This window comes from Alkaliphilus peptidifermentans DSM 18978 (assembly GCF_900101495.1).
GTDB lineage: Bacteria > Bacillota > Clostridia > Peptostreptococcales > Natronincolaceae > Alkaliphilus_C > Alkaliphilus_C peptidifermentans.
The window spans coordinates 1-57,671 of the sequence record NZ_FMUS01000012.1 but is presented as its reverse complement, the minus strand read 5'-3'; the positions used below and the strand labels follow the sequence as shown (position 1 = coordinate 57,671).

At 32.3% G+C, this 57,671-nt stretch carries 52 protein-coding genes and 1 pseudogene (1 of these 53 running past the window's edge); 45 read left to right on the top strand and 8 right to left on the bottom strand.

Annotated elements, in window-relative coordinates:
• On the bottom strand, positions 1–312 hold the 5' portion of the coding sequence (locus BLP68_RS10075; RefSeq protein WP_176758963.1) for a GNAT family N-acetyltransferase. 159 nt of this gene lie to the left of the window's left edge; only the first 312 of its 471 coding nucleotides appear in the window; it begins with the start codon at positions 310–312; its stop codon lies beyond the left edge, outside the window.
• 275 nt (positions 313–587) lie between these two features.
• Between BLP68_RS10075 and BLP68_RS10070 the strand changes: the two genes are divergently transcribed.
• From BLP68_RS10070 to BLP68_RS21745, 3 genes are all read left to right on the top strand, one after another.
• A complete protein-coding gene (locus tag BLP68_RS10070) occupies positions 588–1,604 on the top strand; it encodes a nucleoid-associated protein (RefSeq protein WP_091543078.1) in 1,017 nt (338 codons plus the stop codon).
• Between the two features lie 113 nt (positions 1,605–1,717).
• Positions 1,718–2,560 carry a L,D-transpeptidase family protein gene (locus BLP68_RS10065; RefSeq protein WP_091543077.1) on the top strand — a complete coding sequence of 281 codons (843 nt, stop codon included), beginning with the start codon at positions 1,718–1,720 and terminating at the stop codon, positions 2,558–2,560.
• 255 nt (positions 2,561–2,815) lie between these two features.
• Entirely contained in the window at positions 2,816–2,962 is a 147-nt protein-coding gene (locus tag BLP68_RS21745; protein WP_176758962.1) for a hypothetical protein, read from the top strand.
• 87 nt (positions 2,963–3,049) lie between these two features.
• Here the strand turns inward: BLP68_RS21745 and BLP68_RS10060 are convergent, their stop codons facing one another.
• Positions 3,050–5,179: an HD domain-containing phosphohydrolase gene (locus tag BLP68_RS10060; protein ID WP_091543075.1), complete on the bottom strand. Its 2,130-nt coding sequence runs from the start codon at positions 5,177–5,179 to the stop codon at positions 3,050–3,052.
• 138 nt (positions 5,180–5,317) lie between these two features.
• Entirely contained in the window at positions 5,318–6,949 is a 1,632-nt protein-coding gene (locus BLP68_RS10055) for an MBL fold metallo-hydrolase RNA specificity domain-containing protein (RefSeq protein ID WP_091543073.1), read from the bottom strand.
• A gap of 183 nt (positions 6,950–7,132) precedes the next feature.
• On the opposite strand from BLP68_RS10055, the gene BLP68_RS10050 reads away from it, so the two are divergent.
• The 17 genes from BLP68_RS10050 to BLP68_RS09970 all read left to right on the top strand — a co-directional run bounded on the left by BLP68_RS10050 (position 7,133) and on the right by BLP68_RS09970 (position 30,508).
• Positions 7,133–7,846 (top strand): MgtC/SapB family protein, encoded by a 714-nt coding sequence (locus tag BLP68_RS10050; protein WP_091543071.1) that lies wholly within the window; start codon positions 7,133–7,135, stop codon positions 7,844–7,846.
• Between the two features lie 138 nt (positions 7,847–7,984).
• On the top strand, positions 7,985–9,058 hold the full coding sequence (locus BLP68_RS10045) for an HD-GYP domain-containing protein (RefSeq protein WP_091543070.1): 1,074 nt from the start codon (positions 7,985–7,987) through the stop codon (positions 9,056–9,058).
• A gap of 163 nt (positions 9,059–9,221) precedes the next feature.
• Entirely contained in the window at positions 9,222–10,436 is a 1,215-nt protein-coding gene (locus BLP68_RS10040; protein WP_091543067.1) for a fused response regulator/phosphatase, read from the top strand.
• A 168-nt stretch (positions 10,437–10,604) separates the two neighbouring features.
• On the top strand, positions 10,605–12,794 hold the full coding sequence (locus BLP68_RS10035) for an HD domain-containing phosphohydrolase (protein WP_091543064.1): 2,190 nt from the start codon (positions 10,605–10,607) through the stop codon (positions 12,792–12,794).
• Between the two features lie 105 nt (positions 12,795–12,899).
• Complete coding sequence (locus BLP68_RS10030; RefSeq protein WP_091543063.1) at positions 12,900–13,169, top strand: HPr family phosphocarrier protein; 270 nt, start codon at positions 12,900–12,902, stop codon at positions 13,167–13,169.
• Between the two features lie 299 nt (positions 13,170–13,468).
• Positions 13,469–15,418 (top strand): type I glutamate--ammonia ligase, encoded by a 1,950-nt coding sequence (locus BLP68_RS10025; protein ID WP_330389133.1) that lies wholly within the window; start codon positions 13,469–13,471, stop codon positions 15,416–15,418.
• A 264-nt stretch (positions 15,419–15,682) separates the two neighbouring features.
• Positions 15,683–16,075, top strand: coding sequence for a YtxH domain-containing protein (locus BLP68_RS10020; RefSeq protein WP_143003085.1), 393 nt, complete (start codon positions 15,683–15,685; stop codon positions 16,073–16,075).
• Positions 16,076–16,119: 44 nt separating this feature from the next.
• A complete protein-coding gene (locus BLP68_RS10015; protein ID WP_091543061.1) occupies positions 16,120–16,512 on the top strand; it encodes a hypothetical protein in 393 nt (130 codons plus the stop codon).
• A 200-nt stretch (positions 16,513–16,712) separates the two neighbouring features.
• The gene (argC, locus tag BLP68_RS10010; RefSeq protein ID WP_091543059.1) at positions 16,713–17,759 is read left to right on the top strand and encodes an N-acetyl-gamma-glutamyl-phosphate reductase; all 1,047 of its coding nucleotides are present in this window, start codon (positions 16,713–16,715) and stop codon (positions 17,757–17,759) included.
• A gap of 19 nt (positions 17,760–17,778) precedes the next feature.
• Complete coding sequence (gene argJ / locus BLP68_RS10005; protein ID WP_091543058.1) at positions 17,779–18,999, top strand: bifunctional glutamate N-acetyltransferase/amino-acid acetyltransferase ArgJ; 1,221 nt, start codon at positions 17,779–17,781, stop codon at positions 18,997–18,999.
• Between the two features lie 17 nt (positions 19,000–19,016).
• Positions 19,017–19,871: an acetylglutamate kinase gene (gene argB, locus BLP68_RS10000; protein ID WP_091543056.1), complete on the top strand. Its 855-nt coding sequence runs from the start codon at positions 19,017–19,019 to the stop codon at positions 19,869–19,871.
• 12 nt (positions 19,872–19,883) lie between these two features.
• Positions 19,884–21,083 (top strand): aspartate aminotransferase family protein, encoded by a 1,200-nt coding sequence (locus tag BLP68_RS09995; protein ID WP_091543055.1) that lies wholly within the window; start codon positions 19,884–19,886, stop codon positions 21,081–21,083.
• On the top strand, positions 21,083–22,165 hold the full coding sequence (carA, locus tag BLP68_RS09990) for a glutamine-hydrolyzing carbamoyl-phosphate synthase small subunit (RefSeq protein WP_091543052.1): 1,083 nt from the start codon (positions 21,083–21,085) through the stop codon (positions 22,163–22,165). The genes BLP68_RS09995 and carA overlap by 1 nt, the downstream gene beginning before the upstream one ends.
• A gap of 11 nt (positions 22,166–22,176) precedes the next feature.
• Positions 22,177–25,356, top strand: coding sequence for a carbamoyl-phosphate synthase (glutamine-hydrolyzing) large subunit (carB, locus tag BLP68_RS09985; protein ID WP_091543051.1), 3,180 nt, complete (start codon positions 22,177–22,179; stop codon positions 25,354–25,356).
• Between the two features lie 274 nt (positions 25,357–25,630).
• Positions 25,631–27,361 (top strand): S-layer homology domain-containing protein, encoded by a 1,731-nt coding sequence (locus tag BLP68_RS09980; RefSeq protein WP_242876955.1) that lies wholly within the window; start codon positions 25,631–25,633, stop codon positions 27,359–27,361.
• A gap of 171 nt (positions 27,362–27,532) precedes the next feature.
• The gene (locus BLP68_RS09975) at positions 27,533–29,572 is read left to right on the top strand and encodes a sensor histidine kinase (RefSeq protein ID WP_091543049.1); all 2,040 of its coding nucleotides are present in this window, start codon (positions 27,533–27,535) and stop codon (positions 29,570–29,572) included.
• A 42-nt stretch (positions 29,573–29,614) separates the two neighbouring features.
• The gene (locus BLP68_RS09970; RefSeq protein WP_176758961.1) at positions 29,615–30,508 is read left to right on the top strand and encodes a DUF2268 domain-containing putative Zn-dependent protease; all 894 of its coding nucleotides are present in this window, start codon (positions 29,615–29,617) and stop codon (positions 30,506–30,508) included.
• 56 nt (positions 30,509–30,564) lie between these two features.
• On the opposite strand, the gene BLP68_RS09965 is transcribed toward BLP68_RS09970, so the two are convergent.
• The gene (locus BLP68_RS09965) at positions 30,565–31,389 is read right to left on the bottom strand and encodes an ABC transporter permease (protein ID WP_091543045.1); all 825 of its coding nucleotides are present in this window, start codon (positions 31,387–31,389) and stop codon (positions 30,565–30,567) included.
• On the bottom strand, positions 31,379–32,161 hold the full coding sequence (locus tag BLP68_RS09960; protein ID WP_091543043.1) for an ABC transporter ATP-binding protein: 783 nt from the start codon (positions 32,159–32,161) through the stop codon (positions 31,379–31,381). Before BLP68_RS09960 ends, BLP68_RS09965 begins: the two co-directional genes overlap by 11 nt.
• 234 nt (positions 32,162–32,395) lie before the next feature.
• Here BLP68_RS09960 and BLP68_RS09955 point away from each other — a divergent pair, with 234 nt between their 5' ends.
• The 16 genes from BLP68_RS09955 (at position 32,396) to BLP68_RS09880 (ending at position 46,773) form a co-directional block, all read left to right on the top strand.
• A complete protein-coding gene (locus BLP68_RS09955; protein WP_207647909.1) occupies positions 32,396–32,785 on the top strand; it encodes a BlaI/MecI/CopY family transcriptional regulator in 390 nt (129 codons plus the stop codon).
• Positions 32,782–36,117: an extracellular solute-binding protein gene (locus tag BLP68_RS09950; RefSeq protein ID WP_091543040.1), complete on the top strand. Its 3,336-nt coding sequence runs from the start codon at positions 32,782–32,784 to the stop codon at positions 36,115–36,117. Before BLP68_RS09955 ends, BLP68_RS09950 begins: the two co-directional genes overlap by 4 nt.
• 19 nt (positions 36,118–36,136) lie before the next feature.
• Positions 36,137–37,000 (top strand): carbohydrate ABC transporter permease, encoded by an 864-nt coding sequence (locus BLP68_RS09945; RefSeq protein ID WP_091543039.1) that lies wholly within the window; start codon positions 36,137–36,139, stop codon positions 36,998–37,000.
• 21 nt (positions 37,001–37,021) lie between these two features.
• Positions 37,022–37,918, top strand: coding sequence for a carbohydrate ABC transporter permease (locus tag BLP68_RS09940; RefSeq protein ID WP_091543037.1), 897 nt, complete (start codon positions 37,022–37,024; stop codon positions 37,916–37,918).
• A gap of 22 nt (positions 37,919–37,940) precedes the next feature.
• Positions 37,941–39,218, top strand: coding sequence for an efflux RND transporter periplasmic adaptor subunit (locus BLP68_RS09935; protein WP_091543036.1), 1,278 nt, complete (start codon positions 37,941–37,943; stop codon positions 39,216–39,218).
• Between the two features lie 5 nt (positions 39,219–39,223).
• Complete coding sequence (locus BLP68_RS09930; protein WP_091543034.1) at positions 39,224–40,600, top strand: ABC transporter permease; 1,377 nt, start codon at positions 39,224–39,226, stop codon at positions 40,598–40,600.
• Positions 40,601–40,657: 57 nt separating this feature from the next.
• Complete coding sequence (locus BLP68_RS09925; RefSeq protein WP_091543033.1) at positions 40,658–40,843, top strand: hypothetical protein; 186 nt, start codon at positions 40,658–40,660, stop codon at positions 40,841–40,843.
• Between the two features lie 13 nt (positions 40,844–40,856).
• Positions 40,857–41,114 (top strand): spore coat protein, encoded by a 258-nt coding sequence (locus BLP68_RS09920; RefSeq protein ID WP_091543031.1) that lies wholly within the window; start codon positions 40,857–40,859, stop codon positions 41,112–41,114.
• A 361-nt stretch (positions 41,115–41,475) separates the two neighbouring features.
• Positions 41,476–42,036 carry an RNA polymerase sigma factor gene (locus tag BLP68_RS22380; protein ID WP_334292591.1) on the top strand — a complete coding sequence of 187 codons (561 nt, stop codon included), beginning with the start codon at positions 41,476–41,478 and terminating at the stop codon, positions 42,034–42,036.
• A gap of 13 nt (positions 42,037–42,049) precedes the next feature.
• Entirely contained in the window at positions 42,050–42,784 is a 735-nt protein-coding gene (locus BLP68_RS09910) for a DUF4367 domain-containing protein (protein ID WP_091543027.1), read from the top strand.
• Between the two features lie 226 nt (positions 42,785–43,010).
• Complete coding sequence (locus tag BLP68_RS09905) at positions 43,011–43,199, top strand: hypothetical protein (protein WP_091543026.1); 189 nt, start codon at positions 43,011–43,013, stop codon at positions 43,197–43,199.
• Between the two features lie 171 nt (positions 43,200–43,370).
• A complete protein-coding gene (locus BLP68_RS09900) occupies positions 43,371–43,652 on the top strand; it encodes a helix-turn-helix domain-containing protein (RefSeq protein ID WP_091543024.1) in 282 nt (93 codons plus the stop codon).
• Positions 43,653–43,824: 172 nt separating this feature from the next.
• A complete protein-coding gene (locus BLP68_RS09895; protein ID WP_091543022.1) occupies positions 43,825–44,016 on the top strand; it encodes an asparagine synthase in 192 nt (63 codons plus the stop codon).
• A 241-nt stretch (positions 44,017–44,257) separates the two neighbouring features.
• Positions 44,258–44,458: a cold-shock protein gene (locus tag BLP68_RS09890; protein ID WP_091543020.1), complete on the top strand. Its 201-nt coding sequence runs from the start codon at positions 44,258–44,260 to the stop codon at positions 44,456–44,458.
• A gap of 147 nt (positions 44,459–44,605) precedes the next feature.
• Entirely contained in the window at positions 44,606–45,019 is a 414-nt protein-coding gene (locus BLP68_RS09885; protein ID WP_091543018.1) for a hypothetical protein, read from the top strand.
• A gap of 176 nt (positions 45,020–45,195) precedes the next feature.
• Complete coding sequence (locus BLP68_RS09880) at positions 45,196–46,773, top strand: DEAD/DEAH box helicase (RefSeq protein ID WP_091543017.1); 1,578 nt, start codon at positions 45,196–45,198, stop codon at positions 46,771–46,773.
• 266 nt (positions 46,774–47,039) lie between these two features.
• On the opposite strand, the gene BLP68_RS09875 is transcribed toward BLP68_RS09880, so the two are convergent.
• Positions 47,040–47,249 (bottom strand): ferritin-like domain-containing protein, encoded by a 210-nt coding sequence (locus tag BLP68_RS09875; RefSeq protein ID WP_091543015.1) that lies wholly within the window; start codon positions 47,247–47,249, stop codon positions 47,040–47,042.
• Positions 47,250–47,937: 688 nt separating this feature from the next.
• Between BLP68_RS09875 and BLP68_RS21740 the strand changes: the two genes are divergently transcribed.
• The 4 genes and pseudogenes from BLP68_RS21740 to BLP68_RS22450 all read left to right on the top strand — a co-directional run bounded on the left by BLP68_RS21740 (position 47,938) and on the right by BLP68_RS22450 (position 50,080).
• Positions 47,938–48,102 carry a hypothetical protein gene (locus BLP68_RS21740; protein WP_176758960.1) on the top strand — a complete coding sequence of 55 codons (165 nt, stop codon included), beginning with the start codon at positions 47,938–47,940 and terminating at the stop codon, positions 48,100–48,102.
• A 56-nt stretch (positions 48,103–48,158) separates the two neighbouring features.
• A pseudogene (locus BLP68_RS09860) lies at positions 48,159–48,698 on the top strand (glycosyltransferase family 4 protein); the annotation flags it as partial.
• Positions 48,699–48,788: 90 nt separating this feature from the next.
• The gene (locus BLP68_RS09855) at positions 48,789–49,778 is read left to right on the top strand and encodes an MraY family glycosyltransferase (RefSeq protein WP_091543010.1); all 990 of its coding nucleotides are present in this window, start codon (positions 48,789–48,791) and stop codon (positions 49,776–49,778) included.
• A 179-nt stretch (positions 49,779–49,957) separates the two neighbouring features.
• Positions 49,958–50,080, top strand: a complete 123-nt coding sequence (locus BLP68_RS22450) for a WbqC family protein (protein ID WP_143003086.1) — start codon at positions 49,958–49,960, stop codon at positions 50,078–50,080.
• A 540-nt stretch (positions 50,081–50,620) separates the two neighbouring features.
• Here BLP68_RS22450 and BLP68_RS09845 read toward each other — a convergent pair.
• Positions 50,621–51,127: a ferritin gene (locus BLP68_RS09845; protein ID WP_091543007.1), complete on the bottom strand. Its 507-nt coding sequence runs from the start codon at positions 51,125–51,127 to the stop codon at positions 50,621–50,623.
• Positions 51,128–51,333: 206 nt separating this feature from the next.
• Here BLP68_RS09845 and BLP68_RS09840 point away from each other — a divergent pair, with 206 nt between their 5' ends.
• From BLP68_RS09840 to BLP68_RS09820, 5 genes are all read left to right on the top strand, one after another.
• Positions 51,334–52,215: a Cof-type HAD-IIB family hydrolase gene (locus BLP68_RS09840; protein ID WP_091543005.1), complete on the top strand. Its 882-nt coding sequence runs from the start codon at positions 51,334–51,336 to the stop codon at positions 52,213–52,215.
• Between the two features lies 1 nt (position 52,216).
• On the top strand, positions 52,217–53,026 hold the full coding sequence (locus BLP68_RS09835; RefSeq protein ID WP_176758959.1) for a PfkB family carbohydrate kinase: 810 nt from the start codon (positions 52,217–52,219) through the stop codon (positions 53,024–53,026).
• A 131-nt stretch (positions 53,027–53,157) separates the two neighbouring features.
• Positions 53,158–54,054 carry a hypothetical protein gene (locus BLP68_RS09830; protein ID WP_091543002.1) on the top strand — a complete coding sequence of 299 codons (897 nt, stop codon included), beginning with the start codon at positions 53,158–53,160 and terminating at the stop codon, positions 54,052–54,054.
• Between the two features lie 116 nt (positions 54,055–54,170).
• The gene (locus BLP68_RS09825) at positions 54,171–55,481 is read left to right on the top strand and encodes a CapA family protein (protein WP_091543000.1); all 1,311 of its coding nucleotides are present in this window, start codon (positions 54,171–54,173) and stop codon (positions 55,479–55,481) included.
• Positions 55,482–55,746: 265 nt separating this feature from the next.
• Positions 55,747–57,270: a uracil permease gene (locus BLP68_RS09820; RefSeq protein ID WP_091542998.1), complete on the top strand. Its 1,524-nt coding sequence runs from the start codon at positions 55,747–55,749 to the stop codon at positions 57,268–57,270.
• Positions 57,271–57,441: 171 nt separating this feature from the next.
• Here BLP68_RS09820 and BLP68_RS09815 read toward each other — a convergent pair.
• The coding region (locus tag BLP68_RS09815) for a transposase (RefSeq protein WP_176758958.1) at positions 57,442–57,671 on the bottom strand (230 nt) is incomplete at its 5' end.

The window sequence follows — 57,671 nt, the reverse complement described above, 5'->3', positions numbered from 1 at the left end:
AAAACCAAAGAAAGTTTCTATATCTCTAATGCAATGCTTTACAAGCATGCCACCATAACCCTTACCACGGTTTTCTGCTTTACCAATTGACATTTGAAAAATTACCACTAAGCCTAATTTAATTCCTTCTCGTATTGCCCAAGTAACACTTCCAATAATATCGTCGTCGTTATGTAAAATTATAGAACGATGCACCTCTATACATACCTTTGCGTGCTTGTTGGCCAGTTCAATATCACCACCATAACGCTTCAGATAATCCTCAACAAAATATTCTTTATCTTCTGGTTTTGCAATGCGAAAATTTAACATAGTCATCCCCCTTTTGTAAGTCTGTTGATGCTGCAAATAATGACATCTTCTATTAATCTATATTCATCTAGTTTTTATAGTAATTCATTTATTATTAATTTTGTCTCATAGTTATTCTATCATCCTGTGTTGGTTTTGGAAAGAGTTGGATAAACCATTAATGCAGAAATCTATAATTTTCTATCGGTTGTTATTTCTTATTTTAGCTGATATAATTACCAAGGCTATAAAAAACTAATATGTAAAATATATTATGCTAAAAAGGAGTTAAAATTATGGAGGAAAAATCAATAAATGTAACAATTAATAGAATTATTGTACATATTTTAGATACTCAGCTTGGAATGCCTATATTGTCTTTAAAGGAGCATTTAATCAATGAAGATATCCAAGAATTTATGGAAACTCATCTATCTAAAGCCTTAAAAGATCATCATTTAAAACAGGCCTCATTCATTGAATCTGATAATATAATTAAAAAATTTACCGAGGTAATATCCCAAGACCAGCAAGAATTTATTGAGATCAGCGGTGAAATGGCAAAGTATTTATATAGTATTATGATAAAAAATCCTTCTATTCCATCTGCTGATGTTATGTTTTGTACATTTCAATGTCAGGATGAATGGTTTTTAGGTATTTTAAAGTTTAATTATAGATCATCCTTTATCCACTATACAGAGGAAACAGATGAGGTTAGAACAAACACCATTGTTAAACATCAGACTACGCTGCCTGGGCTTCATCAAAAAGTAGATGAATGCGCCATTATATCATTACATAATTACAGCATTAAGTTACTTGAAAAGGAATATGAAATCAATGGTGAAAAGAAATGCTACTTTTCAGAGGAGTTTCTACAGTGTGAGGGTAGACAATCGGATGTAACAATAGCAAAAAATTTAAAAAAAATAACAGAAAAATTCACAAAAAAATACTGCAATCAAGATATGGAGGTAGCCGATAGCTTTGGAAAAGCAATTTTAGGCTGTGTTGAGGAAAAAGGAGCTATAGATATTCGAGAGATAACTGATAGGGTATTTAAAAATAATAGTGAGCTTAAGGAAGAGTATATAGAACACATGCTAAATAGTGGATTCGAAGAAAACGAAGTGGAAATTAGAGAAGATATTGCTGAAAAGGTTTTTAGAAAGAGGAAAATTAAGACTAATCATGGAATAGAAATAAATTTATCTTTAGAAGATGAAAGTAATCATGTTGAGCTCATAAATAATCAAGATGGAACTATATCTATATTAATAAAAAATATAGACTCAATCTCCTATAAATAAGAAGCTTACTATATAGCCTAATAAAAATAACTGTTTTAAAAAGGTAGTTTTATATTGATAGCAGTCACACTTTTCTGGTTTGTTCGTATGATGTTACTGAGGAGGAGTGTGATATGAAAATAGCCAGCAGATACTTAAGATTGCTTGACCCATATATGGAAGGTCCCGATGTAATGCATGTACAGGAACGATTACTGCAATTGGGCTTTTATGAAAATAGTATAGATGGAGTTTACGATGAAGGTGTTTACGAATCAGTTAGAAGCTTTCAGGCAGACTATGGTTTAAACCCAGATGGCATTGTGGGGCCAGATACATGGAATGCAATTGGACTTGATCCTAATAAAAGGTACCCCATCCCTGAAGAAGGCTATACATTAGACATTGATTTGGAAAGAAAAATTTTACTTTTAAAAAGATTTAATGAAACCTTAGAGACTTATCCAGTAGCAGTAGGAAGACCTGAGACACCGACTCCAGTAGGAGAGTGGCAGATAATTCAAAAAACCATGAACCCAGGAGGTCCTTTTGGTACCCGTTGGATGAGAATAAATGTGCCATGGGGGGGTTATGGTATTCATGGAACTGATACTCCAGAATCCATAGGAACAGCCGCAAGTAGAGGCTGTATAAGAATGTTTAATGAAGATGTAAATGAGCTTTATGATATTGTTCCTTTGGGTACACCCGTTAAGATTACTGGTGAGAATATAACAGGAAGAATATTGGATGTTGGTGTAGCACCAGGGCAGGATGTCTTCACAGTCAAAACAATATTGACTGAATTAGGTTATTACGAGGGTGAAATTGATGGTATATATGATGAAGAAATTAAAGAGGCTGTAAGAAGCTTTCAACGAGACTTTAATCTTATTGCCGATGGGATAGTAGGGGTAAACACCTATAATATGCTGCAACTCTCTAGAGACCAATTCTTTGACATTAGAGAACCATAAAAACCCGATTAATGTATTTCTATAATTAAATAATAATATAAGCAGAAAGATGTGTCTAAATAGCACATCTTTTTTGTTGTTTTTTCATTATTATAAAGCATTAAATGGCTTCTATAAAAAATTCTTTTAGCACTTGACACATTCAAAAGTTGAATATAAAATGAAAGTAAATGAATTAATATACATGAACCAGCATAAAAATAATAATAATATATAATGAATTTTAAGGATTAGTAGAGAATGGAGGGGTTTCAGTTGATAAAGGAAAAGAAGCCTTTAAAGGAAAAAATGTATAGCAGACAGAAACAATGGAATAATGGTAAGGCTGAGGATGCTTATAAGGTTTTGTTGGAAAATAGAAAAAAGAGAAAAGAAGATATTAAGATGTGCTTAAATAGATAAGTGCGCTACTATTAGATTAATAGATAATAAGATAAAAAAACCCATTCTGGGTTTTTTTTATCTTATTATCTAACTATATAGAGGATACTATTTTTGATTCTGTTGTGAGATTAAATTAATGAAGATTTCAACCACCATAGGATCAAACTGTGTGCCAGAACAGCGGCGCAACTCAGCAATGGCCTCAGATGAGGTTTTGGTATTAGTCCTATAGGGACGATTGGTTATCATAGTATCATAAGCATCAGCAACAGAAATGATTCTTGCCAACAGAGGTATTTTTTTCCCTTCCAGACCATCAGGATATCCATTTCCATTATACCACTCGTGATGAGAATGAATTATAGGAAGCAAGGCTCCAAAGCCTTCAATTGAACATAGGATATTAACACCATAAATTGTATGCATTTTAATTTTCTTAAAGTCATCCTCCGTTAAAGGATCTTTTTTATTAAGCAATTCGCTTCCTAATTCTATCTTTCCGATATCATGCAACAAAGCACTATATTTTAATGTTTCCAGGTCTTTGTTAGATAAGTTCATCCCTTCCCCTATAATTAATGCATATCTTGCCACACCTTCTGAATGACATAGTGTGTATGGGTCCATGGCCTGTAGAATTGACATCATTGTTCTAGTAACAGAGTAAAGATGATTCAAATCTGTAATATCGTTTACATGGTTACTATTATGGAATACAGAATAAAAGGATCCAATTCGCTGATGTATAAAATGGGATGCCCGGTATAGTTTATCATCCGTCAGCTTAATCAATGAATCTTTAGTATTTCCCTCCTGAGGAAACTTTGAAATTCCTGCAGAAGCATGAATTAAATCTGTAGGTAAACGATTCTTACCCCAAAATTGTAGTAATGTAAGCTCATGTTGAAATTGCTTAATGTTATCTACTATATTATCTACTGAATTAATATTGGAAATTATTGAAAAGGTAGAAGGACCAACTACAAATGCTTCATTTTCAGCTGGCATTACCTTTTTAAATAGACAACCTATTTTACGTAATAGCTCGTCAGTTTTAGTGCGTGTAAAGGTGTTACTATAGGTTTTAATAAAATCTATCTCGATAAAAGCAAGTATAAATGGATTACCAATACATATTTTTTCATCAATTCTTGTAATGAAATGTCTATAATTATAAAGGGTTGTTATCTCATCAGTAATACTAAGCTTTTTTAGATGTTGGTTATGCTGATCTATTTCCTTTGCTAAATCGTTAAAGGAATGTGCCAATTGACCAATCTCATCCTTTGGTTCAAATGGTATAACTACTGGTTTTTTTAGTAAACGGATATTATTTATTACCTCTTGAACCTTGCTAATTGGGTCGAAAAGCTTATGTTTTATAAGTAAAATAGCCATTGCCAATAGCAGGAAGCAAATAGAGTAAACTATAATAAGAGAGTGAGTTAATGTATTTAAGGCTCTTTGATAAAAACTGTATGATATTGTAGCTATTCCGTAGGCTAAAACTTCATCCCATTGATTAATAACTGGAATAAAAATATGTAAATTATCATCAATCTGTTTGTAACTAGTATGATTATTAACTCTCAAAATCTCTTCCAGCTGGCCATTTATAACTAAATTATTATTATATAGAAGGTTAATATCAACATCCACTAATTTTATATTATTGATTAAAAAATCTTCATCAACTCTAGCGGCAACTATAAGCTTACCATTAGGTGGAAGATTCTCACTGTTGCTGAGCACATCAACAACTGTAGTCAAATATAAAGAATCTTCCCCTTTATAAAAATCTGCCATTTTTAACTTATGAGTTGGTAATATCAAATCCATATATTTATGATAGAAGCCATCAATATTTTCTCTTAGAAGCTCATACTCATTATTGATAATTCCAGCATATGTAAAATTCATTCCCTCTGGTAACCACTCAATAATATTTTCATCAATCCATTCCCAATTTTCATTTATTATAGCATAGTAAGTATCATCCCAATAGGAATAATCATAAGCAATAAGTGACATATATTGCTGATATTTATAGAAGTTATAAGTAATTTGTGCTCTTAACTGTTCTATTTCTTTGTTTTGATATTGAAGAAGCTGTTTTTCCATACTGTTTGACAAGTATGTTACAGATACAATCAAAGGGATTAGTGAAGTAGCAATAAAAAAAGCTAATAGTCTACATGTAATTTTTTTTGATAGCAGATTGATCTTCTTTTGCATATAAGCACCACCCCCAAATTACGTCAAAATATGACATCTGATGTAATTAGAATTCGAGGTTGGAACATAAAATCCTGCATAACTAATGAAATAACCATAAATAAAAACTGTTGATTACATTAATCAACAGTTTGTGAACTACTTACCCAACAAGAGTGTTATATCAATTAGTTCCCTCTGAAGCTCCAGAAGTTTATTTTTAAGCTCATCATAATTCTTTTCAAGTAATTTATCATCTATAAATAGGTTGGTTTTTGAAACTATATTTTCAAATTGATTAAAAACCTCCTGTAGCTCTTGTTTAATATTTTCCTTCCTTTGAAGTGGTTCAACCAGCTCTCCTGAATAGGCCTTTAAAACATCATCTTCAATTTTGAAGGTATGGCCTACATCAGGAATAATAGTGTCAATTCCCAATTGGCTACTAATTCTCTCTGATAATGCTTGGCTGGCATCTACTTCACCATGAACTATAAAAATTTTCTTAGGTCTCTTTTTAAATTCCTTCACCCAATCAATTAAATTGCTTTGATCGGCATGACCAGAAAAACCTTCAACACTATGAATTTCAGCTAAAACAGCAATTTCTTCTCCAAGAAGCTTAACATTTTTGACCCCATCCTTTAAGATTCGACCCAGGGTTCCCTCTGCTTGATAGCCAACAAAGACAACACTATTTTTACTTTTCCATAGGTTATGCTTTAAGTGATGGCGAATTCGTCCAGCTGTACACATTCCATTTGTTGTAATAATAACCTTAGGGAAATCAACCTCATTTAATCGCATAGATTCCTGATGACTTCTAACAAAGTGAAGATTTTCAAAATTTAATGGGTCAACACCATCAAAAATAATTTTTTTTGCTTCATCATCAAAGCAATTGGAGTTTCGTTTAAATATTTCTGTAGCAGAGATGGCCATAGGGCTATCTATATATATTGGTACTTTTAAAAATGCATCTAGATTATCTGTATTTTCATAGTATTTTTTTAGCTCATATATTAGCTCCTGTGTCCGACCGACAGCAAATGAAGGGATTATTACAGTTCCACCTCTTGAAACTGTAGAATTAATAATGTTTGTAAGTTTTGAGGTTCTTCCATTTAAGTCTTCGTGGAGCCTATTCCCATATGTAGATTCTAGTATCAGATAATCTGCTTCTTCGATTGTTTCAGGATCACGAATAATAGGCTTCCCTTTAATTCCAAGATCACCAGAATACACAATCTTAACAGTATCAGCCTTATCTGTAATCCAAAGCTCTAAAATAGATGAACCTAAAATATGACCAGCGTCTTTAAAACGTACTGAAATTCCCTCATTGAGCTGGACTTTCTGATTATATAACACTGGATCGAAGTAATTAAGGCTTAGCCTAGCATCTTCAGAAGTGTAAAGGGGTTGTATGGGAGGTTTACCTGCTCGATTACGCTTTTTATTAAGCCATTCTGCATCTGATTCCTGTATATGTCCACTGTCTACTAGCATAATATCGGCTAGATCCTTAGTTGCCTTGGTACAGATAATTTTACCTTTAAAGCCTTCTTTAACAAGCTTGGGTATTCTACCGGAATGGTCAATATGGGCATGGCTAAGCATAAGAAAATCTATTTCTGAAGGTATAAATTGAAATTCCTCATAGTTTAACCTTTCAAGCTCTTCCTTTCCTTGAAATAGTCCACAATCAATGAGTATTTTATACTTTTCTGTAGTAATTAAAAAATTTGAACCCGTAACAACCTTAGAAGCCCCTAAGAATTTAATGTCCATATTTATTACCTCCTTTGTGTATCATCTAATTTGGGTTTTTACTTTCTATAACCTTATACATTCTATTGTATCCTATAAATAAGTAATGAGAAACCCTCGCTAACAGTTATGTATTATTATTTTATTAAATTTAGCCGATAAGTGTATTAGAGAATATAAAATACATAAGGGGGGGATATCTGTATGATTAGTATAGCTGAACTTTCAATTAGACTACTATTGGCAACAGTAATAGGTGGAATAATAGGCTTTGAAAGAGAAATGAATAATAGACCTGCTGGTTTTCGCACCCATATTTTAGTAACCCTTGGTTCTTGTCTTATTATGATTATATCTGTATATGGATTCATTGGGTTTGGTGAAGGCGGGTATGGTGGAGATCCTGCTCGACTAGCATCACAGGTGGTAAGCGGTATAGGCTTTTTAGGTGCTGGTACAATTCTAAGGGAAGGCTCCAATATAAGGGGTTTAACTACAGCAGCAAGTCTATGGATGAGTGGAGGTATAGGATTAACAATAGGGATAGGATTTTATTCTGCAGCATTAATAGCTACTCTTCTTGTGCTTTTTTCCTTAATCATACTTCCTCTATTTGAAATGAGATTGACTAGATCAAAAAAATATTCAGCAATTAAAATCACTGGAATAGATAGACCAGGATTATTGGGAGATATATCATCAATACTTGGTCATTATAATATTAATATTAGAAATATTCACCTTCAGAACATCAGTAACAAAGGGGAAGAAAAAATAACTATTCTTTTCCATATAAGAATGCCTGAAGATATAGAATTAACGAAGGTGCATGATGAATTAAGAAAGGTTACAGGCGTTCAACAATTAGCGTGGGATGAGAAGGAAGTATATCTCATGAAGGGAGCTTTAAATAGATAAATATACCATATTATTCTTTATGTAAATAGAAAAATATGGTATAATGTTATATTATTGTCGAAGATAAGAACACTAAAAGAGTAGACAGGCTGATTTTATATTGGCTATCCTTTAATTACTCAAGGAGTGAAACTGCTTTTGAAGAAAATATATTTATCTCAAATAAAAGATGGAGAACCAATTCCAAAGGACTTCTATAATGGACATGGTGCTGTATTAATTAAGCATGGTACTGAAATGACAGCTTTATTAAGAAGAAAGCTTCTTATGAATAATATTGACTGTTTTTATACTGATGCTGCTATTTTCAAGCCAGACATTGAAAAGGTTCCTGACATCAGCAAAGAAATCCTAAAGGAAATAGAAGTGATTCAAGAAGTATACCAACATTCCTTTAACGAATTTAGTCAGCAAATGGAAAATCTTAAGAAAAATCATACCTTCGATAAAAAAGTGTTAAATGAGATTGCAAATGAGCTTGTAAATTGTATATCAGAACATAAGCAAGTATATTTAGGTATTCAAGGGATTCGAAGGAAGGATTTTTATACATATGTTCATTCGATTGATGTTGCAATTTTTGCAATAATTATGGGTGAGGCTCTAAAATTTGATAAAACGTATCTTAGGATTATTGCACATTCAGCATTATTGCATGATATTGGAAAAATTAAGATAGACGACAAAATCCTATCTAAGCCATCTAAGCTGAATGATATCGAAATGGCACTTATGAAAAAGCATACAACATATGGCTATGAAATTATTAAAGATGAGTTAGGCTATAGTGAGGAAATGGCTAAAATTGCATGGGAGCATCATGAAAGATTAGATGGTTATGGATATCCAAAGGGGTTAAGGGGTAATGGTATACATCTGTTTTCACGTATAATTGCCATATGTGATATTTATGATGCAATCACCTCTGATAGAGTATATAGAAAGGGAGTACTGCCCCATAGAGGTGTTGAGTATCTAATGAGTATTGTGGATAGTCACATTGATCGTGAATTGGCAAGAAAATTTATTCTAAATATTGCAGTTTATCCGATAGGAACAAAAGTTAGTCTTAATAATGGAGAAAAAGGGACTGTTGTAGACTTTTATAAAGGTTTTCCCTTAAGACCCATCGTAAAAATAAATGAGAAAAATATAAAAAGAGATCTGTTAAAGGAATTAACGCTTTTTATTAAAGAGGTTGTTGAAGATTGAAGGAGCATACGTAGTGCTCCTTTCCTTTTTTATAACAATTATTCGACATAACAATTTATTAAAACTCTTTTATGCTATAATATAATAACCTAATTGAATAATTTGATGTAGTTTGGTTGATATAATGGGTAGCCTCATATAGAATCGAAAGGAGGATTTCCAAGTGATTACAACAAAGATACTTATACTCCAGCCGCAAGAAAGCATTCCTTGCTTTATGAAGGACCTATTAAGAAGATATGGATATGAAGTAATTCAAATGGCAGTTAAAGAAGAAACCAATAGGGCGATTCTAGAAGTGATGCCAGATCTGATTATCCTCAACAGTTTCGAAGGCCAAGACAATGGAATAGAGACCTTTAAGGGTATAAAGGAACATAATATTTTAAGAGAAATTCCTTTTATTGTACAATTTAACGGCACTGCTGAAAGATATAAGATTGATTTTATAAATCTTGAGGTTAATGATTATATAGAACAACCCTATCATGAATCAGAGTTAATTCTTAAAATTAAAAATCAGCTTAAAATAGTTAAGCTTCAAAGAAAGATAAAATCCACCCAGAAAGCGCTTGAGGAAAGCATTTCTGTAATACAGAATCAAAAGGTGGAATTAGAGAGAAATTTATCCTTAGCAGCTAAGATACAAGAATCATTAATTCCTAAAACCCTTGGGAATATCCCCAACTGCTCTTTTATTTGGCATTTTCAGCCCTCTGGAAAGGTCGGAGGAGACATTTTCGATGCTTTTATGCTAGATGATGATCATATGGGCTTGTACATGATAGATGTCATGGGACATGGAGTTGCTTCCTCGATGCTTGCAGTTGCACTTTCTGAGTTTTTAATTCTTGATGTAGAAAGAGGATCGCCTTTGAAGAGAAAGATAAATGAGTTCCCTTTTTACGAGATAATTTCGCCATTAGAGGTGATTAACTATCTTAATAAAAGATTTCCATTTGATAAGTACAAGCATTATTTTACAATATTTTATATGGTATTAAACGTAAAGACAGGAGTCTTAAAATATGTTAGAGCAGCTCATCCTTCGCCTATTTTAATAAAAAATGACGGCGCTATGTCTGAATTAGACGGATACGGCACTCCTATTGGGTTTGAATTCGGAGAAGGTTATGAAGAGAAAACAGTATGTCTTGATACGGGAGATACAATAATTGTTTATACCGATGGGTTAATGGAAATTAAGGATGAAGAAGGAAAGTCATTAGAATATGAAGGCATAATTGATTATTTTAAGAACGAAATTAATTTTGAAAATCATCACTTCACACTAAATTTGAAAAAATTAACTAGAAGTCAAGCTTATATAAAGGATGATATATCTATTTTAGAAATGAAATGGATAAAATTTATTTAGAGGCCCCATTGTAATGGGGTCTTTATTACTATATTCCAATTTCCGAAATATATTATTAATGGTATTTTATGCAGGAATTTGTAGGAAAAGAAAGAATTTATTGTAGAAGGGTTTTTATATATCGAGATTTTCTAAATGTAAATTAAATATCATCATAAGGAGATTTCTATGAAGCTAAAGTATAAATTACCAATATATAACTTAATAATTTTGATTATCGGATTTGTACTTCTATGGGTAATGAGCTTCAGTAGAATACAAGCATATGTAATTGAGATTGAACATAAAAAGGCAATTGCTAGTATACATATTCAGTCGAAGGAAATAGAAACTCTTTTACTTAGTGGGAAGCATCAGCTTATAGAAATGAGTAAGCAGGATTATATACAAAGTATGGATTGGCAAAGGGTTAAACCAAAAGTAGAGAAACGTTTAATAGATAGTGTTTTTCAAAAAATTGGATTAGTATATCCAGACAAAACTTACTTTATAACAGGAACAGATGAGCTGGGAGACCTATCGGATCGAAAATATATAGATGAAGCACTTGCTACTGGTAATGTAGTAGTCTCACCACCTTTATTTTCAAGATCAGATAATATGTATCAGGTGGTAATAGCTGTTCCTATTGTTGAGGCAGAAGAATCGATAGGAATTCTAATTGGGGCAATTTTGGTGGAAGAAATTCAACAGTTAGTTTATAATCTTAAAATTGATGGAAATGGAGATGCTTTTCTTTGTAGCACAGCTGGAGAAGTATATATTAGGTCAGAAAAAATAGAAGCTGAAGAGCTTTGTCAACTACTTACAAAGAGGGAGCTTATAAATAAGGATGGCGGCTACCTTCATTATTCTGATAGCGAAGGTAATAACAAAATAGCTTTTTTCGCCAGCCTTGAAGAGGTGGGGTGGGGTATTGTAATATCAATAGATTCAATACACCTATATAAACCGATTATAGAATTGTTTACAAAGGCTGCAATTGCTTTTGCAGTAGTTTTGTTGATGTTAGTTATATCTATGGCAATGGGTATAGGAAGGTTTTTAAAACAAGTACAAAAGCTTATACAAGATATGAAAAAAGTTGAGGATGGCAATTACATACTACAGGTTGAAGTGGAAAATAATGACGAAGTTGGCGAAATTGGAGTTCAATTCAATAAAACTGTTGAAGCTATTTGCATTAGAGATGAGGAACTACAATCCCTAAATGAGGAGTTGGCAGCTAGCACTGAAGAGATTATTAACACCAATCAAAAATTAATGTGGGCACATGAAGAGATAGTTAATAACCTACAGAAGCAAAAGCTTATTAATCAATTGGGGGAAAACCTTTACACTGTCACAGACTTCCAAAATCTAATGGAAATGATATTGGTACATACACAAGAGATGGTGCAGGCTGATAGATCTGCGTTGTTTTTACACTATAAAGAGGAACGAGCATTTAAGGTTAAATCATATTTAAACTATACAGATGATGAAGTAGCAATGATGAACTTTAAATCAAATGAAGGTACATTTAAATGGATGATTGAAAATAAGACTGAATTATTCATTCCTGATGTTTATGACGATGAAAGATATATCGCAAGATTTCCAGAGGATGAAAAGTATAAAATGCTGCTTCAACTCCCAATATGTAATGAAGAAAATGATATCATAGGTGTTATCAGCTATAGAGCTGTAAATATTAACTTAGGCTATATACCATTTTTAAAGCAATTATCAAAAATGATATCTATTGCACTTCATAATAGTCAATTGCTTAATCAAATAGAAGAAACATATTTCGAGGTTATTGTTTCCCTTGTTAAGGGAATGGAGTTAAAGGATAGCTATATAAAGGGGCATAGTGAAAGAGTAATGAACTATAGTCTTATGATAGGTAAGAAAATTGGTTTATCTCATGAAAAAATGAATATATTAAGATATGGTAGTATACTGCATGATATAGGAAAGATGGGTATACCAGATGAAATATTACTAAAAAAAGAGAATTTAACTAATGAAGAATTTAAACTAATTCAAGAACATCCTCAAATAGGTGAGAAATTATTAATGGGGCTTAAATTTTTACGGGAGTCTTTATCTATTATTCGAAATCATCATGAACGCTTTGATGGAACCGGATATCCAGATGGATTAATAGGAAAAGATATTCCTCAGCTTACAAGAATAGTAACAATTGCAGATGCCTTTGATGCTATGACAACAATAAGATCATATCGTGGAGCGATGAAAACATCAGATGCCTTAGAGGAATTAAGAAGAAATAGTGGAACGCAGTTCGATTCTGATTTAGTTGATTTATTTATAAAGGCTATGGAAAATAAAAAGAATAGAACATTCAAGTAGACAGAGGACTCAGTATATTATATATTTAGTAAAAGGATATTAATAAAGCTACTAAGTAATGATATTAATAAGAATTATATATTTATAAATAGGAGGGAAATATGAATGTTAGAGAAAAAGGTAGTTATTCAAAATGAGATTGGTCTTCATGCAAGACCAGCGAGCTTGGTGGTGAAGGAAGCCACAGGCTTTAAATCTGACATTTATTTTGTAAAGGATGGAAATGTATTTAACTGTAAAAGTATTATGAATGTCCTCAGCATGGGAGCTCTAAAGGGAGATGAACTTATTTTAAGAGTAGAAGGACCAGACGAAGAAAGGGCCTTAAATGTAATGATCAAGCTAATAGAAAAGGAACTAAAAGAAAAGGATTAGAATATAATAAAATATTCATATTAAATTTATGCCAAATTTATATTTGGTATTTTTTTTATATTATTAATGGTTATTCAGAACAAATGAGGTTAAAATACTAATGAATTACTAAAGGCAACAAAAACGTGAATAAATTTTAATGAAATTTAATATTTTTACATTTAACTGTTTACATATACAAAAAAATACTGTATAATCAATATTAAAATTTAAATAAGTAGAATATATTTCGCTATAATGCGAACAAAAATTAATGCCAAGTAAATAATGTTCACTTTAAATGAAAAGGAGGTATTTATATGAAAAAAAATTTAGAAGAATTAATGTCACAATCAATACTTTATTTCTTACCACCATGGACCCACGACAAAGAAATATTAACTAAATTATTACTGGCCCATCCATCAATAAAATTTGTTTCACTTGTTGGTGTAGATCTCGGTGGTAATAGTACAGATGAAAAAATACCCATATCTTTATTTCTAGAAGATATTGACGGCTTTCTTAAAGTAGGAGTTCAAACAGATGGCTCCAGTGTTGTTCTGCATGAGATAGCAACTCTTAATAACGCAAGGGTAGATATTATTCCAGATATAAATGTTAACTGGTTTATAGATTATAACTATGAATACTTAGATGACGAAACAGGTCTTCCTATTGGAACACTAAGGATTCCTTCATTTTTAGAGCATAATAATAATTTAGTTGACTCACGTGCAGTACTTAAGCGAACAGTGGATTACTTTAGTGATCAATTAACGGAATTATTCAATAAATATCCTCATGTATTGAATGAATTTGATATAAAATCTATAGATGAAATAGACGAAATATCATTAACTACTGCTACCGAGCTTGAATTTTGGGTTAAAACCCCAGAAGACTTGGCTGATGAAGAAAAACTATCAACTTCTCAAATGCTGAAGGAGCAATATTGGAAACGAACTAAGGGTTCGGTTAGAACAGCCTTGGAGGAAGCAATGCTACTTCTTGAAGCCTATGGATTTGAGCCTGAAATGGGACACAAGGAAGTTGGTGGAGTTACAGCTAAAATTGCTGGTACTGGAAAATTAAATCATGTAATGGAGCAGCTGGAGATAGACTGGAAGTATAGTACAGCCTTACAGTGTGCTGATAATGAATTGTTTATTAGAGAATTCATTGAAGAAACATTTGAAAGATATGGCCTTGAGGTAACCTTTAGAGCGAAGCCGATTGAAGGAGTGGCTGGAAGTGGTAAACATACTCATATGGGGGCAAGTATAAAGCTTAAGAATGGAAAAATAAAGAATTTATTTTCTCCTAAATCAATGACTGAAGAATATGTTAGCACTATTGGTTGGGGGGCATTAATGGGTCTATTGAAGAATTATGAGGTTATAAATCCATTCGTAACCGCAACTAACGATGCATTGAATAGATTAAAACCAGGCTTCGAGGCACCTATTTGTATAGTGGGATCAGTTGGTCATTCACCTGATTTTCCATCTAGGAATAGAACAGTTTTAGTTGGACTAGTAAGAGACTTAAATAATTCATTATCTACAAGATATGAACTAAGGGCACCCAACCCATACTCAAATACCTATCTATATGTAAGCGCATCATATTTGGGAATGCTGGATGGTATTAAATTTGCAGTCACCAGCAAGCTAACAAATAAAGAGCTAGATATTGAATTCTCTAAAGCAGCTGGTGAAGAAAAGCTATATTTAGAAAAAGAACGATGCTATCGCAGCGAAAAAGATGTATTTGAAGATTATACAGAGGAAGAAAGAAATATATCTTTTGGAAAGCCACCTGCAACTGTATGGGAAAATTTAATGGGCTTTAAAAATAATTCTGAAAAAATTGAAGTGCTTTTTGATGGATCGGTTTTTAATGAAGCCATCATACACTCCTATAGAGCAGCTACAATAGATCAATGGATTACAGAATTGGTTGGTAGAATTATTCCAAATAATATGGCTATTGTAAGACATTGTAAAAAGCTAAAAGATATTGATAATGTTACAGATTTAGATGTAGTCAATTGGGAAAGAATCAATGCTTTAAGAAACACGTTAATGAAGGATAGTTTGACTAGCAAATCACTATTTACTAGAATAAGAGAGGCTATAGAAGAAGGGAATTATGATATAGCATCCAATTTACAAGTAGAAATGGCAGAGAAAATTTCACAATTGAAGACTGCATACATTATATATAGAAGGAATTTATTAATAGAAGTTAATGGATTTTACAACTAAGAATTCAACAGCATAAATACTAATTTTTAAACCCAGCTCATGACTTTATATCATGACAAAGCTGGGTTTTATATTGTCATAATATAACATAGTACCACTTAAATTTAAATATTAATCATAGCATAGTAAAAAAATATAACAAAAATAAAAAGAAGAAAAAGGAAATTATAATCAATAATCGAATATTGTAATATTAGTGTATAGTTTTAGATCACTTTTAATGGGTATCTATATGATTATTAAGAAAATAAAGGAGTGAATGGGATGAATCTAAAAAGAATGGAAGAAAAAGTTGAGGCCGTTAAAAAGATGTTAGATCCTGATAGAGCCAAGAGAGAGAAGGCAAAAGAAAGAAAAAAAGGCATAGCAAAAGGGCTAGCCCTTGGAACCTTTATTGGGGGCCTTGTAGGTGTGTTTTATGCTCCTGATAAAGGTGAAAACACTAGGAAAAAGGCTAAAGAAGAACTAGAGAAGGCTAAAGAGATTTTAGAAAACAATATAATAGAGGGTAAAGAAAAGCTGGGGGATTTTGTTGAAGATAAGAAGGAGGTATTCAATGAAAAAATGATCCTGGTGAAGGAAAAGGTAAATGCAAAGGCTGATGTTGCAGTTGCTGAAGATGTTCTGGAAGAAGAAGAAGAGGCAGATAAGAAGTAATCTAAAGGAGTAAACAAATGAAAATTTAATGGAGGTTTTAAAAAATGTATATTGATATGGGTATATTAGTGGCTATAATTCTAACTCCTCTAGCAATCATCTTATTTGGGTTAATTTTGATGGTAATATTAAAGTTAAATGATGTACTTAAACAGGTTAAGGATCAGCTTTCAAGGAATGAAAAGAATATAGATGATTCATTAAGGAGTTTACCTAAAGTTTTACATAACTTAGAAGAGATTACCTATATGGCAAATGAAGAAATGAAGCATGTTCATGGAGCTATAAAGAATATCGAGGAAACAGTAGGATATGCTGCAGCAACTGCTCAAATGGTTTCTGAGGATATTGTTGAACCCATTGGAGATGTCTTACAGCTGTTAAGCATTTTAAGAGGGATATTTGTTAAGGAAAAGAAAAAAGGATTGTTTAAATAATCAAAAGGATATTATTCCTATTAATGGAGTAATATCCTTTTGATTTTGTAAAGGGACTTTGAAGGGTCTTTTTTTTTTGATCATTTATGAATAAATATAAAAACTATTGTATTTTTTATCAAAGTAGTGTATTATATTTAAAAACGTATAAATATACATTAAATAAAATAAATATACATTATATAAAGGGGGAGAAATATATGGTTAAAGTTGGTATATTAGGAGCGACAGGATATGCAGGAGCCGAGCTAACACGACTATTGACAGGTCATTCCGCGGTTCAAATAAAATTTTTGGATTCTAGAAGCTACAATGGAAAAAAATACAGTTCAGTTTATCCTAACCTTTATAATGAGATTGATATGCATTGTAATACAGCTGACCTTAATAACTTAAGCTGGATAGATGAAATCGACATCCTATTTTGTGCATTACCCCACGGCTTAAGTCAAAAGGCGGTAAAAATAGCCTCTTCAGAAGGTAAAAGGGTCATAGACCTATCGGCAGATTTTCGAATATCAAATAAAGGTGTATATGAACAATGGTATGGAGTTAAACATGAAGCAGAAGAAGAACTAAAGAAATCAGTATATGGATTATGTGAAGTCCATCGAGAAGATATTAAAATGGGGCAAATTATAGCAAATCCAGGGTGTTACCCCACCAGTATTTTATTGCCGCTATATCCCTTACTTAAAGAAGATGCCACAAGTCTACAGAATATAATAATTGATTCGAAATCGGGAGTTTCTGGAGCTGGGAGAAATCCATCGGATTCTATACTATTTTCCCAATGTAATGAAAATGTAAAAGCATATAGTATAGCAAGTCACAGGCATATACCGGAGATAGAGGAACAATTGTCATTAATGGTGGAAAAAGAAGTTATTATACAATTTACGCCCCACCTTATACCTATGACTAGAGGCATTTTAAGTACAATATATCTTGAAAATTCAAAAGATCTTAAATCTAAAGATATTGAGGAAATATTTAATATTAACTATAAGAATGAGAGATTTATTCGATTATTGACGGAAGGTGATTTGCCACAAACTAAGGCAGTAACCGGAACAAACTACTGTGACATTGCCGTGAAAATTGATGATCGTACAGGTAGAATAATAATAATTTCTGCTATAGATAACCTTATAAAGGGTGCAGCAGGGCAAGCAGTACAAAACATGAACATAATTCTAGGATTTGATGAGGGTATGGGACTTAATCAGATGTCCCAGTGGCCATAAATATAGAGGAGGGAATCATATGAAAATTTTCGAAATTTACGATGGAGACGTAACTTCACCAAAAGGATTTTTAGCCAGTGGTATACATGCAGGGCTAAAAAAATCTAGAAAAGATATTGCAATAATTACTAGTGAGGTAATGGGTGTAGGGGCTGCTGTTTTTACCACAAATAAGGCTTGTGCTGCTCCAATTATAGTCTCAAAGACCAATATTGAATCAGGAAAACTGCAGGGAATAGTAGTAAATAGCGGAAATGCCAATGCCTGTACAGGTATTAAGGGTTTAGAAGACTCTCATAAAATGCTGAAAATGGCATCGGAAAGTCTAAATATCCCTAAGGAAAATTTACTGGTTGCTTCTACAGGAGTCATTGGGGTGCCCCTTCCTATAGATATAGTATTAAAGGGGATAAAAACTGCATCTCAGAAACTTTCCTATGAAGGTGGAAGGGCGGCTACGGAAGCAATAATGACAACGGATATAGCCATAAAAAATATTGCGGTATCGGTGAACATTAATGAAAAAAAAGTTGTTATAGGTGGAATTGCAAAGGGTTCGGGAATGATACACCCTAATATGGCAACAATGCTGGCCTTCATAACAACAGACATAAATATAGATGGTGAATTTTTAAATGATGCTTTAAAAATCATAAATCAGCAAACCTATAACATGATAACAGTGGATGGAGACACAAGTACTAATGATATGGTGGCGGTAATAGCAAATGGTTTAGCAGAAAATGCAGTAATGAATTGGCAGCATCCTGAAGTAAATAAATTTTTAGAAGCCTTCTACTATGTTAATGAGTATTTAGCTAAGTCAATAGTGAGAGATGGGGAAGGTGCCACAAAATTCATAGAGGTTGAAGCAATAAACTGTAACTCTATTGAAGATGCGAGACAGACTATAAAAAGTATATTAACCTCTAATCTTGTAAAAACTGCCTTCTTTGGAGAGGATGGGAACTGGGGTCGAATATTGTGCAGTATTGGCTATGCAGGAGTAGATCTCACAATGGATAAGATAGCAATTACCCTTAAGAGCGATGGTGGAACAATAAAGATTGTTGAGGCAGGTCAAGGAACTAATTATTCTGAAGAAGACATGTCAGTCCTTTTGAAGCATCAAGATATAAAAGTAATTGTAGATTTTAATCAAGGAAAAGAAAGTGCTAAGGGTTGGGGCTGTGACTTATCATATGAGTATGTAAAAATAAACGGAGCCTACAGAACATAATATTGGAGGATAAAGGTATGGAAATAACACCACAGCAAAAAGCTCATGTTTTAGTAGAGAGTCTTGCATACATTAAAAGGTTTCATAATCAGATAGTGGTTATAAAATATGGCGGGCATGCAATGATTAATAATACATTAAAAAAAGCAGTTATAAAGGATATAGCACTTATGAAATATGTTGGTATGAATCCAGTTGTAGTACATGGAGGAGGACCAGAGATAACCGAAATTATGAAATCCCTTGGGAAAAAGCCAGAGTTCATTGATGGACTACGGGTAACTGATAAAGAAACTATGGAGCTTACTGAAATGGTCTTATGTGGTAAGATATCCAGCGAAATTGTATCATTGTTAAATCACAATGATGTTAAGGCACTTGGAATAAGTGGCAAGGATGGAAAAACAATTCAAGCAGCACAAAAATCTGAAAAACTGGGCTTGGTGGGAGAAATCACCCACATCAATACAGATTTAATTCACACCGTTATTAAAGAAGGATACGTACCAGTTATTTCACCTGTAGGTGTAGGCACTGATGCTGAAAGCTACAATATTAATGCAGATGAAGTAGCAGGTCAGCTGGCAGTTGCTTTAGGGGCAAAGAAGCTTGTACTAATTACCGATGTAGATGGAGTATTAATGGATGCAAAGAAGCCAGAAACTCTTATTTCTGAGATAAAAACAACAGAAGTTAGTAAATACATTAATGAAGGAATTATAAAGGATGGAATGATACCCAAGGTACAATGCTGCATGGGGGCTGTAACAAAGGGTGTAGAGAGATGTCATATCATTGATGGCAGAAAATATCACTCGATTTTACTTGAAATATTTACTGACGATGGTATAGGAACCATGATTACGACGTAGGGAGGTTGAAGAATGAATATAAATGAACTTATTACAAATGGTGAAAGCTATTTAATGAATACTTATAAAAGATTACCTGTAACATTCATAGAGGGAAAGGGCTGTTTATTGATTGATTCAGAGGGCAATGAATACCTAGATTTTTTAGGAGGAATTGCATGTAATAACCTAGGTCATTCACCAGCAGCTGTAGTGAAGGCTATAAAAGACCAAGCTGAAAAGCTTTTACATGTATCTAATTATTTTTGGATTGAGAGTCAGGTTGAATTAGGTAAAATTTTAGTCGAAAACTCCTTTGGGAATAAGGCTTTCTTCTGCAATTCTGGGGCAGAAGCCAATGAAGGAGCCATTAAACTAGCAAGAAAATATGCATTTAAAAAATATGGAGCCCACAAAAATGAAATAATTGCCATGAAGGGATCATTTCATGGCAGAACTCTAACAACTCTTACAGCCACTGATAATGAGAAATATAAGGAAGGGTATGGACCTCTTCCAAGTGGTATAAAATTTGTTGATTTTAATGATATTGAGGAGATAAAGAAGGTCGTTAGCCAAAATACATGTGGGATAATTATGGAGCCTATTCAAGGAGAAGGAGGCGTTACACCTGCCTCTATTGAATTTGTAAAGGCTGTTAAGGATATTTGCGTAGAGAATGATATATTATTGATATTTGATGAAATCCAATGTGGAATTGCTAGGACTGGAAAATTGTTTGCATATGAGCATTTTAATGTCGAGCCAGATATAATGACACTGGCTAAAGCTTTAGCTGGAGGAGTATCTATTGGAGCTATTGTAGCCACAGATGAAGCAGCTTTGGCATGGCAGCCTGGGGATCACGGCACCACCTTCGGTGGTAATCCATTAGCCTGTGCTGCCGGAGTTGCCAATATGAATGTAATTATAAAGGAGAAAATGTGGGAAAAAGCAGCAATTACAGGTGAGTACTTTGAGAAGAAATTACTAGAGCTTGTAGATAAATTTAAGTTTATTAAGAAGGTAAAGGGAAAGGGACTGATGCTTGGGCTGGAATTAGAAATCGAAGGTGGAAGCTTTGTTCAAAAAGCTTTTAATCAGCGGATAATAATTAATTGTACAGCGGGAAATGTTTTGAGATTTGTGCCTCCCTTAATAATTGAAGAAAAAGAAATCGATCAGCTGTGTGAAGTGCTTCATGGAATTTTTATGGAAACGGAGGGCTACTAATGAAGGCATATCTATTATTGGAAGATGGATGTATATTCGAAGGGGAAGCTTTTGGAGGTGTGAATCAACAAATAGGAGAGGTTGTTTTTAATACCTCCATGACTGGATATCAAGAGATATTTACCGACTATTCATATCAGGGTCAAATATTGGTAATGACATATCCTATGATTGGTAACTACGGACTCAACTATGATGATGTAGAGTCTCAGAAACCCGTAATCAAAGGATTAGTAGTCAGAGAAGCTTGTACTACTCCCAGCAACTGGAAGAGTGAAATGGGATTGGATTATTATATGAAACAAAATAATATTATGGGGATAGAAGGCGTTGATACACGAATGCTGGTTAAGCATCTAAGGGATCATGGTACTAAGAGAGGTATTATTACAACATCCCTTGAGAATAAAAAGGATTTATTGAATAACCTATTAGAAAGTAATGTAGTTGAAAAAAGCTATACTCCAGAGGTATCTACTAAAAATCCATATATTATACCAGGGAATGGACCCAAAATTGCCCTAATGGATTTTGGAGTAAAGCTAAACATTATTCGTGTTTTACAATCCTATGGATGTCAAATTACAGTGCTTCCGTATAATACAAGTGTTGAAGATATTTTAAAGATAAGGGCTGATGGGCTTTTCTTATCCAACGGTCCAGGCAATCCAGAAGGATTGATATCCGTTGCCCAAAATATTCAAAAACTAGTAAATGAGTTACCCATATTTGGTATATGTATGGGACATCAGCTATTGGGAATGTCAGCAGGAGCTAAAACCTTTAAGCTGCCTTTTGGACATAGGGGAGCCAACCATCCTGTAAAGGATTTAATTAATAATAGAGTTTATATTACATCTCAAAATCACGGCTATGCAATAGATGAAGATACCTTAAATAAAAATCTATATAATGTTACCCATCGTAACCTTAACGATGGTACAGTTGAAGGAATAAAGCATAAATATCTACCAGTGTTTAGTGTGCAGTACCATCCAGAGGCATCTCCAGGACCTATGGATTCAAAATATCTATTTGATCAATTTTTAAACAATGTAAAGGGAGATAAACAGGCAGTTTAGGAGGAATGACAATGCCAAAGGATAGTAAAATAAGTAAAGTACTTGTCATTGGTTCGGGACCTATAGTAATTGGTCAGGCAGCAGAGTTCGATTATTCAGGAACTCAGGCATGTAAATCCATTAAAGAGGAAGGAATAGAAGTTGTCCTTGTAAATAGTAATCCTGCCACCATAATGACAGATGAAAACATCGCAGATAGAGTGTATATCGAACCACTGAATGCTAAGGCATTAGAAAAGATTATTCAGATTGAAAAACCCGATGGAATACTACCTACCCTTGGTGGCCAGACGGGGCTTAATCTTGCAGTGGAGCTATATGAAAAGGGAATATTAGATAAGTATAATGTTAAGCTTTTAGGCACATCGGTTGATACAATTAAAAAGGCAGAAGATAGGCTATTATTTAAGCAAACTATGGAGGAAATCCATCAGCCAATTCCTGCCAGTACTATTGTAGAAACTTTAGAGGAGGCTCAATCCTTTGCAAAATCTGTAGGGTTCCCATTGATAATAAGACCAGCATACACCCTCGGGGGTACAGGGGGAGGAATTGCTAATAATGAAGATGAATTTATGGATATAACAGCTAGAGGCCTACGACTTAGTCGAATTGGTCAGGTTTTGATAGAACAAAGTGTTGCCAACTGGAAGGAAATAGAATATGAAGTCATGAGGGATAAAAATGATAATTGCATTATTATTTGCAACATGGAAAATTTCGACCCTGTAGGGGTTCATACCGGTGATAGCATCGTTGTAGCTCCTTCTCAAACCCTTAGAGATACAGAATATCAGATGCTACGTAGTGCATCTATTGATATTATTAGAGAACTAAAGGTTGAGGGTGGTTGTAATATACAATTTGCTTTAAGTCCAAACAGCTTAGATTATGTGGTGATTGAAGTGAATCCTAGAGTTAGTCGTTCCAGTGCTTTAGCCTCAAAGGCAACAGGATATGCTATAGCAAAAATTGCAGCAAAAATTGCAATAGGGCTAGCTCTTGACGAAATTAAAAATCCTGTAACTGGAAAAACTACAGCTTGCTTTGAACCCGCTTTGGACTATGTAGTGGTGAAAATACCCCAGTGGCCCTTTGACAAGTTTAATACTGGTGATAGAAAGCTGGGTACCCAAATGAAGGCAACTGGAGAGGTTATGGCAATTGAAAGAAATTTTGAGGCAGCTTTACTAAAAGCAATTAGAAGTTTGGAGGGCAAGCAAAGGGACATATTATCAAATCCACTAACTAGGTTAAATGATGAAGAAGTTATGGAGAAGCTTAGCTTCCCCAATGATCAGAGGATTTTTGCCATATTTGAAGCCCTACGTAGAGGGAATACTCCTAAAGAACTTCATAAAATAACCTCAATCGACCTCTGGTTTTTGTCGAAAATCTATAACATTGTACTAAAAGAGCAGGAGATTTTGTCTCGTAAATTAAATCAAGAAACCTTAAAAGAATATAAAAAATTAGGATTTTCTGATGGTCACATTGGAAAGCTGATTGGAAAAAGTAACGAGGAAATTAGATCTTTGCGACAGAGTATGAATATCAATCCAGTGTATAAGCTAGTTGATACATGTGCCGGTGAGTTTGAGTCAACAACTCCATATTTCTATTCCAGTTATGAAACAGATAACGAAGTGGACCTATCTCCTAAGAGGAAGGTGATAATATTAGGCTCAGGACCCATCCGGATTGGTCAAGGTATTGAGTTTGATTATTGCTGTGTTCATGGGGCATGGGCTTTAAAAAAATTAGGGATAGAAACACTTATAATTAATAATAATCCAGAAACTGTAAGTACAGACTTCGATACTTCCGATAAGCTTTATTTTGAACCTTTAACTTCAGAAGATGTATTAAATATAGCTGAAATGGAGGATGTAGAGGGTGTAATTGTTCAGTACGGAGGACAGACAGCAATTAATCTAACAGGAGCCCTCCATAGAGCAGGCATAAAAATATTAGGAACTTCTCCAGATTCAATTGATATTGCAGAGGACAGAAAAAGATTCTCAAATTTGCTTTCGGAATTGGATATACCACAAACTAAAGGAGTGGGTGCAGTTAATATGTTGGAAGTGAATGAAGCTGCAGATACTTTAGGATTCCCGTTGGTGGTTAGGCCCTCCTATGTAATTGGAGGTCAATCAATGGAAATTGTTTGGAGTAAAGATGAACTAATACACTATGCAAAGGAATTATGGGAAGAGAACAATGAATATCCTATCCTCATAGATCAATATGTTCAGGGCAAGGAAGTGGAGATTGATGGTATTAGTGATGGTGAAGATGTATTTATACCTGCGGTAATGGAACATATTGAACGGGCGGGGGTACATTCGGGCGACAGTATGAGTGTATATCCAGTACAAAATGTTAATGAGAAGGTTATGAAGGATATTATAGACTATACTTTAAAAATATCAAAGGCTTTAAAGGTTAAAGGTTTAATAAATATACAGTATGTGGTCAAAGATAATGCTGTAATGGTGCTAGAAGCAAATCCTAGAGCATCTCGTACAGTACCAATAGTTTCTAAGGTTACGAAGGTGCCAATGATTTCGCTGGCAACCGCCATTATGACTGGAAGAACTTTGAAGGAATTAGGATACTCAACAGGAGTAGCCCAACCTCCAGCATATGTAATAGTAAAAGCTCCAGTGTTTTGTTTGGAGAAACTGACAGATGTAGATATTTCTCTTAGTCCTGAAATGAAGTCTACTGGAGAAGTTATGGGAGTTGGAGATACCTATGAAGAAGCTATGCTAAAGGCATTTGAAGGAGTCGGGTTGAATATTCCTAAAAAAGGAGAGGTGTTCTTTTCCATTGCATCTCGAGATAAACAGGAATCTATAGGCATTGCTGAAAAAATAATTCAACTAGGATTCGAAATAATTGCAACAAAAGAAACCGGCATATTTATGGAGGAGCAGGGAATTACAGTTAAAAGAACAATCAACTCTATAGATGAAGCTTTAGAGTCTATGAGATCAAAGGAAATAGTTATGATGATTAATACTCCTACTAAAGGTAAAACCGTTGAAAGATTTGGGTTTCAGCTTAGAAGGAGCTCTATCGATTATCAAATACCTTGCTTCACTTCACTAGATACAGCGGTCAAATTTATTGAAACAATTAGCTTTTCAAAGAAATATAAGTATCAAGTCAAGAGAATTTACTAAAAGAATAGATTGTTTATTTATCTACCCCTTAGATATTCGGTTTATAAAAATCTAAGGGGTTAAACAATTTTAATGTAGTTAAACCTTGTTTTCAAACATTTGATTTGCGTTGTTGGAGTAAATATATTTCCCAGGAAAGGAGATATTCTATCTTATTAAATAACAAAATATTAAATATTATTTAAAACAAATATTAGATTTTAAAAAAGGATTAAATAATTTTATATAGAATACTTTGTTATACGAAAATCTTGCCATTAAGGAGGCATCATAGTTGAGAAATAATAATAGATTTTTATGCTTTTTATTGATAATTTTAATTTTCTCCACAGTAATAACGGTTTTTGCTGAAGAGGAAGCACTTCGTTTCAATGATGTTTCTAACAATCATTGGGCATATGAGGATGTACATGAGCTTAGGCGATTAGATATAACTGAAGGCATTGGAAATAATGAATTTGGTATAGGGAAACCAATAAAAAGAAATGAATTTGTAACCTTCCTTATTAAGTTAATGGGCTTAGAAACCCATGTGCCTGAGGAGGGTAGCTTTGATGATAACATGAATATTAATGCATGGTACTTTGGGCCAATTGAAACAGCCCTACAGCATAGCATTATACATAATGACGATGCTAACTTCAGACCAGAAGATCCAATAACTAGAGAAGAAATGGCTATTATGATTGTTCGAGCACTAGGGTATGATAGCCTAGCAAAACAACTAAATGCTTACGAAAGACCATTTTTAGATGTAGATGATAATCATGGTTATATAGCTATTGCTAAGGAATTAGGGATAGTTGGTGGTGTCGGTAACAATTTATTTGATCCAAAGGCAACAGCGTTACGGGAGCATGCTGCCGCCATGATGATGCGTATGTATAGAAAGCTAAATCAACCAATAACTGAACTGCACGGATTTTACGCCATACAGTCCTATTCACAAAGGTATATGATTGAAGATCTAAACTCAGTCAGCTTTGGTTGGAGTAGATTTGAATATGATGATGTAGCTAATAATATTATTTTAAATACAACAAGAAAGAATAATAATGTCTTTGCATTTCCTGAAGGTTATGAAGAATTAGTAAATTATTCAAAGGAAAAGGAAACTTCTACACAGCTGATGATTTTTGCAGATAATAGTACTATTATTGTAGAGGATGCTAAAATAGGATTTATTGAATATATGCTAAAGGATGCAGAAACCCGTAGTCAGGCTATAGAAATGATTTTAGAAGTTATTCAGCCTATTGAATATCTAGGAAATAGCATATACTTCGATGGCATTGTGATTGATTTTGAAGAGATGAGGCGAGAAGAATTAAGTCAAAGCTTCAATTTGTTTTTACAGGAATTAAGAAAAGAGCTTAACCAGTATAACCAAAAGCTATACGTTGCTTTGCATCCTAAAAGAAAGCCTGGAGAACCATACTTTGACGGTTATGATTATCGGACCATAGGAAAAATAGCCGATAAAATAATTCTAATGGCACATGATTATAACGCTACAAAGCTAACCTATGAAGAAATGGATAGGGGATATACGACAACACCCCTAACACCTATCCTTGATATATACTATGCTTTGAAGGAAATTACAGATAAAGAAACAGGTGTAGAGGACATAAATAAAATATATATACAATTATCATTTGATTCGGTACAATGGAAATTGAAGGATGGAAAGGTTATTAATGAGTATGCATATAGACCCACCTATGAAATGATACAGAAAAGGCTCTTAGATGATGTTAATATCAAGTATTCCTATACACTTGAAAGCCCATATGTAGAATTTTTTAATGATGTAGATGAAACTACTAATATTGTTTGGTATGAAGACTCAAGAAGCATAACTGCAAAAATTAAAATTGCAAAGCTTTTCGGTATTCAAGGATTATCCTTTTGGAGACTTGGAAATATTCCTGATTACTCTGAACCTGAGGATAAAAACATATATTTGGACGTATGGAATACAGTACTAGAGAGAATAAAATAACAGGAGTATATATGAATAATTGAGATTGCTAACGATAGATAAAATAGATTCAACACACGTGGAAATCCAGCCTACACAACGTATTTAATACGTAAGGGTGCTGGATTTTAAGCAATGATATGAAAACAGTACCTTAGTACCCGGTGTTAAATAATAGGGGGATAGAATTTAATGCAATGGAATCTTCTTCAAAATAAAGATGAAAGTATATATAGAAAAATGATAACCTTTTTTCTTATTGTACCCTTTGCCATGATACTAAGCATGAAAAACTACAATATGTATTATTTTGTTATCGAGCTTCTTTCCATAGTAATTTGTTTGATGATTTTCTTAACAGTTATTAATTCGTATAGTAAATCAACAGAAGATCACGTTGCTTTTTTAGGAATTACCACTGCTTCTATAATAGGATTTCAGATATTAAATATAATTACCCATGAAGGACTAAATATTTTTACAAGTGAAATTCAAATCCACTCTAGTTATTTACTTATAATAAAAAGAGCTTTATATGCTATCGGTCTTTTGTCAATGCTGGCAATATTAAATAATAAACGAAGATATCATTTCATTACAGTTATCTATAGTATTGCTTTTTTTCTGTTTGCTACCCTAATATTTGACCCAAGGATAATCAATATAGTCATTGAAAATACTTATTTTATTGGTGGAACATCTTTGATAATTATAGCATTACTAGTAATCAGTATTATGTTATTATTCAAGTCAAAAAAGCTCCACAAAGAATATTTTTATACATATATTGGAATGGCCTTGTACGCTGCTATTTTTTCAGAAGTATTTTATTTATTGTCCAATAATGCATCAAATGGTTATGATATACTAGCTCACTTATTACAGCTTGCTTCAATATATTTAATCTATAATGCAGTTATTAATACTAGCTTTAACAAATCCTTCATAGAAACCAATAAGGAATTAATCGATAAATTAAGTCAGACAAACGATGAGTTGGAAAAAGAGGTGTTTATAAGAAAACAATCGGAAAATAATTTAAAAAATAGTAAAAATAAATACCAAAAATTAATAGCATTATTACCTGATGCAGTTTTTATTCATGATGCTAATAAATTTTTCTATACAAATCCCAAAGGAGCTGACCTATTAGGATTAAAAAACCCCGACGAAATTATTGATAAGAATATATATGATTTTATTGATGATGGTTTTCATCAAAGCTTTAAAGCTAATATAGAGGAGGTTTCAGTTAGCAATTCAATCACTTCTCGAGGTGAACAGAGATTAATTAGAACAGATAAACAATTTGTTGATATTGAGATAGCAGCTATGTCTGTATTTGAACTAGATGAAGGACTAATTTTGAGCGTTGTCAGGGATATTAGTGAACGGAAAAGGACTAAAAATTTGGAGAAGCAAATAGAAAATGCAATTGAACATGATAAAATAAAAACTGAATTTTTTGCAAATTTATCCCATGAAATGAAAACTCCGATAAATTTAATTTATAGCACAATACAATTATTAGAGTTAGATGATAACATGAGTACACCTAATAATAAATTAAATAAAAAGCTTAAAATATTAAAACAAAACTGTAATAGAATAACTAGATTAGTTGATAATCTTATTGATATAACAAAAATTGATGCTGATTATTTTCAACTGGAGCTGCATAACATTGATATTATAGCAATTATACGCAATATAACACTTTCGGTAGCAGAGCATGTAAAAAATAAGTCCATCAATATAAGATTTCAATCGGAGGTAGAACAAAGAATTATGACCATTGATCCTAATGCAATTGAAAGAATTATATTAAATCTATTATCCAACGCTGTTAAATTTACAGAACCTGGAGATGAAATATGCGTTTTTGTTAATGATAATGGTAAAAATCTTCAAATTGTAGTGAAGGACACTGGAATCGGGATTCCTAAGGATAAGCTAGATGTAATTTTTGATCGTTTTACTCAAATTGACAAATCCTTGACTAGAAATCATGAAGGAAGTGGTATTGGATTGTCTATTGTTAAGTCTTTGATTGAATTACATGAAGGAACCATAAGGGTTGATAGTGTATTAGATAAAGGAACTGAATTTATAGTTGAGCTGCCGATAAAATGCAGAACAGATAAAAGCATTATTATAGAAGAGTATAATTTTGATAGAAGTATTGATAAGGTAAAGGTGGAGTTTTCAGATATATATTCATTAGGAGCATAGCAATAAAAGCATAGTTGAATATGGTTAATGGGAGGGTTTAATGTGAAAACGTTCAAAATCGTTGTTTTAATAGCATTACTCCTCATTATTATGGGATGTAGAAATACAGCCCCTACAGATATATCTATTACTGAATTTTCCCATTCAGAGCAAAATTTCAAAATTATTTCTGCCTATGAAGGTCTATATTGTTATGTAGAAGAAGCTAAAAAACTATCGAACCCTAATCCTAAATCATTACAAAAACTCTATAGTGAAATTTTTATAAATAGAGTTTTTGACTTTGGTGTCCCAACTATAAAATATCATCATAATGTAATTTATAACATTGCAGAACTAGAAAAGCAGTTGCATGAATTAGAAAACTATAATGTGGAGGATATACTACAATCGACTTTGATTAAATCAGCAGAAATACTACCAGGACCGGATATAAATATTTTTGTAATGCCTCATAATAGATATATAACTAAGGCAAGTGGATATATTCATAATGGGGACATATATATTTATCCATCTACCAAATGGACAGAATCAGCAATTCAAGCAATAATAGCCCATGAGTATAATCACATAGTTGCAATGGAGAATAGGCATCCCCCAAATGATCTCTTGGGATTCTTAGTATTTGAGGGAAAAGCAGAAGCCTTTGCCAAATTATCGATTGGATATAAGATATCGGGAAGTATTTGTATAGAGCAAGAGAAGGAAATGTGGGAAATAATAGAAGATTATTTGTGTCAAAACACAACTACTATATGTGATAAACTATCCTCATTAGATGAAATGCTACCAAATTGTAGATACATTATAGGGTATAATATTGTAAATAGCTTTATTCAAAGACATCCTCATTTATCAATTGAAGAGTGGACCCATATGGATGAGCATGAAATATTTGTTGAGAGCGGTTATGTAGAGTATTTAAATAGGTAACATTGTTAATAATTAAATAACTAACTCAATAAAAAAAACACCTAAAGTGTTTTTTTTTATTGCTTCCATTTCAGAAAACGGTCTTCGATTCTAACAATGATTTGATACATAATAGCAGTAGCAGTAGCAAGTATTATCACACCAGCCATTACAATATCCAATCTAAAGACTTGCCCTCCATAAACAATCAAATAGCCTAATCCAGCCTTTGACACAAGGAATTCTCCTACAATTACCCCTACCCAAGTCATTCCAATGTTGATTTTCATTGTGTTAATCATGTTAGGAACGCTAGCAGGTAGTATAACCTTCTGTAATATTTGAAATTTTGTTGCTCCAAATGTTTGCAACATTTTAACCTTTTCCTGATCTACCTCTTTAAAACCACTATAGGTTGATAAAATGGTAACCACTAATGAAATTGCCAAGGCTGTAACAATAATACCCCTCATACCAGTTCCTGCCCAGATTATTATAATTGGACCTAAAGCAATTTTAGGAAGAGCATTTAATACTACTAAGTATGGATCAAATACCTTGGCGAAAAAATCTGACCACCAAAGCAAAATTGCAATAATAGTGCCTAAAATAGTACCTATGACGAAACCCATAATAGCCTCGAAAACAGAAATAGCAGTGTGCTTAAAAATTGATCCATCCTTTGCCAGATTAACAATCAATCGAAAAATTGATGAGGGCTTACTTATGAAAAAAGGATCTATCCATCTAAAACTGGCAGCTATTTCCCATAGTAGTAAAAACCCAACCAACAATCCAACTTGAGAGAGTCTTATCCTCAAACGTTGACGATATACAGAGTTTAAATAATTGATATGATTCTCAGAGAAATTGGAATTATTATCAATTTTTTTACTTAACATATACATCCAGCTCCTTCCAGATCTTATTGAAATAATATCTAAATTCTGGAGCTTCACGACATTTCAGGGGAGTAGCTATTCCATCAGCACATGTAAGTTGAATATCATAGATACTTTTAATGATGGCGGGACGATTTGAAAGAACAATTACTCTATCTGCCATTGATATAGCTTCTGCTATGTCATGGGTAACCATAATTGCTGTCTTTTTCTCCTGCTTAATTATATTTGTAATATCATCACTAACAACTAATCTACTTTGATAATCCAATGCAGAAAAAGGCTCATCCAATAATAATAAGTCGGGCTCTGTAGCAAGTGTTCTAATAAGAGCAACCCTTTGACGCATCCCACCAGAGAGTTGATATGGATAATGCATTTTAAAATCTCCTAATCCGTAAGTATCAAGAAGCTTTGATACCTTAGCAATACTTTCTTCATTTAATTTATCTTGAATTTCCAATCCAATTAATACATTAGCTAAAATATTTCTCCACTGGAACAAGTGGTCACTTTGGAACATGTAACCAACTTTTTTATTAGTTCCCTCAACCCTTTTACCATCTATAAATACTGTACCAGAAGTAGGCATAATTAATCCTGCAATAATTGATAAAATAGTAGATTTCCCACAACCACTGGGTCCTACTATCGCTACAATTTCACCCTTCTTCACATCAAAAGATAGTTTATCTATGGCTTTAGTCTCTCCTGAAAGAGTATGATAAATCATTGAAATTTCTTTAATATCAACGAATCTTTCCTCCTTCATAGGTGGCCTCCTTTCTTCATAAAAAACTTGGATATTAACTATATGGTATATACTATGGAAAGGTAAAGAAAAATGTGCATACTAACAAGCTCTATCGCTATCAGTTATGCTATTAAAGTAAATACTTCTACCTACCTGGAAAAAACACTTGACATCAAGGGACTACAAATGTAATATGGCAGTAGAGTACATTTGTAATACCATAATATATAATTTATGAAGGAGAAGGGACTAATGAATGAAAACATATCTAAAATATCAGATGCAGAATGGAAGGTAATGGAGGTTGTATGGAAAGAACACCCTGTTACTGCGGCAGAAATTATTGATGAACTGATAGTAAAAACAGATTGGAATAGAAAGACGATTCATACGTTAATTCGTAGACTTGTGCAAAAAAAAGTACTGGGGATTACAGAGGAAAATCCATATGTTTATTACCCATTAATTGAAGAAGAATTTTGTAAAAAAGAAGAGACAAAGTCATTTTTGGAAAAGGTATATAACGGATCGCTTCAATTATTAATGTCTAACTTTCTAAAAAATGAAAACCTATCAAAAGAGGAAATAAATCAGCTTAAAAAGATTCTGGATGAATGCCAGGATAGAGGTGACAAAAAGTGACCCTATTAAATGTATTTTATACAATTTTAAAAATGTCATTTTATGGATCAGTTGCTGCTATAGTAATTCTTATTGCAAAAAAAATATTTAAAAATAAAATCAATGCTAAATGGCATTATTTAATGTGGCTGATTTTGATAATTAGATTAATAATACCCTATTATCCTGAAAGCTCTATTAGTATTTATAATTTCTTTTCCAGTAATAATCATAAAACAGAAGAAATACAATCCCCTGTAATAAACAATATGAGTTTCAACTATATCAATTCTAATAATAGTCAATTTGAAGAGAAGCCCTCAGAGCAAAAAGACATAAGCACAGATTCTTCCTTGATAGACGATGAAAAACAAGATTTTGTAAATAAAAATGAATACACCTTCAATTTACAGCCAAATCAAAGCAGATATACTTTTTCTCAGTATACTTATGATTCTAATATAAGCAGATTTAAAGCACGTGATATTGCAGCAAAAATATGGCTATTGGGTGTATGTCTTGGGGCAGTATATATTCTTTGGCTGCAGGTATCCTATAGTATAAAAATAAAAAAACTGCCCCAATGCAAAGACAGAAGTATAATAGAAGTTTATGAAGGCTGTAAATCAAAAATGAAAGTCAAGAAAAAAATACCATTAGTAATGGACTCAAGGATTAAAACACCTTCATTAATGGGAATTATGCACCCTAAAATAATACTTTCACCAGATTATGTTCAGATATTGACAGAAGATGAATTAAAATTTGTTTTTATGCATGAGCTGGCCCATTACAAACGAAAGGATATAATAGTCCGATGGATTTTAATTATCCTTCAAATACTTCATTGGTTTAATCCACTGATATGGTTGGTCTTCAATATTATCCATCAGGACGCTGAAAAGGCCTGTGATGAACAGGTATTATCATATATTGAGCCTAACGAGTACATAAAATACGGAAATGCAATGCTAAAAATGCTTCATATATTTTCAGGAGATAACGGCATGTGCGGTGCTGTAGGAATGATAAATCGTAAAAAATTTATATTTGAAAGGGTGAAAAACATCGTGAACTTTAAAAAGAACTATCTTCTATGGTCTATACTTGGGATTGTCATATTTTCAAGTTTAGCTGTTTTTCTATTGACCAACGCAAAGCAAACACCGCAGGAGGTTATAAAAATTAAATATGAAGCTGAGGAAATTGGTAAAGATATTAAACTTGGAGGAATTAGTAAGATAAAGCCTTTATCAAATGAACAGCTACTTACATATGATATGGAAAAACGCCAATTTATGACTATTGATGATGAAGGAAATAAAAAGGATATTAATATTGAAGGCTTGCCCCAGGACTTTCCTGTACAGCTTTTCGCCATTGATGCTAATGATTACATATACTCATTTGTTTCAAATACAGAAGCAAAAATCTATGTTCATAATATAGAGGGCAGAAAAATAAGAGAATTTGATTTGGAGCTTAAGGATATAAACATATCAGAAGAGAATGGAATATTTCAGTGGGATATGAAGGCAGATTCAAAGGGAAACATATATTTATTAATACCACAAGCACAACAGGCAACCATTCAAGTAATTGATACGGAAGGTAAGCATATGAAAACCCTTAAATTAGATGGTTACGCTTTTATGGAACTTGATGAGGAAGATAATTTATATACCATAGTTTACAAAGATAAGGTTTATATTACAAAACAAAATCCTTTAAAGGATGAAATTTTTTGGGAATACCAAGATGATAAAAACCTTTCCTATATACATAATGCGGTTTATTCAAAACAGGATAAATCTATATATTTAGCAGAATTAAACAGTAGCAATATTTCAAAATTTGATCTGGAGAGTCAGGGTTTATACAAGATAATTAATATGGATTCTCTACTAAGTCAGAAGAATATATATGAATTCTTCCTTCGAGATTTTACTGTTAATAATGATGGCCATATCTACTTATATATTAACAATAGGAAGGATAGTATAAGCTCTTTATATAGAGTAAGTTCAAAAAAAATTCATATCGAAGACGGTATAAAGGAGCTAACAATTTCAGTAAGATATTTATCCTCCACATTGGAATATGCCATAAATAAATTTGAAAATGAACACCCTGATATTGTAATAAATATAGATAATCATAATGCTTTTTCATGGCTAACATCGGATATGACCTATGAAGAATCATTAAAGGCCTCTGAAGAAAGTGCTCGAAAAGCAAATGATTTTGTACAAAAAATAAATGCACAGATGTTAACTGGAAAGGGTCCGGATATTCTATTAATAGACAGTATTCCCTACAGGAGGTATGCAGACAAAAATTTACTACTAGACCTAAAGGCGCTTATGGAAGAGGATGACTCCTTTGATAAAAGTCATTATTATACAAACATATTTGATGCTTTAGAATATAAAGATAAACTGTATGTTATGCCATTAGGCTTCTCTTATCCGGCTTTATTAACAAACACAGGATTTTTAAAGGAGCAATCAGTAGAAGTCAATGATAAAGGCTGGTCATGGCAGGACTTTTTAGACATAGCCAATAAAGTAACAAAGGATTTAGATGGAGATGGTACAAATGACATCTATGGAATGCCCACCATCGTACCTGAAAACTTGTTTAAATATATATATGGTTCTTTAGATAAAAGCTTTGTTGACTATGAAACTGGAAAGGCTTATTTTGCATCAGAAGAATTTATTGATTTACTAAAAATGTGCAAAAACATGTCACAAGAGTCATTTGTGAATCCCGATACTTCGGAAGGTGATATTAATATGGGAGGAGTCGTTTTTCTTCCATCTTCTATAAATGATTTTTCCATATTTATCAATAATGGGCGAATGAATGCAGACGAAGTTAGTTTTTTTAGATATCCAACCTTAAACAGTACTACTCATAATTTTGCTTCAGGCGAAATGTATGGGATTAATAGCCAAACGGAACATAAAGAAGAAGCATGGGAGTTTATTAAATTTCTTATTTCAGAAGAGATTCAATGCTATCAAAAGAAATTTGATATACCGGTAAATAAAAAAGCAAGGGAAATCAAAATTCAAGATAGATTTGCAGATGTAGAGGATATGATTAATAAATATGGAATTCTTTATAGCTATCAGGTTACATCACCAGAGGAAATTAAAAATCAGTTGATTGATAATATGGAGAAATTGAATGGAATTTCGACTAAATTAAATCATACCAATATGAATGATATGCAGGTTGATCTCATTATAGATGAAGAAGTTAGAAGATTCTTTAATGGTCTGCAATCTCCTGAAGAAACGGCTGAAGCTATACAGAGAAAGGTGGAAATGTATTTTAAAGAATAAAAAAAGGGGCAGGCAACCAATGAAGATGAATTTAACCAGAAAATGGACATTATTTGTATTTTTGTTTCCAAGCTTATTAGGATTTCTATTGTTTTATATCATTCCCTTTTTTGAATGTGGAAGGTATTCCTTGATGGATCGTTCTATAGGAGGAAGCTTTGTAGGACTGGAAAATTACATAAACATATTATCCAATGAATTATTTCTTATGGCATTAGCCAATACGGCATGTTTTATCCTATTGGCTGTGCCCCTCACCATGTTTCTAGGATTGCTTCTTGCAATATTGTTAAATCAAAAAATACATGGCAGAAATATCTTCAGAGCTGTATTTATAGCTCCAATGGTTATTCCAACAGCATCAGTAGTGCTTATATGGGACATTCTCTTCCATAGTCAGGGGACATTAAATGCTTTGCTTATTTCACTGGGTTTTAATGTTGTAGATTGGTTAAATTCTGATAAAGCAAGAATAGTCATGGTTCTCCTTTACGCATGGAAGAATATCGGCTATTGTATGGTGATTTTTTTAGGAGGTCTTTTAAAAATACCTAAGGAATATTATGAAGCAGCAGAAATGGAGGGGGCTGGGTCTATAAGTAAACTTATTTACATTACACTGCCATATCTTGCTCCCGTATCTTTTTTTGTTATCGTTATATCCATAATAAATTCCTTTAAAATCTTTAGAGAAGTATATCTTCTGGCAGGCCCATATCCCCACGAAAGTATATATACAATGCAGCATTATATGAATAATGTATTTGTTTCACTGGATTATCAAAAATTGAGTGCAGCAGCTTATGTAGTAGCTGGAATCTTAGGGTTTTTAATATATGCTTTGCTGAGGTGGGAAAATCAGTACAGCAGCTTCAATATATAACAAGCTAAAAGGAGGTGTCTTATGCCCCTTATACTTAAAAAAGTACTGACTATTAAATATAAGAAAAAGGTTATTACTTACATACTTTTGGCTTCTATATCATTACTTTTTATATCTCCAATACTTGCTATTATAATAAACTCATTTATGGGGGTAGAAGAAATTACACATCACTATCCTGTTTTTGCTTCTTCACAGAGTATACAAGATAATAACCAGTTTATGACCATGAAGCTTATTCCAGATATGTTTACTCTTGAGCAATATAAAAATGTACTTTTGCGTCAATTTCTTTTCTTAAAAATGTTTTGGAATTCTGTAGGTATTATCGCAGCTATTATTGCTGGTCAGGTGATTATTGCATTAACAGCTGCCTATGCCTTTAGTAAAATATACTTTAAAGGAAGCAATAAAATCTTTTATATCTATATTATTGCAATGATGATGCCCTTTCAGGTCACACTTGTCCCTAATTATCTGATGGTGGACAGATTAGGTATTATGAATACATACAGGGCATTGATTTTGCCTGCCATTTTTGCGCCCTTTGGAGTGTTTCTAATGAAGCAGTTCATGAACTATATTCCCAAAGAATGCATTGAGGCTGCCCAGATTGATGGTGCAGGGTATTTTGAAATATTCTTTTACATAGTACTCCCCATGTTAAAGCCAGCAATTGCTTCCCTTATAATACTTCAATTTATAGACTATTGGAATATGGTGGAACAACCTTTATTGTTTATAGATGATGCTTTAAAAAGACCTTTATCCACCTATCTATCTATAATTGGAAAAAATGATTTCCACTATGCCTTCGCAGCGTCAACCATATATATGCTGCCGGCCTTATTCATATTCTTCTATTGGGAATGTTATCTTGTTGAGGGAATACAGCTGAATTCAGGGATAAAGCAATAAAGTTTATATGTGGAGGTTTATTATGAAGAATTATGAAGAAATAAATGATATGCAAAGAAAAAAAGTATTTGGAAAGGCTATTATTGTTTTCTTTAGTACCATGCTAATTATTACTTTTTTTTCAAAAACTATTCAAAACATGCTTCTTCCCATGGTAACCGTATCAAGACCTCATTCTGGCATATTAACATATGAAACAGCAGGTACCGGCACTATTGTTCCAAATGAAGTTCTCAGCATATATCCTGAATCAACGAAAAGAGTAAAGGAAATTAAGGTTGAAGCAGGGGATAAGGTAGAAAAGGGAGAAATTATTGCAGTTCTTTACAGTCAGGCTTCAGATAATAAGCTGTTTGAAGAGGAAATATACTTAAAGAAATTAGAAGCAAATTTAGAAAAACTACTTTCGGAAACAAAAAGTACTCAGGTGGAAATTCTGGAGCTGGAAGCAGAAAAGGCTTTAGAAAGAGTGAATAAACTTCAGGATGATTTAGATAAAAAGCTTAAATTATTAGAGGCAGGGGCCGAAACAGGTGAAAATGTTAAAGAAGCCCAGTATAATTTTGAAATAGCCCAAAAAGACTACCAGCAAAAAAAGACCCAGCTTGAAATAGAAAAAAATAGCCAGCAAGTATCTCAAGAAGGAAGGATAAAGGAAATTGAATTCCTACGCTATGATATACAAATGCAGCAGTTTAAAGTAGCTGAGCTTAAGGAGGAAGAAATAATTATATCTCCATGTGATGGTATTGTTAAGGAAATAAATTCCCAAAATGGTGAATTAGCACTTGAAAATAAGCCCATATGTTTAATAGTTCATTTAGAAAAGGGCTTTATTTTTTCTGCTTCCCTTAATATAGACAGTAATAATTTTATCTCAGTTGGAGATTACATATTAGTTAATCTGAGATCAGAAAATAAGCTTATTGATATACCTGTTAAAAAAATCAACATAAAGGATAATTATAAAGAGCTTACAGCTGATTTAGATGAAACAGATTTCTTAGGCGGTGAAAAGCTAGATTATCGTATCATTAAAAAATCAAAAAACTTCAACACCCTTATACCTAATACCGCCCTTGGAAGAGATAATGGTGGATATTTTGTTTTTTTATTAAAAGAACGAGAAGGTGCATTAGGTAAGGAGTACTATGCTGAAAAACAATATATAAGTGTAGGGGATAGTGATAATCGAAATACTGTAATACTAGAAGGCCTGGATAATAGAACCAACATAGTATATGATTCTAAAGAAGCAATACATGACGGCAGCAGAGTACGGCCTCAGCAAAGGAAGTGAGGAAAATGAATAGTATAAAAACATTTAAATACCTATTTGTTTGTGGGGTTTTTACTTTGCTCCTTAGTATTTGTTTTCTACATGGAATAAGTAAAAATACTGAAACGTTATTGAGTACATTTGGCTTTAACAGAATTTCCGTTGAGATAAAGTACAATTCAATAAAAAGTAGTACATATGGTTTAACTGAAGGAGAAGCTTTGGAGTTAAAGAATAAGCTGAAGGAAAATCTTGTTTTATTTGCCCTTCCCTATGATGTAAATATTAAAAATCACTCAAATAGCATATCTGTCAAGGCTTTGGCTGTAAGTCCTTTCTATCAGAGTTTTGCTGATATTAATATTATAAAAGGAAGCTTTTTAACAGAAAAGCAGGAGAAAAACAAGGATATGGTTTTAGTAATAGAAGAAGAGACAGCATTAAGGTTATTTAAGAGCACAGATATCATTGGCATGAATATAGATTTGATGGATAACAGCTTTACAATTGTTGGAGTAAATAAAAGAAAAAATACGCTTTTATCTAATTTATTAAAAAGCAAAGAGCCCGATATATATATTCCTTTACATACTGCATTTTCATTTGATGAAAATATTAAAATTCCCTACTTACATGTATCAATCTCCAATGAAGAAAATACCGGTGAAGGTACAAACACTGTCATTAAGGCATTGGAGGATATGGGCAAATCACCGGCAAATTATAGAATAGTAGATTATAGAAGCTTTGAAAAAAGAATTTCTCAATTAAATCTTATAATTGTATTTATGTTGGGTGTTTTTATCCTATATTATCTTATAGAAAGAGAAATTAAAGTAATAAAGGAAATATTAAAAATTATAACAAAAGGCTGGTTGTCAGAATATTTTTTAGAAGCTATGAAATCCAGTAAAAAGACGCTTATCTATTTAGTAATGGAATTTATATTTTGGGCTTCCTCTGTATATATAATATTTAAAATGATAAAATTGGATTTTTATGTACCAGTAGTAAATAATAATTATGTTATGTATTATAAAGATATATTTAAGAATAACTTATTTGAGGCTGTTACTTCTAAGACACTATTTCAATGTATACCATATTTTTCTGAGCTCCTTATTTCATTAATATTCATCTGTGGATTTTCCCTTGGAGGTTTATTATTATACATAAGCTTTTACTTTTTTAAGCATACTCATCTACAAATAGATAAAGGATATTTGTTTTGTAGTTTATCATATCTGGCAGTACTTTTACTATCAAAGATAATTATGGTTATGTCAGCTCTTCCTTTTGTGATTGATATAAAGGCAGTGTTAATTTTTTATGTTTTTAGTTTTTTGTATTTCACCCTTCTGGAAACTCCAATAAGTATAAAAAAAGATTTAAAATCTGAATAAATTTAAACTATATAAAACATAATAGTTATTGTACTAAACTATGAAAGGAGTTATATTATGACACAATTAAACGAACTTGAATTACAAAACCTTCGGCACTTAATTGGATCCCATGAAACAGCTGCCAACAAATTGGAAGCCTATGCACAGCAGTGTACCGATCCACAAGTTAAGCAATACTTTCAACAAGGGGCACAAGAAGCAAAAAATACAAAACAAAGACTAATATCTTTTTTAGGATAAAGGAGGTAATATGATGCAGGAAAAGGATATGGTAAATGACGTATTATCTATGATCAACAGTAGCTTAACTGGATATGCTAATGTAATTTCACAAGCAAGTAATATGCAATTAAGACAGGAATTAATTCAAATTAGAAACAGAGATGAGCAAAGTCAATATGATCTATATAAAATGGCAGAGCAAAAAGGATACTATAAGTCGGCTCATCCAGCACAGCAAAATGAAATTCAACAGGTGAAAAGTCAGTTTATGACACCTAATATGCCATAGAACAAGCTATTTCTAGTATTTAGTTTTATATATTTTCAATATTAAAGGAATATAAAACATTTTGTCGAAAATTATTTTTGACAAAATGTTTTTTAATTTGAAAATAATAACATAGCAGGTGATTATATATGAGAAGGATGTTTAAACGATTCTACATAATTTTACTACTTATGATCATAGCCATGACAACAGTTGCCTATATAGTCAATACAAATATGCAGAAAGAATAGTTAAAAATGAGGATTAAAAAGCAACTTAATTGCTACTATAAGTTAATAAAAAATATAAAGGATTTAAATGCTTTTTATAGAATTGTAAGCTAAGTAAAGCAATTGATAACCAGTAGTTATGCAGGGAGGGAATAGTTATTTTAAATCTATCTACAAATATAAACAAAAGAGATGAAAATTTTTTTAAAATACTATTTGAAACATACAATAAAAAAGTCTATAAAATTGCCTACTACATATTAAAAAATGAACAGGATGCTAAAGACACTGTTCAAGAGGCATTTATTAATGCATATAGGAAAATCGATACATTAAAGGAGCATGACAAGTTTGGTAGCTGGATAAGTACCATTGCATTAAATATTGCTAGAGATAAGTATAAGGCAAGAAAGAATGAAGTACTAACAGATGAATACGAAAATATTATCACCTTTGGAGATTTTACAGAGGAGCTTCAGGAAGACATCGTTATTAGAAAAGAATTAAATTTAGAACTTTTGGAACAAATTAACCAGTTAAAGTATCATTATAGAGAGGTTATCTTTTTATACTATTATTTAGAGCTCTCCTATGAAGAAATTAGTCAATGTCTTGAGGTTAGTCTTGGAACCGTTAAATCTAGGTTATCGAGGGCAAAACTGATTTTAAAAAAGAAAATATTGGCTTCAGAAAAAGAGAAATCAATTATTTAAAAGGAGGGTTAAAATGAGTAATATAACTGACTCTTTCGACGATATAATTCAGAAAAGCTTAATAAAAGAAATAGAATCAATACAAGAACCAGATATGGATTATATTTGGAAAGGTATACGTCAACATATAAAGGCTGAAAAAAGAAAAATATTTATAATGAGAAATAGATCTGTAGCAATTATTATTGGGATATTGTTTATTATAGGTATTACCTTTACTGGTTTAGAAGAGGGCTATGCATCATACTATCAAAGGATATTAAGTATTGTGTCAAAGTCAATGGGAGATAATCTTAGTCTTCAAATATCAAATCAAGAGATCACCAGCCACATAATGGGAATGGAGATAGAACCATTATTGTATGAATTAACTCTAGAAGAGGCAATGGAACAGGTTAGTTTTGTTTTGAAGGTGGCAGACTATGTACCTGAAGAATATAACTTGGAAAAGGTTTATCATACTGAGCTCAATGGACAAACCATAAGTCTTGAAATAATCTATACATCTTTGAATCGCGAACCTATTAGAGTGCTATATGAACCTATCGTAGGAGAGTATTCTCAAGCAATTAATGTAAATACCCAATATGCTGTAGTTGATGAAGTAAAGTATGACAACACAAGATTCATTATAATAGAATCTAATAATGGATATACTAAAATACTATGGGATAGAGCTCAAGTAAAATACTTAGCAGAAGGTAATGATAGAGAAAAACTTTTTCAATTGGTCACTTCAATAAAATAGCATATTAAAAATTAAATATTTTTGTATATAAAAACAGCTGTATAATGGATAACCATTATAGCTGTTTTTTTATTTTGATAAGAAACATTAACATCCTTTCAAAAAGGTAAGTACTTATAAAGCATAAGATAAGTTTGAAAATGAATAGATTTTATAATATATATTAGAACTCTTGATATCACTTACATATTATATATTAAGATATAAAACTGGAGGTGTTGGTTATATGGAATCGTCAATAGAAAAAAACATAATTGGATATGATCATAAAGGAAAGCCAGTATATGAAAGACTGGGTTTAATCACCTGCTGCTGTGTAGAGTGTATGTATTGCAATAAGACATTAGCGGCTACTGGAGGTCCTAAAAAAATTTTATGTAAAGAATGTGCTGAAAAAGCTGGTATCGAAGTATAGTCAAAATTCTTTAATAAAAGAACTATACTTATAAATGACAAAAGAAAAAAAATAGCAAAAGATTTTCCAACTTTGTATAAAAGGTAAAATTTAGGACATACTTTTAATATAAACAATCTATAAGTGATAAATACCTTGTTAAAAGAATTACCAGTGAAGAAAGGGGAAAATATGGAAACCGCCAGTGAAAGAGCCAGAAGAGTATTAGGTAAAGGAATACGAAAGAAGCGATTTAGAAGATTAAAGAAATGGGAAGTCAAAAATCGGTATATGTTAGGACTAATGTTTGCTGATGATATAAAAGTAAGTGACATGGCCGAAAGAATTGGTGTATCACCTAGAACCGTACAGGCATGGTTATATGAAGGTAGAATACCAAAGGATGAGAATATTGAAAAAATTTGCAAGGAACTAAATTGCCCTGAAGAAATTTTATTTAGAGATGTAAAATAAGCTCACGAACAGGCTACTACATTTAGTAACACTTATGTAGTAGCCTATTCTTGAGCTTTGATTATAAAATAGGTAATATAAAGCAAAAAAACTTTAGAATAAATAACAATAAAGAAGAAAGAATAATAGTAATCTTTCGCACTCTAGTATTCAAAAAAAAGGAGGAGTTTCAATGCGTGAAGGAATGATTCCTACAATACTGGGTACAGGTGTTACAGCAACAGGGATGGCATTAAAGGGAATTAGTATGAGAAACGATGAAAATAATAATAACCTAATGCCGATGGTTGCAGCTGGTATTATTGGATTTGGACTAGCTCATATCGTACTTGGAACTATTGACTTAGTTGAAGATAGAAGGTGAGGGAGTGATTAGAGCAGGATAATTTCCTTGCTCTAATTTTTTCATTATTATAAATCAAAAATGCTTTTCTTCTAGATCTATTTATGCATAAATAAATACTCATGGAAATAATCATAATAAAAATAAGCAAAAAGCCAAATAGACTTAATACATTGAATTTTCGAATTAATATTGACAAAATCTTTTAAAAATGTTAATTTTAATTTGCTTAGGCAAATATTTTTTTTTAGGAGGAAATTAAATGAAGACTGGAACAGTGAAATGGTTTAATGGAGAAAAAGGATTCGGATTTATTTCTGTTGAAGGAGAAGATGATGTTTTTGTACATTATTCAGCTATCCAATCAGAAGGATACAAATCACTAGAAGAAGGACAAAAAGTTCAATTCGAAGTAGTTGAAGGGCCAAGAGGTTTCCAAGCTGCTAATGTAACTAAGATATAATCGTAAGTTAATATAGATGTTAATGGCGATTATACATAAAGTCACCTTTGCGGAAGGGTGGCTTTTGTTTTATATATGATACATAATTAATACTTAATTATGCAACTTTTTTAAATAAATGCCGTCTATAATAATGAGGTGATTGATATGAAGAAGCTATGTGTTTTTATTTCCTTATTATTACTAGTAGGTGCATTTATATATATAACTAATGTAAATTATACCCATGTACAAAATCAATTTCACGAAGAACATGCAATAACAAAGCTTTTAAATGAAAAGCCTATGTTTAAAGATTTTCCTAAAAAAAATGGTATAACTAAACATGTTAATATAAAAAATGAAAGTACATATTACAATAATGTTATGGCAGAATTAAAAACAATAATAGAAAGAATAGATGAAGAAACATACAGTGTTACATTTATTAAAAGCTGGAATTTACTAATTAATGATGAAAAGGTCGAAAGCTATTGGATTTACGAAGTACAACCAGAAGCTATGATGCTTGTACGCCATCAAGATAAAGACGATTTAATCAATTTACTTAATAATTTTTGAAATTAGTGGAATAATAGAGTCAATAGACTCTTTTTTTGTTCTTGAAAAATTTCAAATATATTAAAGTGTAATAAGTGTAATAAGAAAAGAAGCATTTTTTTTAATTGTTTACTTAATTGGTAAAAAAAGATATAATAGTGCAGTATGAAATAAGAATAGGGAGAGATGTACAAAACATGAATCAATTTGAAAATTTGAAGGTAAGTAAAGAGATTTTGAGAGTAATTGAAGAACTGGGATTTGAAACCCCAACTTCTATACAGGAGCAGGCTATTCCACTAATTTTTGCTGGACACGATTTAATAGGGCAAGCACAAACTGGCACAGGTAAAACAGCGGCCTTTGGAATTCCTATGATCGAGAAGGTAATTAATGAAGATAAAGCGGTTCAGATATTGGTTTTAACACCAACAAGAGAGCTTGCAATTCAAGTAGCGGATGAATTACAAAAATTTGCAAAGTATAAAAGAGGCCTTAAGTCCTTAGCCATTTACGGTGGACAACCTATCGAAAGGCAAATTAAAGCATTAAAGCAGGGGGTACAAATTGTAGTTGGTACGCCTGGTAGAATTCTTGATCATATACGTAGAAAAACTTTAAAGCTAAGTAATATTACTGGTCTTGTAATGGATGAGGCAGATCAAATGCTTGATATGGGATTTCAAGAGGATATAGAAGCAATATTGCTTGAGATGCCTAATGAAAAACAAACATTAATGTTTTCTGCCACCATACCTAAAGAGATAGAAGTAATTGCACATAAATATATGAATTCACCCAAAAAAGTCAAGGTTGTTCATAAGGAATTAACAGTACCTCAAATAGCACAATATTATTTTGAGGTAAAAAGTCACGAAAAATTAGAGTCTTTAACTCGAATTCTGGATATAGAACGTGTAGCCCTCGGTATGATTTTTTGTAATACTAAAAAGGGTGTTGACGAGCTAGTTGAAAAATTACAAAGTCGGGGCTATTCTGTTGAGGGAATACATGGAGATCTGAAGCAAAGTCAAAGGGATCGTGTTATGAAGAAGTTCAGAGACGGAACAATTGATATGTTAATAGCTACTGATGTAGCAGCTAGAGGAATTGATGTTGACGATGTAGCCCTTGTTGTTAATTATGATTTACCAGAAAACTTCGAATACTATGTCCATAGGATAGGTAGAACAGGTAGAGCAGGGAAATTAGGGTTAGCCTACACATTAGTTACCCCAAGACAAATAAGCACCTTAAAAATGTTAGAAAGATATATTAAATCAAAGCTTGTACGAAGAAAAGTACCTTCTGTAAATGATATAGTAGAGAAGCAAAAGCAACATATTGCTGATGGTATTTCGGCTATTATTGAAAAAGGTGGACTAAGTGAGAATATCAATTTCATCGAAAAACTGGCTGAAACCTATAATTCAATTGAAATAGGGGCTGCCCTATTAAAAATGATCATAAAGCAAGAAGAAGCTGAATTAAATGAAGCTAAAGAAACTCATATAAATACCGGAGCAGAAAAAGGTATGGTAAGACTGTACTTTAATATAGGAAAACGACATGGCATTAATGCGGGTAATTTACTAGGTGCCATTGCTAATGAGGCTGGAATAGATGGAAGCGACGTAGGTGCCATTAATATGTATGATAAGTTTTCCTTCGTGGAAGTTCCAAGGGAACTGGAAAGAAATGTTATTAAAGCCATGAAGAAAAATCGAATTAAAGGTAGAAAAATCAGTGTAGAGGTAGCAAAAATTAGAGAGTAAATAGTACTGTAGAGCTCAGCTGAACTGATGCTCAGACTGTTGAAAATCCTCCATCTTCTTCGTTGCTGCAAAAACCCAGCACCTTTACGTATTATGTATACGCTGCAGTCGCTGGGTTTTCTTGCGCCTTGAATCTGAAGAATTTTGAACAGTCAGGTGAAAAAGCCTATTTGCGATCCAACAAAACCAAGGGCTGAAGGTTAATAGAATCTTAATATAAAATCAAGACAGAAACTAATAATTTCTGTCTTGATTTTATATTAAAGCTATTTGGCTGGTGGAGTAAATATTCTCTTTGCTAATTCATCATCCATCATGTATATAGCAGAATCATTTCCTATGATACGTCTAACCCTTTTTAATAATGAATTCATCATAGCCATTTCTTCCACCTGCTCATCTACAAACCAATTTAAGAAGCTAACTGTAGCATAATTCTTTTCTGTGATAGCCAAATCCATTAATTGATTTATCAATTCTGTTACAAACTCTTCATGCTTTAATGAATTATGAAGAGGTTGCTTTTTTTACCGCATAGGCTTTTGCATGAAATGAATGTGTTAGTAAGTAGCCTTGGTTTTGTCACCCTTCACTGTTGGCTTGGCAATCCTTGATTGTAGCCTATTCACCGGTTTGCCCACCTTTATCCAGTCAATTGATTCCAATTGAGCAGTTATAGTAAATTATATACTTAAATTAACCCAAAACTCTTATCTCAAAATACACAGATTTGCACACTTTTCTAATATAATATTTTAGAAAACGATAGAGGAATCCTAATAATATGCAAGTTGATTTTTGTTTAAAATAGATGAAGTATTAAATATTTTTTTAGCGTGATGATATTATGGGAAAAAATTACTACACTAATAATTTAAACTCCAACAGCAAGTTCAATTAATAAAGATAAAATAAAAGTTAGTTTCGTTCTACAAAAAACGACAGATTGAATTTAGTTGTTATGTTATTATATAGCTAAAAACATAACAACATAATAACACAACAACATAACAACATAATAACACAACAACATAACAACATAACAACATGCATACCAGTTCGGAACTTTAGATATAATTTAAAAAATAAGGAAACTAAGATAGATTTATAAACTAATAATTTTTATAAGCTGATATTGTCATGGATTAAGAGTTTTTATACTATATGAAGATAACTTTAATTAGGAAAGCTTTAAAGAAGCCATTAAAAAAGAATATTAAGGCCTATAACAAAGCAGGAATTCATAGTGAAATTAGATATACTTCTCAAACAGAATACTATAAAAGAGTTCTAGAAGTTAATGAAGCAAAACAAATAATAAAAATATAGATAAATTAAAGCCTTAAGCTGTTACATTTAGAAAAAATTATAAATATAATACACCAGTTATTGGATTTATCGGAAGGCTAAGTAATGTAAAAGGTCCCGACATTTTATTGGAAGCTATAAGTATAATGGTTGATAATGGCTATAACAAGAAGTTTAAAGTGGTTTTTTGTGGGGAGGGGCCTTTAAAAAAAGAATTGGAGCTTAGAGCAAAAAAGTTAAGATTAGACAATTTATGTTCATTCAATGGGTTTACATATTTCCCCTAAAATTTCATTTCACAATGTTCTATAATTGTTGTACCTTCAATCTCAGAAGGATGTCCTTATGTAATTCTTGAAGCAATGAAATTGAAAACACCTGTTATTGCAACAAAAACTGGGGGTATTCCTGAAATAATTGATGATAACAGGACAGGTATATTATGTGAAAATGAAAGACCAGATTTACTAGCTTCCGCAATTAAAAGCCTACTTGATAATCCATTGCTATCTAAACAAATATCAGAGTCAGGGTATGAAGAATTTAAGAATAGATTCTCCGCTGATATTTTTATAAATAAACATATAGAATTGTACTCAAAGATTAAGAGGAATTAGCATGTCAATTGGTGTGCTAGTAAAACTTACAGAAAAAATAATTTGTTTCTTATATAACGGAGCTAATGTTAAAGCTAGAGGGGGTAGGTTATGAATATAATGTTGGCGGAAAACCTATTTATAGGAGCATCCTTATTCATAGGAGCATTTATAATAACGAGTTCTTCAATCTTTATTTTGAAAACGTATGCTTTGAAAATCAATTTTACTGATATGCCAACTAAAAGAAAAACACACAAAATACCAACTCCTTTAGTTGGTGGAATTGGAATGTTTATTGGTTTTCATACTATGTACTATATTGTTGAGGAAATTGGATACATAAAATATTTTGGTATTTTCATAAGTACTTCCATAATTTTGTTTGTTGGGTTGTTAGATGACTGGTATAAAAGTAAAGGAAAAGATATGACAGCACTACCTAAACTAATCTTGCAAGTTGTGGCTGCTTTGATAATATACTTATCTGGAATTGCTTTCACTGGATTTAAACATCCATTAACTTTGGAGTATGTTTTTTTGCCGAGTACAATTAAATTAGTAGTAACAATTTTATGGATTTTAGGAGTTACTACTATTATCAATTTTTCAGACGGATTAGATGGACTTTCAGGAGGACTATCAGCAATTACTACAACCGTTTTCTTTATTGTAGCAATAGTAAAAAAAGAAAGTGATGCTGCTATCATCGCTGTAATTCTGTTAGGAGTAATAATGGGATTTCTTAAATATAATAAGTTTCCAGCTAGTGTTTTCGCTGGAGATTCAGGAGCTACTTTCTTAGGATTCTTAATATCAGTAATCTCATTGGAGAGTGCATATAAACAAGTTGCATTATTATCATTAGTTGTTCCTATTATAGCATTAGGGGTACCTTTCTTCGATAATATATATGTTGTCTTTAAGAGAATTAGAGAGAATAGATCAGTCTACATAGCTGATAGCAATCAAATACATCATCGGCTAGTAAATAAAGGATTACCCCCAGAGCATGTTGTTAAATACTTGTATATAGTTAATCTATGTTTTGCACTATCATCGATAATTTTGTTTTTAACAATTAACTTCTATTCAAATTAGAACTAAACACAGAAAAATTTTAATTGAAGAAAAAATTTCATAGAAAGAAGGCAATTATTTTGTATAATAATGATTTTAAGTATATTAAAAAAATAAATATCCATAATTCCAACAATTTTCTGAGTAGTGTAGCAATACATCAACCTAATCTTTTTCCAAATATAAAAGTTTTATAAAAAATTTGTAGCGCTGATGCTTTTATTATATTAGATGATGTTCAATTTGTTAAAAGAGAATTTAAAAATAGATGTAAATGCAGATTTTTAAAAAAACCAGAAAAAGAATTTTGGATAAATATGTAAGTTAATAAACCGAAATCTTATGATTCAATTAATAACATAGAAAAAGGTCGACCAGCCGCAATACAGTCTATAGCATAATTAACGAACACGGTATAAAATCAAAGCGTAAAGCTACTACTGAAATCATAATTGCTATCTTTTGTAAAGGGGTGGGCCATTTGATGGTACTTTCCAACTTTTTTTGAATGAACTTATTTGTACTCATAAAATTTGCGAATTTGCAGAGTTTCTTCAAAAAATAGGTTTTATTTTTCAAATAACTTTGGAAAGAATCGTATTGACGCTTACGAAACAACGAAATACAGACCCAAATATCCAGCAAGAGAATTTCCTAGCCTATGAGTTAAGAAGGGTGGGTTTAGTCACTTGTAAATTTGCGCAACTACACCCACCTATAAAGTGGAATTTAGTTTTGTGAGACATTATAATCTGGGTGAAGAAGTCAAAATTGGAAAGCATCCCCTATTAGTAAATGGAAAGTTTATTAACGATTCATTATTGTAATCTGCTATTTACCCAAAGACCCTTTTGCTAAAACATTTATTGGACTGGTGGAGTAAATATTCTCTTTGCTAATTCATCATCCATCATGTATATAGCAGAATCATTTCCTATGATACGTCTAACCCTTTTTAATAATGAATTCATCATAGCCATTTCTTCCACCTGCTCATCTACAAACCAATTTAAGAAGCTAACTGTAGCATAATTCTTTTCTGTTATAGCCAAATCCATTAATTGATTTATCAATTCTGTTACAAACTCTTCATGCTTTAATGAACTATGAAAAACTTCCTCTAAAGAAGAAAAGCTATTCTGTGGTTCATCTAAACCTGATATTATAGCTCTACCACCAATTTCGTTAATGAAATTAAATAATTTCATAGCATGAAATCTCTCTTCTTCTGCTTGAACAATAAAAAAATTGGCAAAACCATCTAAATCAAGTTCCTTACAGTATGAAGCCATAGCAAGATAGTAATTTGAAGAATAGAATTCATGTTTAACTTGCTCATTAAGCTTCCTTATCAAATTTTCAGATAACAATGCTTTCGCCCTCCTATTAAAAAGAATATGCCTAAGTAAGTATACTAATTTCAATTGATAGTATAATCATAATCCATCTATAATATTCAGATATAACAAAGATTAGTCAATTATATAAATGTAATCAATGTATTACATGGTTTCATTCTTTCATATTTAATTAAAAAAAGTTATAATAATATATATAAAAAGTCGGGAGGAAGAAAATGAATATAAAAATGCTGGCAACGGATATGGATGGCACACTCTTAAAGAATAATAAGACACTGTCTATTCAAAACATAAAGGCCCTTAGAAAGGCATATAACAGTGGTATAGAGATAGTTATATGTACAGGCAGGCCATTTGCTACAATAAAACCTTATCTAAGTCAAATAGGTCTGCCCTGTTGGGTGGTAAGCAATAATGGTGCTGTTATACGTAATAAAGAAGAGAAACTAATTGAAGTTATAAATATTAATAATGATTCTTTGTTGCATTTAATACCAATACTAGAAAAAGAAAATATTTATTACCATGGATCTGATGGAACTTGTAGCTATATTAAAAGCTATCGGGAAAGAATAAAGGTAATTAAAAATTTTATTATGCTAAAGCAGCAGTCTAAGCTTAAGCTCTGGTTAAATATATTATCAGCTGTTTTTCTTAGCGGCGCCCATAAAAAAGTGGACATAATGAAATACATTTCAGAGGGAGGAACCTTTGCAAGCTTGTTTATTTATTCACTAGATGAAGAAAAGTTAATGGTTATTAAAGAAAAAATAAAGTGCATTAAGGGAATAGAACTAACAAGCTCGGGAAGAGATAATATAGAGGTACTACATCAAACTGCATCTAAAGGTAGCGCCTTAAGAAGACTTTGTGATGAATTGAATATCAACTCTGATGAAGTCATTGCAGTCGGCGACAATTTCAATGACTTATCAATGCTTAGCTTTGCGGGGGTAGGTGTTGCTATGGAAAATGCAGAAGAAGAGGTTCTAAAAGTTGCTGATTGGAAGACTAAATCAAATGAAGAGGATGGGATATCATTTCTAATAGAAACTCTTCTGCACAATAGAGATGCTCTTTATAAAGGGGCTGAATGAAATGAAGGTTGTGGCCGTAGGTGATAATATGCTTGACTTTTATAGTAACCTACAAAAGAAATATTTAGGAGGAAATGCAATCAACTTTATTATGAACCTACAGCAAGACACTGCTTTCCACTTAAGCTATGTAGGACCAATTGCCTCTGATAAAGCAGGTATTAAACTTATGAGTACTTTAAAAGAAAATAGTGTAGATATAAACTATTCTAATGTTATTGAAGGAAACACTCCCTTATCCACTGTTGAGGTGAAGGATGGAGAAAGAGCATTTAATGGTTTGGAAATGGGTGTTTTAGAGGGATTTTATATAGACAACCATCAGATTGAGTTCATAAAAGGCCATTCCCACATACATACTTCAATTATGGGGGGAATAATAAATCAATTAAAAGATATTCACGGATATTCAAGCATATCCTTTGATTTTTCGATTTTAAGGAACAAAAGAATAATCACTGAAGCTCTAAAATACATAGATTATGCTTTTTACTCAGGAACAAGGTTTGAAAAAGAAGAGGAAGATATGTTACTTGAGGCCTGTAGTTTTGGAGCAAGACATGCTGTTTTTCTACAGGGGAAGGTGGGAAGTAGAGTGTACGATGGTAATAAACTATATTTTCATTCTGCTGAAAAAGGCAGAGTTATTGATACTCTTGGTGCTGGCGATAGCTTTATTGCAGGTTACATGTCAGTAATACTAAAGGGAGGTTCAATTAAACAGGCAATGGAAATAGGTACTCAATGGGCTTTTAAAACCTGTTCTCACCACGGAGGCTTTTTGATTAATGGAGCGCCTGTTGAAGTGTAAGAGAATAGAAGCAATAAGGGAGTAATATCTAATAAAAGCTTAATTAATGGAAGATAGATAATGCTTTAGATATGCAAAGGAGTATTATAATAAATATATAAATAAAACCTATAGAATGAGGTGAACTAATTATGGAAAGAGAAAAAGTTAGACCACTAGAAAAGCTGCCTTCAAGAACAAAACTAATATATTGTAAGCTGCTTTCATTAATGGTAACAGTAGAAGGAGAGTTAAATCAGCTTAAGCTGGCTGAGCTTTACAGATTAATGGCCAATATAAAACTGCCTTCAAGTAAAAGGGAGCAAATAATAGAGTACATTATAACTCCAAATAAAGAATCCTTAGAACTAATATGTCAAGCTGCTATTAATGATCTAAATCAACAAGAAAAAAACATACTGCGATTTTCCTTAATGAAGGACTTAATGATTATTATGGGTGCAGATTATTCAGAAAGCAAAGAAGAAAGGGAATACATATCTGAAATCCAAAAAATCTATGAAATAACCGAGGAGCAATTAGAGTTTTTCAAAAATGAATATCGAACTGACCAGGTTTTTACAGACTTAAAAGATACAAAGTTGTTTGTGAAGCATACAGCAGCAAAGGCAATGGCCATAGGGATACCAATTACAGCTATTTACTTTTCCGGAACCTTTAAAGGATTGGGACCATTTGGGATTTTATCTGGGCTACTGGGTCTTAGTAAAATGAAGAGTCATAAGAAGGAGAGCTATTTAGCAGGTCTTGTCATTTCTATTATTATGGGCTTTGCCACATATCATTCTCTAAAATGGATTATAGACTATAATAGCAAAAAGAATTTAAAGCTTCAATTGCTACTAAAAGAGGAAATGAGAAAAATTCAAGATCGAGGAATTAGGTATATTAGTGAAGATATTCTTTCTATTGATGAGAGGATAGAAGATGAAAAGGACACAAATTTATTAATTCCATTGCAAGAATTAAGGCTGATATTGGAAAAAACAAAAGGAACCCTTATCCATACAGAACCACATATTATATAGTCGAGTATCTCTTTTTAAAACCCAACAACATTTTAAAGCTGTCGTTGGGTTTTGTTATATTAAACTCACCGTGGTATAATAATAAAGGCTAATATTACCAATGGGAGGCTATTAAAATGAGAAGGCTTATATTATTTATAATGGTTTTATGTTTATCATTAACATTTATATCATGTCAACTTAAACATGAAAATACTGCTTTGCCAATTGAGACAATGCTGGAGGAAAACCCAGAAAAAAATGGCATTGAAATACCGGTGGTAAAGCCACAATTTGTTGATATAAGTATATCCGCTGTTGGTGACATTATGGTCCACAGTCCACAGCTTACAGCCCAATACTTTGGGGATGAATATAACTTTGACAATAACTTTAAATATATTAAACCTTACCTACAATCTACTGACCTTATGCTGGGTAATTTAGAGACAACCTTTGGAGGGAGTGATAGGGGATATTCTGGATACCCTTTATTTAACAGTCCTGATGCCCTTGCAACGGCTTTAAAGGAAGCGGGCTTTCATGCTTTAGCAACAGCTAATAATCACTCCTTTGATACCGGGAGGGCAGGAATATTAAGGACAATAGAGGTATTAAGACAGGAAAATCTTATGCCATTTGGTACTAGGCTTAATGAAGAAGAAGAAAGCTTTATAATTATGGAGGTTAAGGGTATTAATGTAGGACTAACCTCATTTACCTATGAAACACCTAGATTAGGAAATTATAAAGCTATAAATAGTATAAGAATTCCTACGGATACTGAGGCTCTTATTGATTCTTTTAGTTATGAATTTCTAGAGGATGATTTACTTGTGATGAAGGATAGGGTTGATAAAATGAAAGATAAGGGGGCAGAGGTACTTATCTTTTGTCTACACTGGGGAAATGAGTATCATCAAAAACCAAGCTCATATCAGAAAAGAATAGCACAAGAACTGGCAGATTACGGGGTTAATATTATTTTTGGTAGTCATCCTCATGTACTGCAACCAATTGAGATTATAAGCTCTACCGATAATATGAATCAAACTTTAGTAGCTTATTCTTTAGGTAATTTTATTTCGAATCAAAGATATGAGTATCTAAACAATAGATATACTGAAGATGGTATGATAGTAAATGTTACTTTAAGAAAGGACTTAATAAATGATAATATAGAATTTAGTGAAATTACATTTGTTCCTACATGGGTGCATAAATATCGAAAAGAAGGTAGGTCAGTATATGAAATAATACCACTATACGATGCATTAGAAAACAAGGAAGAATATAATCTAATTAGTAGTGATAGTATCTGGAGGGCTGAGAATTCAAAAAACAACACAATAGGGTTAATAGAAAATAAATCTATTGGCGTTGTATCAAAGCTATCAATGTCAATGCAGGGCAGGTATGATTATTGGTATCAGTACAAATTAGATTAAAAACAAAAAATAATCTTTTAACTATTAGAATTTTTGTTAAAATACCACATAAAATATTCTATTAGATACTCAGTTAAATACAGGTGTAAAAACGAATTGGTAGATTTTAATATATCAATTATTCAGAATAGTAGCAAATATAATGGTATAATAATTACAAAGGAATTATCAAGAAAGATGTAGTATTATATGAAAACGATTTCATTCTACTCTATTTTATAGCTGAGTAGGAGTGGGATCAAAAAAATGGTGGGGGGAATATTTAATGTCAAAAGTAATCTATCCATGGTTTAAACGGGAGGATATTGATGGTTTCTTTGCATTATTCCAGAATAACCTAGCTAATTTTGTTTTAATTGCAGTTTCTATGATGAGTATGGGGTTTCCTGGTAGTATAGTATATGGTAGAGTTATTCCGGGGGCAGCAATATCAGTATTATTCGGTAATTTGTACTATGCTCATATGGCAAAAAGATTAGCATTGAAGGAGAACAGAACTGATGTAACAGCTTTATCCTATGGTATAAGTACACCTGTAATGTTCATTTATCTCTTTGGAGTATTAAGCCCAGCCTTGGCATTAACAGGTGATGCAGAGATGGCATGGAAAATAGGTATGGCAGCATGTTTTATTGGAGGGGCAATAGAGGCATTGGGAAGTGTAATAGGTAAATGGGTACGAGATAACCTGCCTAGAGCAGCTATGCTTGGACCTTTAGCAGGAGTTGCCTTCGCATTAATTGGTGGGGAGCTATTCTTCAAGACATATGAAATGCCTATAATAGGTATGATAGTATTATCGATTATTTTAATAGGTTTAGTTGCAAAAAAAGCTATGCCATTCAGAATTCCTGCATCTTTATTTGCGATAGTTGTAGGTACAGTTTTGGCATATACCATTGGTAAGGTTGATCCTTCTCAAATAAGTGAAGGAATGAACACCTTTGGTTTTTATCTTCCGATACCTACATTTGGGTTTTTACAAGGGATTTCATATTTAATGGGGCCTATGTTAAGCTTATTTGCAGTATTATTACCAATATCTATATATAACTTTATTGAAACTATGAATAATGTTGAAGCTATGGCTTCTGCAGGAGATAACTATAATGTTCAAGAAGCACAATTATTTGACGGAATAGGTACAATGGTAGGATGTATATTTGGTGGAGTTTTCCCTACAACTGTGTATATAGCATCCATTGGATCTAAATGGATGAATGCTGGAAGAGGTTATTCGGTTCTAAATGGAATTGTATTTTTAGTTGCTTCTACCTTTGGTATAATTGCAGCTATGTCTAAGATAATTCCACTACCAGTTATCGCACCTATACTAGTATTTGTGGGAATATCTATGGTTTCACAAGCATTCTCATCTGTTAAACCAAAGCATTACCCAGCAGTTGTAATCGCAATGTTCCCAGCCTTTGCAAATTATATCATGACTCGATTTAATGCAAGAGCTGGTGAAGTGGTGGCAGGGGTTTCCCCAGCAATTGTTCCATTAGGACAGGGCGCAATGTTTTCGGGGCTACTATGGGCGGCTATTTTAGTGTTTATTCTAGACAATGAGTACAACAAAGCAGCTTATGCAGCTTTAGCTGCAGTGGTTTTAGCAGCAACAGGGTTTATGCATGCTCCAAAGTTGAGCTTTTTATATAATTATGAGTACGCATTAGGCTATTTTATTATGGGTGCTATGTTTATGGGTTTCCATATATTTTTAAAGGATAAATTAGTAGCAGAAGGAAAGCTTGAGGAAAATGTAATACTTGAAATGAATGATTAAGAATTAATTATACTTTAAAGAAACTAAAAAATAACGAGAGGTTTTACCTCTCGTTATTGAGGTTGATTACAAACCACCAGATTTTATCTAATCTGGTGGTTAAATTCTTTGTAAATTGATTTAAATGAAATTTTTAATTGTTTCTGCTACTAAACTATCAAAAACCCAAGATTATTCCTGGACTTTTGATAGCTTAGTGGCTATTTTTTTGATATTTTGTGCAGTAGCAGTCATTAAACACTGCATCTGAACTAAATGGAGTCCACGATAGTGGGCATACCTAAGGCCGTGCAATTCCTTTGCGTCAGCAAAGATTCTTTCCACGGTTTCTTTTCTGCGTTTATAGTAACGCTTACCTTTTTCAGTTTTCATAAATCTTCTAGCCTTATCGGCTAAGTCTT

Excerpts from the sequence above, each read along its gene's own strand:
- BLP68_RS10070 (WP_091543078.1), top strand. The coding sequence starts at position 588 with ATGGAGGAAAAATCAATAAATGTAACAATTAATAGAATTATTGTACAT.
- BLP68_RS10065 (WP_091543077.1), top strand. The coding sequence starts at position 1,718 with ATGAAAATAGCCAGCAGATACTTAAGATTGCTTGACCCATATATGGAA.
- BLP68_RS10060 (WP_091543075.1), bottom strand. The coding sequence starts at position 5,179 with ATGCAAAAGAAGATCAATCTGCTATCAAAAAAAATTACATGTAGACTA.
- BLP68_RS10055 (WP_091543073.1), bottom strand. The coding sequence starts at position 6,949 with ATGGACATTAAATTCTTAGGGGCTTCTAAGGTTGTTACGGGTTCAAAT.
- BLP68_RS10050 (WP_091543071.1), top strand. The coding sequence starts at position 7,133 with ATGATTAGTATAGCTGAACTTTCAATTAGACTACTATTGGCAACAGTA.
- BLP68_RS10035 (WP_091543064.1), top strand. The coding sequence starts at position 10,605 with ATGAAGCTAAAGTATAAATTACCAATATATAACTTAATAATTTTGATT.
- BLP68_RS10030 (WP_091543063.1), top strand. The coding sequence starts at position 12,900 with ATGTTAGAGAAAAAGGTAGTTATTCAAAATGAGATTGGTCTTCATGCA.
- BLP68_RS10025 (WP_330389133.1), top strand. The coding sequence starts at position 13,469 with ATGAAAAAAAATTTAGAAGAATTAATGTCACAATCAATACTTTATTTC.
- BLP68_RS10020 (WP_143003085.1), top strand. The coding sequence starts at position 15,683 with ATGAATCTAAAAAGAATGGAAGAAAAAGTTGAGGCCGTTAAAAAGATG.
- BLP68_RS10015 (WP_091543061.1), top strand. The coding sequence starts at position 16,120 with ATGTATATTGATATGGGTATATTAGTGGCTATAATTCTAACTCCTCTA.
- argC (WP_091543059.1), top strand. The coding sequence starts at position 16,713 with ATGGTTAAAGTTGGTATATTAGGAGCGACAGGATATGCAGGAGCCGAG.
- argJ (WP_091543058.1), top strand. The coding sequence starts at position 17,779 with ATGAAAATTTTCGAAATTTACGATGGAGACGTAACTTCACCAAAAGGA.
- argB (WP_091543056.1), top strand. The coding sequence starts at position 19,017 with ATGGAAATAACACCACAGCAAAAAGCTCATGTTTTAGTAGAGAGTCTT.
- BLP68_RS09995 (WP_091543055.1), top strand. The coding sequence starts at position 19,884 with ATGAATATAAATGAACTTATTACAAATGGTGAAAGCTATTTAATGAAT.
- carA (WP_091543052.1), top strand. The coding sequence starts at position 21,083 with ATGAAGGCATATCTATTATTGGAAGATGGATGTATATTCGAAGGGGAA.
- carB (WP_091543051.1), top strand. The coding sequence starts at position 22,177 with ATGCCAAAGGATAGTAAAATAAGTAAAGTACTTGTCATTGGTTCGGGA.
- BLP68_RS09975 (WP_091543049.1), top strand. The coding sequence starts at position 27,533 with ATGCAATGGAATCTTCTTCAAAATAAAGATGAAAGTATATATAGAAAA.
- BLP68_RS09965 (WP_091543045.1), bottom strand. The coding sequence starts at position 31,389 with ATGTTAAGTAAAAAAATTGATAATAATTCCAATTTCTCTGAGAATCAT.
- BLP68_RS09960 (WP_091543043.1), bottom strand. The coding sequence starts at position 32,161 with ATGAAGGAGGAAAGATTCGTTGATATTAAAGAAATTTCAATGATTTAT.
- BLP68_RS09955 (WP_207647909.1), top strand. The coding sequence starts at position 32,396 with ATGAATGAAAACATATCTAAAATATCAGATGCAGAATGGAAGGTAATG.
- BLP68_RS09945 (WP_091543039.1), top strand. The coding sequence starts at position 36,137 with ATGAAGATGAATTTAACCAGAAAATGGACATTATTTGTATTTTTGTTT.
- BLP68_RS09940 (WP_091543037.1), top strand. The coding sequence starts at position 37,022 with ATGCCCCTTATACTTAAAAAAGTACTGACTATTAAATATAAGAAAAAG.
- BLP68_RS09935 (WP_091543036.1), top strand. The coding sequence starts at position 37,941 with ATGAAGAATTATGAAGAAATAAATGATATGCAAAGAAAAAAAGTATTT.
- BLP68_RS09930 (WP_091543034.1), top strand. The coding sequence starts at position 39,224 with ATGAATAGTATAAAAACATTTAAATACCTATTTGTTTGTGGGGTTTTT.
- BLP68_RS09925 (WP_091543033.1), top strand. The coding sequence starts at position 40,658 with ATGACACAATTAAACGAACTTGAATTACAAAACCTTCGGCACTTAATT.
- BLP68_RS09920 (WP_091543031.1), top strand. The coding sequence starts at position 40,857 with ATGCAGGAAAAGGATATGGTAAATGACGTATTATCTATGATCAACAGT.
- BLP68_RS09910 (WP_091543027.1), top strand. The coding sequence starts at position 42,050 with ATGAGTAATATAACTGACTCTTTCGACGATATAATTCAGAAAAGCTTA.
- BLP68_RS09905 (WP_091543026.1), top strand. The coding sequence starts at position 43,011 with ATGGAATCGTCAATAGAAAAAAACATAATTGGATATGATCATAAAGGA.
- BLP68_RS09900 (WP_091543024.1), top strand. The coding sequence starts at position 43,371 with ATGGAAACCGCCAGTGAAAGAGCCAGAAGAGTATTAGGTAAAGGAATA.
- BLP68_RS09895 (WP_091543022.1), top strand. The coding sequence starts at position 43,825 with ATGCGTGAAGGAATGATTCCTACAATACTGGGTACAGGTGTTACAGCA.
- BLP68_RS09890 (WP_091543020.1), top strand. The coding sequence starts at position 44,258 with ATGAAGACTGGAACAGTGAAATGGTTTAATGGAGAAAAAGGATTCGGA.
- BLP68_RS09885 (WP_091543018.1), top strand. The coding sequence starts at position 44,606 with ATGAAGAAGCTATGTGTTTTTATTTCCTTATTATTACTAGTAGGTGCA.
- BLP68_RS09880 (WP_091543017.1), top strand. The coding sequence starts at position 45,196 with ATGAATCAATTTGAAAATTTGAAGGTAAGTAAAGAGATTTTGAGAGTA.
- BLP68_RS21740 (WP_176758960.1), top strand. The coding sequence starts at position 47,938 with ATGAAGATAACTTTAATTAGGAAAGCTTTAAAGAAGCCATTAAAAAAG.
- BLP68_RS09855 (WP_091543010.1), top strand. The coding sequence starts at position 48,789 with ATGAATATAATGTTGGCGGAAAACCTATTTATAGGAGCATCCTTATTC.
- BLP68_RS09840 (WP_091543005.1), top strand. The coding sequence starts at position 51,334 with ATGAATATAAAAATGCTGGCAACGGATATGGATGGCACACTCTTAAAG.
- BLP68_RS09835 (WP_176758959.1), top strand. The coding sequence starts at position 52,217 with ATGAAGGTTGTGGCCGTAGGTGATAATATGCTTGACTTTTATAGTAAC.
- BLP68_RS09830 (WP_091543002.1), top strand. The coding sequence starts at position 53,158 with ATGGAAAGAGAAAAAGTTAGACCACTAGAAAAGCTGCCTTCAAGAACA.
- BLP68_RS09825 (WP_091543000.1), top strand. The coding sequence starts at position 54,171 with ATGAGAAGGCTTATATTATTTATAATGGTTTTATGTTTATCATTAACA.
- BLP68_RS09820 (WP_091542998.1), top strand. The coding sequence starts at position 55,747 with ATGTCAAAAGTAATCTATCCATGGTTTAAACGGGAGGATATTGATGGT.